Annotated in this window: 54 protein-coding genes, 1 other RNA gene and 1 riboswitch (2 of these 56 cut by a window edge); of the genes, 27 read left to right on the forward strand and 28 right to left on the reverse strand. The window is 64.0% G+C overall.

Annotated elements, in window-relative coordinates; all coding sequences use genetic code 11:
• On the reverse strand, positions 1–11 hold the beginning of the coding sequence (locus ACMDCR_RS30425; RefSeq protein WP_413990195.1) for an efflux RND transporter periplasmic adaptor subunit. 1,153 nt of this gene lie to the left of the window's left edge; 11 of the gene's 1,164 nt are visible here — the first part of the coding sequence; the start codon lies at positions 9–11; its stop codon lies beyond the left edge, outside the window.
• 255 nt (positions 12–266) lie between these two features.
• A complete protein-coding gene (locus ACMDCR_RS30430; protein ID WP_413990196.1) occupies positions 267–1,583 on the reverse strand; it encodes a UDP-glucose dehydrogenase family protein in 1,317 nt (438 codons plus the stop codon).
• Between the two features lie 180 nt (positions 1,584–1,763).
• On the opposite strand from ACMDCR_RS30430, the gene ACMDCR_RS30435 reads away from it, so the two are divergent.
• Positions 1,764–2,579 (forward strand): alpha/beta fold hydrolase, encoded by an 816-nt coding sequence (locus ACMDCR_RS30435; RefSeq protein WP_413990197.1) that lies wholly within the window; start codon positions 1,764–1,766, stop codon positions 2,577–2,579.
• Positions 2,580–2,661: 82 nt separating this feature from the next.
• Here the strand turns inward: ACMDCR_RS30435 and ACMDCR_RS30440 are convergent, their stop codons facing one another.
• Complete coding sequence (locus ACMDCR_RS30440) at positions 2,662–3,213, reverse strand: histidine phosphatase family protein (protein WP_413990198.1); 552 nt, start codon at positions 3,211–3,213, stop codon at positions 2,662–2,664.
• Positions 3,214–3,248: 35 nt separating this feature from the next.
• A riboswitch (cobalamin riboswitch) is annotated at positions 3,249–3,397 on the forward strand.
• Positions 3,398–3,430: 33 nt separating this feature from the next.
• Here ACMDCR_RS30440 and ACMDCR_RS30445 point away from each other — a divergent pair.
• From ACMDCR_RS30445 to ACMDCR_RS30475, 7 genes are all read left to right on the forward strand, one after another.
• Positions 3,431–3,643 (forward strand): CbtB domain-containing protein, encoded by a 213-nt coding sequence (locus ACMDCR_RS30445; protein ID WP_413993768.1) that lies wholly within the window; start codon positions 3,431–3,433, stop codon positions 3,641–3,643.
• Between the two features lie 16 nt (positions 3,644–3,659).
• Entirely contained in the window at positions 3,660–4,442 is a 783-nt protein-coding gene (locus tag ACMDCR_RS30450; protein ID WP_413990199.1) for a CbtA family protein, read from the forward strand.
• A 377-nt stretch (positions 4,443–4,819) separates the two neighbouring features.
• Positions 4,820–5,410 carry a J domain-containing protein gene (locus ACMDCR_RS30455; protein ID WP_413990200.1) on the forward strand — a complete coding sequence of 197 codons (591 nt, stop codon included), beginning with the start codon at positions 4,820–4,822 and terminating at the stop codon, positions 5,408–5,410.
• A gap of 79 nt (positions 5,411–5,489) precedes the next feature.
• Positions 5,490–6,476 (forward strand): cobaltochelatase subunit CobS, encoded by a 987-nt coding sequence (gene cobS / locus ACMDCR_RS30460; RefSeq protein ID WP_284310508.1) that lies wholly within the window; start codon positions 5,490–5,492, stop codon positions 6,474–6,476.
• Between the two features lie 122 nt (positions 6,477–6,598).
• Complete coding sequence (locus tag ACMDCR_RS30465) at positions 6,599–6,973, forward strand: DUF4112 domain-containing protein (protein WP_413990201.1); 375 nt, start codon at positions 6,599–6,601, stop codon at positions 6,971–6,973.
• 106 nt (positions 6,974–7,079) lie between these two features.
• Positions 7,080–8,969 (forward strand): cobaltochelatase subunit CobT, encoded by a 1,890-nt coding sequence (gene cobT, locus ACMDCR_RS30470; protein ID WP_413993769.1) that lies wholly within the window; start codon positions 7,080–7,082, stop codon positions 8,967–8,969.
• Positions 8,966–10,177: a rhomboid family intramembrane serine protease gene (locus ACMDCR_RS30475; protein ID WP_413990202.1), complete on the forward strand. Its 1,212-nt coding sequence runs from the start codon at positions 8,966–8,968 to the stop codon at positions 10,175–10,177. Before cobT ends, ACMDCR_RS30475 begins: the two co-directional genes overlap by 4 nt.
• Before the next feature lie 182 nt (positions 10,178–10,359).
• Here ACMDCR_RS30475 and ACMDCR_RS30480 read toward each other — a convergent pair whose 3' ends face one another.
• Positions 10,360–11,109 (reverse strand): SDR family NAD(P)-dependent oxidoreductase, encoded by a 750-nt coding sequence (locus ACMDCR_RS30480; protein WP_413990203.1) that lies wholly within the window; start codon positions 11,107–11,109, stop codon positions 10,360–10,362.
• 94 nt (positions 11,110–11,203) lie between these two features.
• Positions 11,204–11,497, reverse strand: coding sequence for an ArsR/SmtB family transcription factor (locus ACMDCR_RS30485; RefSeq protein ID WP_413990204.1), 294 nt, complete (start codon positions 11,495–11,497; stop codon positions 11,204–11,206).
• Between the two features lie 183 nt (positions 11,498–11,680).
• On the opposite strand from ACMDCR_RS30485, the gene ACMDCR_RS30490 reads away from it, so the two are divergent.
• The 4 genes from ACMDCR_RS30490 to ACMDCR_RS30505 all read left to right on the forward strand — a co-directional run bounded on the left by ACMDCR_RS30490 (position 11,681) and on the right by ACMDCR_RS30505 (position 16,542).
• Positions 11,681–12,391, forward strand: coding sequence for a glutathione S-transferase family protein (locus ACMDCR_RS30490; protein ID WP_413990205.1), 711 nt, complete (start codon positions 11,681–11,683; stop codon positions 12,389–12,391).
• Positions 12,392–12,444: 53 nt separating this feature from the next.
• On the forward strand, positions 12,445–14,982 hold the full coding sequence (locus ACMDCR_RS30495) for an ABC transporter permease (RefSeq protein WP_413990206.1): 2,538 nt from the start codon (positions 12,445–12,447) through the stop codon (positions 14,980–14,982).
• Between the two features lie 195 nt (positions 14,983–15,177).
• Positions 15,178–15,954 (forward strand): Bax inhibitor-1/YccA family protein, encoded by a 777-nt coding sequence (locus ACMDCR_RS30500; RefSeq protein ID WP_413990207.1) that lies wholly within the window; start codon positions 15,178–15,180, stop codon positions 15,952–15,954.
• A gap of 63 nt (positions 15,955–16,017) precedes the next feature.
• The gene (locus ACMDCR_RS30505; protein WP_413990208.1) at positions 16,018–16,542 is read left to right on the forward strand and encodes an N-acetyltransferase family protein; all 525 of its coding nucleotides are present in this window, start codon (positions 16,018–16,020) and stop codon (positions 16,540–16,542) included.
• Positions 16,543–16,708: 166 nt separating this feature from the next.
• Here ACMDCR_RS30505 and ACMDCR_RS30510 read toward each other — a convergent pair whose 3' ends face one another.
• The 6 genes from ACMDCR_RS30510 to ACMDCR_RS30535 form a co-directional block, all read right to left on the reverse strand.
• The gene (locus ACMDCR_RS30510) at positions 16,709–18,328 is read right to left on the reverse strand and encodes an acyl-CoA synthetase (RefSeq protein WP_413990209.1); all 1,620 of its coding nucleotides are present in this window, start codon (positions 18,326–18,328) and stop codon (positions 16,709–16,711) included.
• Positions 18,329–18,334: 6 nt separating this feature from the next.
• Positions 18,335–18,916: a CAP domain-containing protein gene (locus ACMDCR_RS30515; RefSeq protein ID WP_413990210.1), complete on the reverse strand. Its 582-nt coding sequence runs from the start codon at positions 18,914–18,916 to the stop codon at positions 18,335–18,337.
• A 12-nt stretch (positions 18,917–18,928) separates the two neighbouring features.
• Complete coding sequence (locus ACMDCR_RS30520; protein ID WP_413990211.1) at positions 18,929–22,180, reverse strand: DUF3772 domain-containing protein; 3,252 nt, start codon at positions 22,178–22,180, stop codon at positions 18,929–18,931.
• Positions 22,181–22,274: 94 nt separating this feature from the next.
• Positions 22,275–22,742 (reverse strand): N-acetyltransferase family protein, encoded by a 468-nt coding sequence (locus ACMDCR_RS30525; protein ID WP_413990212.1) that lies wholly within the window; start codon positions 22,740–22,742, stop codon positions 22,275–22,277.
• Position 22,743: 1 nt separating this feature from the next.
• The gene (locus ACMDCR_RS30530) at positions 22,744–23,598 is read right to left on the reverse strand and encodes a 3-keto-5-aminohexanoate cleavage protein (RefSeq protein ID WP_413993770.1); all 855 of its coding nucleotides are present in this window, start codon (positions 23,596–23,598) and stop codon (positions 22,744–22,746) included.
• Between the two features lie 59 nt (positions 23,599–23,657).
• Positions 23,658–24,998 carry an aspartate aminotransferase family protein gene (locus ACMDCR_RS30535; RefSeq protein ID WP_413990213.1) on the reverse strand — a complete coding sequence of 447 codons (1,341 nt, stop codon included), beginning with the start codon at positions 24,996–24,998 and terminating at the stop codon, positions 23,658–23,660.
• 268 nt (positions 24,999–25,266) lie between these two features.
• Here ACMDCR_RS30535 and ACMDCR_RS30540 point away from each other — a divergent pair, with 268 nt between their 5' ends.
• The gene (locus ACMDCR_RS30540; RefSeq protein ID WP_413990214.1) at positions 25,267–26,175 is read left to right on the forward strand and encodes a heparin lyase I family protein; all 909 of its coding nucleotides are present in this window, start codon (positions 25,267–25,269) and stop codon (positions 26,173–26,175) included.
• A 212-nt stretch (positions 26,176–26,387) separates the two neighbouring features.
• On the forward strand, positions 26,388–27,689 hold the full coding sequence (locus ACMDCR_RS30545) for a nicotinate phosphoribosyltransferase (protein ID WP_413990215.1): 1,302 nt from the start codon (positions 26,388–26,390) through the stop codon (positions 27,687–27,689).
• Positions 27,690–27,910: 221 nt separating this feature from the next.
• Here ACMDCR_RS30545 and ACMDCR_RS30550 read toward each other — a convergent pair whose 3' ends face one another.
• On the reverse strand, positions 27,911–28,252 hold the full coding sequence (locus tag ACMDCR_RS30550) for a hypothetical protein (protein ID WP_413990216.1): 342 nt from the start codon (positions 28,250–28,252) through the stop codon (positions 27,911–27,913).
• 615 nt (positions 28,253–28,867) lie between these two features.
• On the opposite strand from ACMDCR_RS30550, the gene ACMDCR_RS30555 reads away from it, so the two are divergent.
• The 3 genes from ACMDCR_RS30555 (at position 28,868) to ACMDCR_RS30565 (ending at position 30,967) form a co-directional block, all read left to right on the forward strand.
• Positions 28,868–29,914, forward strand: coding sequence for an aldo/keto reductase (locus tag ACMDCR_RS30555; RefSeq protein ID WP_413990217.1), 1,047 nt, complete (start codon positions 28,868–28,870; stop codon positions 29,912–29,914).
• Between the two features lie 180 nt (positions 29,915–30,094).
• Complete coding sequence (gene thpR / locus ACMDCR_RS30560; protein WP_413990218.1) at positions 30,095–30,652, forward strand: RNA 2',3'-cyclic phosphodiesterase; 558 nt, start codon at positions 30,095–30,097, stop codon at positions 30,650–30,652.
• A 9-nt stretch (positions 30,653–30,661) separates the two neighbouring features.
• On the forward strand, positions 30,662–30,967 hold the full coding sequence (locus ACMDCR_RS30565; RefSeq protein WP_413990219.1) for a 4a-hydroxytetrahydrobiopterin dehydratase: 306 nt from the start codon (positions 30,662–30,664) through the stop codon (positions 30,965–30,967).
• A gap of 114 nt (positions 30,968–31,081) precedes the next feature.
• On the opposite strand, the gene ACMDCR_RS30570 is transcribed toward ACMDCR_RS30565, so the two are convergent.
• From ACMDCR_RS30570 to ACMDCR_RS30595, 6 genes are all read right to left on the reverse strand, one after another.
• Positions 31,082–31,897 carry an ABC transporter permease gene (locus tag ACMDCR_RS30570; protein WP_413990220.1) on the reverse strand — a complete coding sequence of 272 codons (816 nt, stop codon included), beginning with the start codon at positions 31,895–31,897 and terminating at the stop codon, positions 31,082–31,084.
• Complete coding sequence (locus ACMDCR_RS30575; RefSeq protein WP_413990221.1) at positions 31,894–32,760, reverse strand: ABC transporter permease; 867 nt, start codon at positions 32,758–32,760, stop codon at positions 31,894–31,896. The genes ACMDCR_RS30570 and ACMDCR_RS30575 overlap by 4 nt, the downstream gene beginning before the upstream one ends.
• Entirely contained in the window at positions 32,760–33,884 is a 1,125-nt protein-coding gene (locus ACMDCR_RS30580) for an ABC transporter ATP-binding protein (protein WP_413990222.1), read from the reverse strand. Before ACMDCR_RS30580 ends, ACMDCR_RS30575 begins: the two co-directional genes overlap by 1 nt.
• Positions 33,885–33,977: 93 nt before the next feature.
• Positions 33,978–35,105, reverse strand: coding sequence for an extracellular solute-binding protein (locus ACMDCR_RS30585; RefSeq protein WP_413990223.1), 1,128 nt, complete (start codon positions 35,103–35,105; stop codon positions 33,978–33,980).
• A gap of 60 nt (positions 35,106–35,165) precedes the next feature.
• Complete coding sequence (locus ACMDCR_RS30590) at positions 35,166–35,837, reverse strand: alpha/beta hydrolase (protein WP_413990224.1); 672 nt, start codon at positions 35,835–35,837, stop codon at positions 35,166–35,168.
• A gap of 54 nt (positions 35,838–35,891) precedes the next feature.
• Positions 35,892–36,545, reverse strand: coding sequence for a DNA-3-methyladenine glycosylase family protein (locus ACMDCR_RS30595; protein WP_413990225.1), 654 nt, complete (start codon positions 36,543–36,545; stop codon positions 35,892–35,894).
• Here ACMDCR_RS30595 and gluQRS point away from each other — a divergent pair.
• On the forward strand, positions 36,544–37,428 hold the full coding sequence (gluQRS, locus tag ACMDCR_RS30600; RefSeq protein ID WP_413990226.1) for a tRNA glutamyl-Q(34) synthetase GluQRS: 885 nt from the start codon (positions 36,544–36,546) through the stop codon (positions 37,426–37,428). The two genes, ACMDCR_RS30595 and gluQRS, sit on opposite strands and share 2 nt — an antisense overlap.
• A 220-nt stretch (positions 37,429–37,648) precedes the next feature.
• On the opposite strand, the gene ACMDCR_RS30605 is transcribed toward gluQRS, so the two are convergent.
• Positions 37,649–38,086 (reverse strand): NfeD family protein, encoded by a 438-nt coding sequence (locus ACMDCR_RS30605; RefSeq protein ID WP_413990227.1) that lies wholly within the window; start codon positions 38,084–38,086, stop codon positions 37,649–37,651.
• 98 nt (positions 38,087–38,184) lie between these two features.
• Positions 38,185–39,165 (reverse strand): SPFH domain-containing protein, encoded by a 981-nt coding sequence (locus ACMDCR_RS30610; RefSeq protein WP_413990228.1) that lies wholly within the window; start codon positions 39,163–39,165, stop codon positions 38,185–38,187.
• A 318-nt stretch (positions 39,166–39,483) separates the two neighbouring features.
• Here ACMDCR_RS30610 and metX point away from each other — a divergent pair, with 318 nt between their 5' ends.
• Together metX and metW are read left to right on the forward strand one after the other, a co-directional pair.
• Positions 39,484–40,671 carry a homoserine O-acetyltransferase MetX gene (gene metX / locus ACMDCR_RS30615; protein ID WP_413990229.1) on the forward strand — a complete coding sequence of 396 codons (1,188 nt, stop codon included), beginning with the start codon at positions 39,484–39,486 and terminating at the stop codon, positions 40,669–40,671.
• Between the two features lie 29 nt (positions 40,672–40,700).
• Positions 40,701–41,366 (forward strand): methionine biosynthesis protein MetW, encoded by a 666-nt coding sequence (gene metW / locus ACMDCR_RS30620; protein WP_413993771.1) that lies wholly within the window; start codon positions 40,701–40,703, stop codon positions 41,364–41,366.
• Here metW and ACMDCR_RS30625 read toward each other — a convergent pair.
• Positions 41,359–42,123: a methyltransferase domain-containing protein gene (locus ACMDCR_RS30625; RefSeq protein WP_413990230.1), complete on the reverse strand. Its 765-nt coding sequence runs from the start codon at positions 42,121–42,123 to the stop codon at positions 41,359–41,361. The two genes, metW and ACMDCR_RS30625, sit on opposite strands and share 8 nt — an antisense overlap.
• 85 nt (positions 42,124–42,208) lie before the next feature.
• Entirely contained in the window at positions 42,209–43,780 is a 1,572-nt protein-coding gene (locus ACMDCR_RS30630; RefSeq protein ID WP_413990231.1) for a L,D-transpeptidase family protein, read from the reverse strand.
• A gap of 547 nt (positions 43,781–44,327) precedes the next feature.
• Here ACMDCR_RS30630 and ACMDCR_RS30635 point away from each other — a divergent pair.
• The 4 genes from ACMDCR_RS30635 (at position 44,328) to ACMDCR_RS30650 (ending at position 48,632) form a co-directional block, all read left to right on the forward strand.
• The gene (locus tag ACMDCR_RS30635; RefSeq protein ID WP_413990232.1) at positions 44,328–46,100 is read left to right on the forward strand and encodes an alkaline phosphatase; all 1,773 of its coding nucleotides are present in this window, start codon (positions 44,328–44,330) and stop codon (positions 46,098–46,100) included.
• A gap of 156 nt (positions 46,101–46,256) precedes the next feature.
• Positions 46,257–46,715 carry a hypothetical protein gene (locus ACMDCR_RS30640; protein ID WP_413990233.1) on the forward strand — a complete coding sequence of 153 codons (459 nt, stop codon included), beginning with the start codon at positions 46,257–46,259 and terminating at the stop codon, positions 46,713–46,715.
• A gap of 4 nt (positions 46,716–46,719) precedes the next feature.
• Positions 46,720–47,409: an ABC transporter ATP-binding protein gene (locus tag ACMDCR_RS30645; RefSeq protein WP_413990234.1), complete on the forward strand. Its 690-nt coding sequence runs from the start codon at positions 46,720–46,722 to the stop codon at positions 47,407–47,409.
• Positions 47,406–48,632 (forward strand): ABC transporter permease, encoded by a 1,227-nt coding sequence (locus tag ACMDCR_RS30650; RefSeq protein WP_413990235.1) that lies wholly within the window; start codon positions 47,406–47,408, stop codon positions 48,630–48,632. Before ACMDCR_RS30645 ends, ACMDCR_RS30650 begins: the two co-directional genes overlap by 4 nt.
• A gap of 55 nt (positions 48,633–48,687) precedes the next feature.
• Here the strand turns inward: ACMDCR_RS30650 and ACMDCR_RS30655 are convergent, their stop codons facing one another.
• From ACMDCR_RS30655 to ACMDCR_RS30670, 4 genes are all read right to left on the reverse strand, one after another.
• The gene (locus ACMDCR_RS30655) at positions 48,688–49,641 is read right to left on the reverse strand and encodes an acetyl-CoA carboxylase carboxyltransferase subunit alpha (protein WP_413990236.1); all 954 of its coding nucleotides are present in this window, start codon (positions 49,639–49,641) and stop codon (positions 48,688–48,690) included.
• Positions 49,642–49,756: 115 nt separating this feature from the next.
• Positions 49,757–50,545: an SDR family NAD(P)-dependent oxidoreductase gene (locus tag ACMDCR_RS30660; RefSeq protein ID WP_413990237.1), complete on the reverse strand. Its 789-nt coding sequence runs from the start codon at positions 50,543–50,545 to the stop codon at positions 49,757–49,759.
• The gene (locus ACMDCR_RS30665; protein ID WP_413990238.1) at positions 50,542–51,030 is read right to left on the reverse strand and encodes a TerB family tellurite resistance protein; all 489 of its coding nucleotides are present in this window, start codon (positions 51,028–51,030) and stop codon (positions 50,542–50,544) included. Before ACMDCR_RS30665 ends, ACMDCR_RS30660 begins: the two co-directional genes overlap by 4 nt.
• Before the next feature lie 207 nt (positions 51,031–51,237).
• Positions 51,238–52,368, reverse strand: a complete 1,131-nt coding sequence (locus tag ACMDCR_RS30670; protein WP_413990239.1) for a DUF4167 domain-containing protein — start codon at positions 52,366–52,368, stop codon at positions 51,238–51,240.
• Between the two features lie 449 nt (positions 52,369–52,817).
• Between ACMDCR_RS30670 and ffs the strand changes: the two genes are divergently transcribed.
• From ffs to ACMDCR_RS30685, 3 genes are all read left to right on the forward strand, one after another.
• An RNA gene (gene ffs, locus ACMDCR_RS30675) (signal recognition particle sRNA small type) lies at positions 52,818–52,915 on the forward strand.
• A 45-nt stretch (positions 52,916–52,960) separates the two neighbouring features.
• Entirely contained in the window at positions 52,961–54,751 is a 1,791-nt protein-coding gene (locus tag ACMDCR_RS30680) for a DNA polymerase III subunit gamma/tau (RefSeq protein ID WP_413990240.1), read from the forward strand.
• 35 nt (positions 54,752–54,786) lie between these two features.
• Positions 54,787–55,110, forward strand: a complete 324-nt coding sequence (locus ACMDCR_RS30685; protein WP_284310466.1) for a YbaB/EbfC family nucleoid-associated protein — start codon at positions 54,787–54,789, stop codon at positions 55,108–55,110.
• Between the two features lie 19 nt (positions 55,111–55,129).
• Here ACMDCR_RS30685 and ACMDCR_RS30690 read toward each other — a convergent pair whose 3' ends face one another.
• Both ACMDCR_RS30690 and ACMDCR_RS30695 read right to left on the reverse strand, forming a co-directional pair.
• On the reverse strand, positions 55,130–55,486 hold the full coding sequence (locus ACMDCR_RS30690) for a type II toxin-antitoxin system PemK/MazF family toxin (protein WP_413990241.1): 357 nt from the start codon (positions 55,484–55,486) through the stop codon (positions 55,130–55,132).
• Positions 55,486–55,728, reverse strand: partial view of a PbsX family transcriptional regulator gene (locus tag ACMDCR_RS30695; protein ID WP_413990242.1) — the 3' portion only. Its footprint extends 33 nt past the window's final position; 243 of the gene's 276 nt are visible here — the last part of the coding sequence; the start codon falls outside the window, past its right edge; its stop codon occupies positions 55,486–55,488. The genes ACMDCR_RS30690 and ACMDCR_RS30695 overlap by 1 nt, the downstream gene beginning before the upstream one ends.

A 55,728-nucleotide genomic window follows, 5' to 3' on the forward strand; every position in this document is an offset into this window, starting at 1 on the left:
AAAACCGACATGAACGCTCCCGAAAGCAACGAACACCCGCCTCCCAGTCGAGCAGCGAAACCGGAATCAGCGGCAGGGCCGCACTATGACCATTTTTGGGGTCGCGACCTAGCAAGATCGAAAAACCGCAACCTTGCCGCGCAGGCATGATGCAATTCGGCAACAATTTTCGATGGCGGAAGGCAACCTGGAGGCAGATTTTCTCCTCTACGTCGAGCTTTGCTTCGCCTGTCAGCAAGGTTTGGTGCGAAAAGAGCCGGAAAACTTCAGGGTACCGTGCCCTCGCGCCCGATACTTTCGTAGCGGAAGCCGTGGCGCGCCATGTCGTCGAGCCTGTAGATGTTGCGCAGGTCGACGATCACAGGCTGCTTGAGCAGGCCCTTCACACGTTCGAGGTCGAGGGCGCGGAACTCGTCCCATTCGGTGATGATGACGGCGACATCGGCTCCGTCCAGGCAGTCATAGGCGCTGTCATGGTAGTCGACATCGGCCAGCACCTTGCGCGCCTCCTCCATGCCCTGCGGGTCGTACGCACGCACGCGCGCCCCCTTGTCCTGCAGCGCGTAGACGATCGGGATCGAGGGGCTCTCGCGCATGTCGTCGGTGTTGGGCTTGAAGGTGAGGCCGAGGAGAGCCACCGTCTTGCCCGCGATGTTGCCGTCGAGCGCCCCGATGATCTTGCGGGCCATCGAGGATTTGCGCGCGTCGTTGACCCCCACCACCGCCTCGACGATGCGCAGCGGCGCGCCATATTCCTGGCCTGTGCGCAACAGCGCCAGCGTGTCCTTCGGAAAGCAGGAGCCGCCATAGCCCGGGCCGGCATGCAGGAATTTCGCGCCGATGCGGTTGTCGAGGCCGATGCCGCGCGCCACCTCTTGCACATTGGCGCCGGCCTTCTCGCACAGATCCGCGATCTCGTTGATGAAGGTGATCTTGGTCGCCAGGAAGGCGTTGGCTGCATATTTGATCATCTCGGAGGTACGCCGTTCCGTGAACAGCAGCGGCCCCTGGTTGAGATGGAGCGGGCGATAGACTTCCGCCATCACGATGCGGGCGCGCTCGTCCTCGACGCCGACGACAATGCGGTCGGGGCGCTTGAAATCCTCGATCGCCGCGCCTTCGCGCAGGAATTCGGGGTTGGAGACCACGGCAATGTCGGCATCCGGCCTGACCTCGCGGATGAGGCGTTCGACCTCGTCGCCCGTGCCGACGGGCACCGTCGACTTGGTCACCACCACGGTGAAGCCTTCCGCTGCCGCGGCGATCTCGCGCACGGCGCCATAGACATAGGAGAGGTCGGCATGGCCGTCGCCGCGGCGCGAGGGCGTGCCGACGGCAAGGAACACCACGGCCGCTTCCTTCACCGCGGGCGCAAGCTCGGTGGTGAAGAATAGGCGCTTTTCCCTGACGTTTCGCGCCACGAGCTGCTCAAGGCCGGGCTCGTAGATCGGCATGCGACCGGCGAGCAGGCCTTCGATCTTGGCCGGATCCTTGTCGACGCAAACAACGACATGGCCGAAGTCGGCGAGGCACGCCCCCGTCACCAGCCCGACATAGCCTGTCCCGATCATTGCCACGCGCATGCAATCATTCCTCGTTGGGCGCCCTGTCTACAAAAGGCCCGACGACAAGCCAATGACGAATCCTGGGAGCGCGGACATCCGACACTCTCTTGAGTGTCTTAGAGATGTCCGCGCTCCCAGCGCTTGCCCGCGCCTTCGACCAGGCGCAGATTTCCTCGAAGCCCGCCATCAGAGGCCGCCATGGACTGGAATCTCCGCCGGATCTTCACATTCGAGGGCCAGAGCGTCGCCTATGACCGCTTCGGCGCCGGCCCGCCTTTGGTGCTGGTGCATGGCACGCCGTTCTCCTCCTTCGTCTGGCGGGCGATCGCCCGTGAGCTCGCGCGCCATTTCGAGATCTACCTCTACGACCTCATCGGCTATGGCCAGTCGGAGAAGCGGGAGGGCCAGGATGTATCGCTGGGCATGCAGAACCGGCTGCTGGCGGCGCTGTTGCAGTTCTGGTCGCTGGAGCAGCCCGACGTGATCGCCCATGATTTCGGCGGCGCCACGGTGCTGCGCGCCCATCTCCTCGACGGCTGCGAATATAAGCGCCTCCTCCTCATCGATCCCGTGGCCGTGCGTCCCTGGGGCTCGCCTTTCGTGCGCCATGTCCGGCAGTACGAGGAGGCCTTCGCCGGCATACCCGATTATATCCAGGAAGCCATCCTCACCGCCTATCTGCAGGGTGCCGCCTTCAGGCCCTTGTCCGCCGCCGCACGCCAGGCTTATGCCGCGCCCTGGACAGGCCCGGTCGGCAAGCCCGCCTTCTATCGCCAGATCGCCCAGATGGATCAGCGCTATACGGACGAGATCCAGGATCATTATCCTAATCTGCGCTGCCCATCGCGCCTGCTCTGGGGCGTGGAGGATGGCTGGATCCCGGTAGAGAGGGGGCGCGAGCTGGCCGCTCTGCTCCCCGGCTGCCGGCTGACGGAGATCCCGGATTGCGGCCATCTCATGCAGGAGGACGCGCCGGAGGCGATCGTCGCGGCGGCGCTGGGGTTCTTTGGGTAGGAGTGGCGGTCTCCGACCGCCATGCTTGGAACCGGTACGTTCTTTGAACAGGAAAATGGCGGTCGGAGACCGCCACTCCCAGCTATCCCAATCTCAACGTCCAACCCCTTGGCGAAGGCCTGAGATCCGCGACCGACAGCGGCCCCGCCTCGATGCGCCAGAAGGCCTGCCCCGGGGCGCCGAGCGCGTGCACCGCGGCGGCCCGCACGACGGAGGCGTGCGTGACGGCCAGCACATGCCCCTCGAAGCGCTCGCCGTCGAGCCAGGCGCCGACACGGCGGATGAGGTTGGTCACAGATTCCCCGCCGTGCGGACGGGCATCGGGATCGCTGGCCCAGGCGGCCACCCCCTCCGGCTCGGCGATGGCGACCGCCTCGAAGCCGAGCCCCGCCCAGCGTCCATAGTCGCATTCGCGCAGGGCTTCGCATGTCTCGCCCTCGAGCTCCATCGCCTGCGCCGTCTGGCGTGCCCGCAAGGCGGGACTGAGGAGAATGCGGCCGACCTTCTCGAATCGCCCCGCAAGCGCCCTGGCCGCCGACAGGCCCCTGTCATCGAGCGCTTCGTCGAGGGGAAAACTCGCCGTGCGCAGGGCGGGCGTCGCCGCATGGCAGATAAGGGTCAGGCGCGGGGTCATGCGATGGTCTCTACAAGCACAAAAATGACGGCACAATATTGACATGCGGCGACAGATGCGCTGCTTATGCCATTTGCACGCCAAGGTTGAGAAGCCGGTGAAAGTCCGGCACGGTCGCGCCACTGTGATCGACGGCATCCGCTGCCGCTTCGACAGTCAGACCTCTTCCAAGGCACGCACGCCTCAAACGGGACGCGTAATCCCAAGGAGCTTTATGATGACGACCGCCGTTCTCGCGCCTTCCTCACCGCAATCCATCACCATTCCGCTGCGCGAAATCGTGCCGTGGGCCATCCTGACGCTGCTGCTGGCTCTCCTGGCGATCTACTTCGTCGGCGCCGAAGAGGGTGCGACGTCCATTTTCCAGGGCATGTACATCCACGAATGGGTGCATGACGGCCGCCATCTGCTCGGCTTCCCCTGCCACTAGGGGCAACGGACACATCATGGTCAGGTCCCTTTTGATCCGGGGGATGCTTGTTGGCATCCTCGCGGGCTTGCTCGCCTTTGGCTTTGCCAGGGTCTTCGGTGAACCGCAGGTGGATGCGGCCATCGCCTTCGAGGAGAGCCGTTCGGCGCAGCAGGAGGCCAAACCTGCTCCCGCCATGAACATGAACATGTCGACGGCCCCCGCCGCCGGCCAGGATCATGGCAACGAGGAGGAACTCGTCAGCCGGCCGATGCAGGCGAGCTTCGGCCTGCTCACCGGCGTGCTGGTCTACGGCGCGGCGGTCGGTGGCATCTTCGCCCTCGTCTTCGCCTTCGCGCAGGGACGGCTCGGCTCGCTGAGCCCGAGGGCCACTGCGGCCGTCGTCGCAGCCATCGGCCTTGCGACAATTGTGATCGTTCCGCAACTCAAATATCCGGCCAACCCGCCGGCTGTCGGCAATCCCGACACGATCGGCTTGAGGACCGCCCTCTATTTCAGCATCGTCGCACTTTCGGTGCTGGTGGCGATCGCTGCGCTCAACACGGCCAATCGCCTGGCCGCGAGTCTCGGCCGGTGGAACGCCAACCTGATCGCGGCGGCTGCCTATGTCGTGGTGATGGCCATCGCCATGCTGGTGCTGCCGGGCGTGCATGAAGTGCCGGCCGACTTCTCGGCCGATGTGCTATGGAACTTCCGGGTCGCCTCGCTCGGCATCCATGTCGTCCTGTGGACCACGCTGGGCCTGGTCTTTGGCATTCTCGCGCAGAAATTGATGCAGCCCGAAGGCCGGCGGGCGTAAGGGAAGGTACAGGCCATTGGCCTGACGGTCAGGCCAATGGCTTGCGAGCCAAGCGTCGCCTTTATGTCACACCGGCGGGAATTCTTGCTTTCTTGCACCGAATTCATCTGTTTCGCACTTGCGAAATGACGAGAGCAGTCGCACTCTAAGCTGTGTAGTGGATGCCGTTCCGCACCTCTACAGCCCTCCTTGGGCGTTTCCTCCCTAAGACTTGGGCCGCCATCCGGGCGGCCTCTTTCTTTTTTAGGGCGCGGCTCCATATAATGACTTGCCGCTTCGCGGCATTCCGCCTCAATTAACCCCTTGTCCTTAAGCTCGCGCTTGCCCAATTGGTCTGGCGCTCGCATAGTGATGTCATCATGGATTTGGACTCGCCCTTGTTTGATCGCATCCGGGTGCGCCCGAGGGCCGAGGAGGTCCATCAGGCGTCCGTGAGACTGTGCGAACACGTCAATTGCCGCAATCACGGTGAATTTCGGGCGCCGAAGGGGCGCAATCGCGAGGGCCAGTTCTGGCATTTCTGCCTCGAACATGTCCGCGACTACAACAAGAACTACAATTATTTCGCCGGCCTGCCCGACGATTCCGTGAGCGCCTATCAGCGCGATGCCGCTTTCGGACATCGGCCGACCTGGACAATGGGCGTCAATCCCTGGGCCAAGAAGCGGGGCGCCCAGGCAGGCCCTGACGTCCAGGACGACTTTGGTTTCTTCGACGACGCCCATGGCTTCCGCCGGCAGACCACGGCGCCCCAACCGGAGCGTCGCCGGCTCAAGATTCTCGAGCGCAAGGCGCTTGAAGCACTGGATCTGCCGGAAACGGCCAACGGCCCGGAGATCAAGGCGCGCTACAAGACTCTCGTCAAACGGCTTCACCCCGATGCCAATGGCGGCGACCGATCCAGCGAAGATCAATTGCGCGGGATCATTCAGGCCTATAATACGCTCCGAAGCGCCGGGCTTTGCTAGGCTTGCCCTCTGAGGGCTTTCAGGCCCGCTCGTACTGATTGTCGGCTTCGCCGTCCTGGCGACAGCCAAGGAAGGCATTATGACTAACGAAACGACACCGGCCAACCTGCCGGATATCATGGTCTCGGCCAAGAAGCTGTTTGGTTTCGACACGGATCTTCAGGTCCCGGCCTATTCCAAGCCCGACGACCACGTCCCGGACCTCGACCCCGACTATCTTTTCGACAAGCCGACCACCCTGGCGATCCTCGCGGGCTTTGCCCATAATCGCCGTGTGATGGTCACCGGCTATCACGGCACCGGCAAGTCGACCCATATCGAGCAGGTCGCCGCGCGCCTCAATTGGCCCTGCGTGCGCATCAATCTCGACAGCCATGTCTCGCGTATCGATCTCGTCGGCAAGGACGCCATCGTCCTCAAAGACGGCCAGCAGATCACCGAGTTCCGGGACGGCATGCTGCCCTGGGCCTTGCAGAACAACATCGCCCTCGTCTTCGACGAATATGACGCCGGCCGCCCCGACGTGATGTTCGTGATCCAGCGCGTGCTTGAGGTATCCGGCCGCCTGACCCTGCTCGACCAGCGGCGCGTGATCCGCCCGCACCCCGCCTTCCGCCTGTTCGCCACCACCAACACGGTGGGCCTGGGCGACACCTCCGGCCTCTATCACGGCACGCAGCAGATCAACCAGGGCCAGATGGATCGCTGGTCGATCGTCACCACGCTGAACTATCTGCAGCACGACAAGGAAGTCGACATCGTCCTGTCGAAGGCCAAGCATTACCAGCGCAGCCCCAACGGTCGCGACATCGTCAACAAGATGGTGCGCGTGGCCGACCTGACCCGCAATGCCTTCATGAACGGTGACCTCTCCACCGTGATGTCGCCGCGCACGGTGCTGACCTGGGCCGAGAATGCCGACATCTTCCACGACATCGGCTTCGCCTTCCGGGTGACCTTCCTGAACAAATGCGACGAGCTGGAACGCAGCCTCGTGGCGGAGTTCTATCAGCGGGCGTTCGGCGCGGAGCTGGCGGAGAGCTCGGTGAACGTGGCGCTGACGTAGGGATTGGCTCCAGGGATGGTGGTAAGGGTACGCAACCTTGGTTATTTGAGGTAATTGTCCCCTTTCCCCTTGCAGCCGCCCCCCTTCCCTCCCATTTGCTGCGCCGTGGAGGGCGAGTATCCATGGCTTTTGCAGCAACTGGCAGTGTGAATGACCTGCGAGCTCGCGTCGAGCGGCTCGACAGGCTGTCCCGTCTTCTCGATATCGCCTTCTCCATTCCCTTCACGAAGATCCGCTTCGGCGTCGATGCGATCATCGGCCTGATACCGGGCTTCGGCGACTGGGCGGGCGTGCTCCTGTCGAGCATCATCGTCATCGAGGCCGTGCGCATCGGTGTGCCACGCGTCCTGCTCGCCCGCATGATCGTCAACGTCGCCATCGAAGGCGCCCTCGGCACTGTGCCGGTTGCCGGCGACGTCATCGACATCTTCTGGCGCGCCAATCGGCAGAACATGACGCTTTTGCGCGATCACCTGATTGCCGAGGGCCGGATATAGAACCTGGGACCGCAGGCACACCCTCCGCGTCCCGCCGCCGCAGGCGCCAATAGGCTTGCCGGACCAGTTCCCGGTTGAGGAATGGCGTGGCATTGGATATCTCAGAATCATGACCACCAATCGCAAGCCCGGCGACAAGGCCAAAGACGTCCCCAACGATGCGTTCAAGCGTTCGGTGGCCGGCACCTTGCGCGCCATCGCCCGCAAGCCGGACCTGGAAGTGACCTTCGCCTCCGAGAAGCCGGCCCTGATGTCCGACAAGGCGCGGCTGTCCGAACCGCCGCGCAAGCTCGACACCCATGTCGCGGCGATCGTGCGCGGCCAGGCCGATGCCATGGCGCTGCGCCTCGCCTGCCACGATGTCGGCATCCACCGCCGCCTGGCGCCACAGAACGATCAAGCCCGCACGGTGTTCGATGCGGTGGAGCAGGCGCGCTGCGAGGCCATCGGCTCGCGCCGCATGACGGGTGTGGCCAACAACCTCTCCGCCATGCTGGAGGACCGCTATTTCCGTGGCGGCAAATATGAAGACATCCGTGTCCGCGAGGAGGCGCCGATCGAGGATGCGCTCGCGCTGCTGGTGCGGGAGAAGCTCACCGGCCTGCCCCCGCCGGAACCCGCCCGCAAGCTGGTCGACCTCTGGCGCCCCTTCATCGACGAGAAAGCCGGCAAGGATTTGGCGCGCCTCGACAGCGTGATCGAGAACCAGCGCGCCTTCGCCCGCACCATGAACGATGTGCTCACGCACATGGGCTTGTCGGACGAGGCGCAGGCCGACGCGGACGATTCCGATGACCGCGACAACGACGCCGACTCCGAGCAGGAAGGCGAAAACCAGGAGAACCAGGGCGAGACCCAGGACGAATCCGACGCCATGAAGATGGAGGAGAAGGAGACGGATGACGAGGATTCGCAGGAGGGCGAAACACAAGACGCCGAATCTCCCTCCTCTGACATGCCCGACGAGACGGAGACGGGCGATGCCGAGGAGGCGGCCCAGCCTTGGCGCCCGCCCGAGCACCGCGACAATGAAAGGCGCGGCCCCGACTATCGGGCCTTCACCACGCGGTTCGACGAGATCGTGGATGCCGCGGACCTCTGCGACCCCGAGGAACTCGACCGTCTGCGTGCTTATCTCGACAAGCAGCTCTCCAGCTTGTCCGGCGTGGTGGCGCGCCTGGCCAACCGGCTGCAGCGTCGCCTGATGGCCCAGCAGAACCGCTCCTGGGACTTCGACCTCGAGGAGGGCACGCTCGATCCCGCGCGCCTGTCGCGCGTGATCATCGACCCGACGTCGGCGCTTTCCTTCATGCGCGAGCGCGACACCGATTTCCGCGATACGGTGGTGACGCTGCTGATCGACAATTCCGGCTCGATGCGCGGGCGCCCGATCACCGTGGCGGCATCCTGCGCCGACATCCTCGCCCGTACGCTGGAGCGCTGTGGGGTGCGAGTCGAGATTCTCGGCTTCACCACAAGGGCGTGGAAGGGCGGACAGTCGCGCGAGGCTTGGCTGCAGGCGGGCAAGCCTGCCTCGCCCGGGCGCCTCAACGATCTCCGGCACATCATCTACAAATCGGCTGATGCCCCGTGGCGCCGGGCACGCAAGAATCTTGGCCTGATGATGCGGGAAGGCCTCCTCAAGGAGAACATCGACGGCGAGGCGCTGAACTGGGCGCATCAGCGACTGATCGGTCGCACCGAGAGCCGGCGCATCCTGATGGTGATCTCCGACGGCGCACCGGTCGACGATTCCACCCTTTCGGTGAACACCGGCAATTATCTCGAACGCCATCTGCGCTGGATGATCGAGGATATCGAGACCCGTTCGCCCGTCGAGCTGATCGCCATCGGCATCGGCCACGACGTCACGCGCTATTACAAGCGCGCCGTAACAATCGTGGACGCGGAAGAGCTAGGCGGCGCGATGACGGACAAGCTTGCCGAACTCTTCGACGAGACCGGCTCAGCAGGCCCGCGCCGAGCAGCCGCGTGATCCAGAGGGCCGAAACGCTCTGGCGCGAGGCCCTGCTCGGCCCGATGCCGCTCGCCTTTCCGTTGATCGCGGTCTGCTTGCTCTGCTTCGCACTGAGCGCGGCGCTCAGCCTCATCCTGATCGCGCTGGTGGGTGACGGCTCGGCGTCCGGCCTGTTCGGCGCGCTGTGGACGCCCTTGCCCACCGTGCTGATCCAGATGGGCGCCGGCGGCTTCCTTGCCATCGCCAACTGGCAGCCATGGTATCTCTTCACCGCGATCTTCCTGCACGCCAGCCTCCCCCATCTCATCGTCGACATGATCTGCCTGATGATGATCATGCCGGCGATCGAAAAGGTGTTCGGGCGCCTGCGCGCCTTCATCATCTTCATGCTGGCGGGCCTGGCCGGGTCGCTCGCCTCGGCCTTCTATGGCGAGCTCTACACGCTCGGCACCTCCAGCGCGACCTTCGGTCTTTTTGGCGCGGCGCTGGTCTTCGGCTCCCTGCGCGGAAACGAGGAGGGCCGGAGATTGATGTTCGGCACGGCGAAATGGGCCGCGCTCAACTTCGTGTTCGGCCTGTTCTCACTGGTCTCGCTGGCGCCGAGTGTCTCCTTCGCCGGCCTCTTCGGAGGGTTCATCGCCGGGGTGATGACCGCGCTTGCCATGATCTACCGCATCGGCCCCTCCTGGCTGCCGGGCCTGCGCCGAACCGGCCTTGGTCTCGCGAGCATCGCGCTCCTCAGCCTGGCGCTGGGCGTCGGCACTGCGGTTTCCTCCGCCTGGCAGGCCTGGAGCGCGCCCGACGCCTACGCCAAGGACGCCAATGACGACCAGATCGCCCGCCTCGGCGCCGTAATCGCGCTGGACGACGGCAACGCCGCGGCCCACGCCCTGCGGGGTGCCGCCTACGCGCTGAAAGACGACTATGCGAGCGCCATTCCGGACCTCGACGCCGCCCTCGCGGGGGGCGTCGACTCGCCGCAGCTGCGCAATCTCCGGGCCTGGTCTCTCTACAAGGTCGGCCGCGCCGCCGATGGCCTTCCGGATGCCAACGCGGCCCTCGCGGTGACGCCTGACGATGCCGCAACGCTCGATACCCGCGCCCACATCTACGAGGATCTCGGCCGACGGGACGAAGCCATCGCCGACTACCGCGCCGCCCTCGTCCAGAACCCCGACATTGCCGAGAGCAAGGCTGGCCTGCAAAGGCTGACGGGCGGGCAGTAGGGGCCTGTTATCTCCGGCACGCCCTTCCTTTATCGGTGAGAATATGGGTTTGCCAGCAGCGTGATTTTCAGGACCGCAGCAAAATCGGAGGCCGGATCGATCCATCCGGCCTCCGAAGCAATGAATTGGAATAAGGTGTTGAAGAAAAATCGCGATTTGAAGAAATCGCGACTTGCTCTGGCCTACCTTACGCCGCCCGAGGCCACCAGCACTTCGCCCGTGAGCCAGCCGGAGTCGGCGGAGGCGAGGAACACGGCCACCGGCGTGATATCGCCGGGCTGGCCGATGCGGCCGAGCGGAGTCTGGGTCACGATCTGGCTTTCGAGTTCACCTCCGGCAAAGCCGCCCGCATGCACACCCTCGGTCTCGACCATGCCGGGATTGATCGAGTTCACCCGGATCTTCTTTGGCCCGAGTTCTTTCGACAGCACTTGGGTGATCGAGGTCACTGCACCCTTGGTGGCCGTATAGAGAGCGGTTTGCGGAAAGTTGAGATCGGTCGCGGCCGAACCGATGTTGATCACGCTGCCGCCCTCCGGTCCGAAATGCTTCTCGGCTTCCTGGGTCGCCAGGATGAGGCCAAGCACATTGATGTTGAACTGGCGGTGGAATTCGTCCTCCGTGATCGCCTCAAGTGGTGCGAAGGCATAGACGCCGGCATTATTCACCAGCACATCGAGCTTGCCATAGGCCTTTGCGGTCTCGGCGAACACGCGCTTGACGTCTCCTGTCTTGGAAACGTCGCCCTGTACCGCGATCGCGTTTCCGCCCTTGGCGGTGATCTCGGCGACGACCTTGTCGGCGCCCTCGCGGCTGGAAGCATAATTCACCACGACCGATGCGCCCTCGGCGGCGAGGCCCTTGGCTATACCCGCGCCAATGCCCTTTGAGGCGCCGGTGACCACGGCGACTTTGCCTGTCAGTTTGCTCATTCTCGTTCTCATTGTTCGGTGACGATGATTCGATAGTTAGATAATCATCTAAATGAAACAAGAGGTGCGGCCGCAGATTTTTTCAGCGCGTCATTCAGATCCTGGCAAGCTGGTCGAGATAGGCCGACAATACCTCGCGCTGCAGCACGAGCGTGGCATATTTGCCCTCGCGCAGGATCTCGATGAGACCCGCGTTCTCCAGTTCCTTCATGTGGTGGGACAGCGTTGCCGGGCTGATGGCATGGCATTGCTGCACGCCGGAGCAGGCGATCGTGCCCCCTGCGGCCGAGATCTCCTTGAGCATCTGGTAGCGGCGCGGCTCGGCGAGCGCGCGGGCGATCAGGGTGATCTGGCGGTCTGAGAGCTGCGTAACAGTGGCTATGGACATGATGCACCCTATATCGGTTTCACTGCCACCTTTGGCAAGGGAGCAACTTTTCCACACCGTTTCACCTTTCTTGACGCACTGCAGTGTCCAAGCGTCATTGTCAAAGCGCTTGGCTTCAGGAAAGACGCATCCAGGCTTCAGACAGGATCCTGGCCCACATCGCCGCAACACAGGAACCACGCGATGATCACGCTCTTCGCTTTCGGTCCGGTTTTCGGCTTGCCGGATATGAGCCCCTTCGTGACCAAGGCCCATCTTCTGCTCAAGCTTGCAGGCCTGCCCTATCAGGTCGACCGCAAGGGCTTTACCAGGGCGCCCAAGGGCAAGCTGCCCTATATCAATGACGCAGGGGAGATCGTCGCCGATTCCACCTTCATCCGCCTGCATATCGAACGCAAATACCGCGTCGATTTCAACCGCAACCTCGCACCCGAGCGCAGTGCGGCGATCTGGGCGCTGGAGAAGATGTGCGAGAATCATCTCTACTGGGCTGCCGTTCGCGAGCGCTGGATGAGGGAGGAGAATTTCGAGAAGATCGCCGCCCTCGTCTTCAGGCGAGTGCCGCCGCTGGTGCGTCCGGTTGTCAAGACGCTGGTGCGCCGCAAGATCCGAAAGGACCTGTACAGTCAGGGCCTCGGACGCCATTCCGAGCAGGAACTGGCCGAACTGGTCAAGCGTGACGTGGTCGCCATTGCGGCCCTTCTCGGCGATGCTCCCTGGCTCGGCGGCGGCCAGCCCTGCGGCGGCGATGCCACGCTCGGCGCCTTCGTGATCACCTGCCATACGCCGGAATTCACGACGGATGTAGGGCGCCTGATCGGCGAGCACGCCAATCTCTTGGCCTATAGGGAGCGCGTGCTCGCGGCTTATTTCGCGGATCTTACCGCGAATTAGGTGCTGGGAGCGCCCGCCATCATTCGGCCTTCTCCGTCCCCTCATTGTGCGCCATGACTTCCTTCGCTGTCCCTCTCCCCTTGCGCTACGCCCTTCGTGAACTCCGGGTCGGCATACGCGGCTTTGGCATCTTCCTCGCCTGCCTGGCGCTAGGTGTGATGGCGATCGCCGGCGTCAACGCCATTTCCACCGCCCTCACCGATGGCCTGAGAACGCAGGGGCGGGTGATCAATGGGGGCGACATCGAGTTCTCGCTGATCGGGCGCGAGGCCGACCCGCAGGAACTTGCCTTCTTCCGCAGCCAGGGCCGGCTTTCGGTGATCGCCGGCACACGCGCGATGGCCCGAACGGCCGATGGCCAGACCGCTCTGGTCGAGATCAAGGCCGTGGACGGCCTCTATCCCCTCCTCGGCACCGCCGGGCTTGCCGGCCGCAAGCCGCTCGACGAGACCATCGGCGGTGAGGGCACGCAGGTCCGTGCCGTGGCTGACCCGACCCTCTTCGCCCGCCTCAACCTGCAGCCCGGCGCCACCGTCAGCCTCGGCGCCCTCACGGTGACGCTGGCCGACCGGCTCACCAGCGAGCCCGACAAGCTCGCCGGCGGCATCGGCTTCGGCCCGCGCCTGATGATGACGCTCGACGCTTTCCGCACGAGCGGGCTGATCCAGCCAGGCTCCCTGATCCGCTGGCGCTATCGCCTGGAACTGCCGCCGGACGTTACGCCGGCGATGGCGAGCGACAGGGCACTGGCCGCCTTTCCCCAGGCCGGCTGGGAGATCCGCACGCGCGACGACGCCTCGCCGGACCTGCGTCGCGGCATCGACCGCTTCACCATGTTCATCGCCCTGGTCGGGCTCACCGCGCTGCTGGTGGGCGGGGTTGGCGTCGCCAACGCCGTGCGTGCCTTCGTCGAGCGCCAGCGCAACAGCATCGCCACCTTGAAGACACTGGGCGCCGGCTCGAACCTGGTCACATCGATCTATCTCACCCAGACCATGCTGCTGGCAGTCTTCGGCATTCTCATCGGCCTGGCGCTCGGCGCGGCGCTCCCCTTCATCATCGCCTATGGCTTCGCTGATTACCTGCCGCTGCCGATCACCCCGGTGATCAATCCGGCGGGCCTGGCGCTGGCCGCCGCCTATGGTGTGCTGACCGCCCTCGCCTTCTCGCTGCTGCCGCTCGGCCGTGCCCGCGAGATCGGTGTCTCCGCCCTTTTCCGCGACGCCATCGCGCCCAGCCGCCGCTGGCCCGAGCCGATGTTCCTGGTGCTGGCGGCGCTGCCGGTCGTGGCGCTCGTCGCCCTTGCCGTGGTTTTCGCCACCGACAGAAAGGTCGCGCTGGTCTATGTCGGCGCGGCACTCGGCGCCTTCATCCTGCTTCGCGCTGTCGCAAGCCTGCTGATGGCGCTTGCCCGCCGCCTGCCAAGGGCTCACAACACGCCGCTGCGCCTTGCCGTCACCAATATCCACCGCCCGGGCGCGGCGACGCCCTCCGTGGTGCTCTCGCTCGGCCTCGGCCTCTGCCTGCTGGTGACGCTCACGTTGATCGACGGCAATATCCGGCACCAGCTGTCCGCCGCCATACCGGACAAAGCGCCGAGCTTCTTCTTCGTCGATATCCGCCGCACCGATGCTCCGCGCTTCGAGGCCTTCCTCAAGAAGGCGGCGCCCGAGGCCAGCATCGAACGCGTGCCGATGCTGCGCGGGCGCATCGTGAGCGTCAATGGCACGCCGGTGGAGCAGGTCAAGCCGCCGCCGGATGTCGCCTGGGTGCTGAGCGGGGATCGTGGCGTCACCTTCGCCGACAAGATACCGGAAGGCTCCCGGGTGATTGACGGTCGGTGGTGGGATCCCGACTATGCCGGCCCGCCCCTGGTCTCGCTCGAGCAGGACATCGCCCGCGGCCTTGGCCTCAAGGTCGGCGATCCCATCGTGGTAAATGTGCTCGGCCGCAATGTCACGGCCACGGTGGGGGCGCTGCGCAAGCTGGAATGGCAGAGCTTCGGCATCAATTTCGTGCTGGTCTATTCGCCCAACACCTTCAAGGGCGCGCCGGTCACCGACATCGCCACCCTGACCTATCCCCATGGTGCCGACGATGCAGCCGAACTCGGGCTGCTCAAGCAGGTCGCCGACGCTTTCCCCATGATCACCACCGTGCGCATCAAGGATGCCCTGCAGAGCCTCGCGGAGCTTGCCGGCCAGCTTGCGGCGGCGATCCGGATCGCCGCTTCGATCGCCCTCATCGCCTCGATCCTTGTGCTGGCTGGGGCGCTCGCCGCCGGACAGAACAGCCGGCTCTACGATGCCGTGATCCTGAAGGTACTGGGTGCGACGCGCGGCAGGATCCTCCTCGCCTTCGTGCTGGAATATGGCCTGCTGGGCCTCGCCACCGCGATATTCGGCGTGATCGCCGGCACGGCCTGTGCATGGTTGATCGTGACCTACCTGATGAATTTCACCTTCACCTTCCTGCCGCTGCAAGCCCTGACGGCCGCTTTCGGGGCGCTGGTGCTGACGATCCTGTTTGGCCTGGCAGGGACATGGCGTATACTGCGACAGAAGCCGGCAGCGCATCTGAAGAGTCTTTAATCCTGGGATCGCAGGCATCCTTGCCTGCTCTTGGAAACGATGTGCGCGCAGGAGAGGAAGAAGCAGGCAGGGATGCCTGCGATCCCAGGAACGCGCCCAAAACAACATTGCGCGCAATTCACTTCACTGTTTTGGTGGGACACACTACATAAGGTTCAGCTTTCTGCGGCACATGCCGCACTTTTGGAGAGTCCGATGTCCTTCAATGATCCTCGCTACTCGGCCGGTACCGTCTCCGACGTGCGCGCCGGAGCACCGGCGATCGACCAAGGCCTGCGCGCCTTCATGCTCGCGGTCTACAACCACATGACCCTCGGCGTGGCCATCACCGGCCTCGTGGCGATCGGCGCCTATCTGGCGTCCGGCGTCGAGGTCAATGAGATGGGCAAGATCGTAGCGCTCAACTCGCTCGGCCTGCTGCTGTTCAACACGCCCCTGAAATGGGTCATCGCCATCGCGCCGCTGGCCATGGTGTTCTGGATGAATGTCGGCACCGAGGGCCGCTCGGTTCAGATGACGCGTGTCCTTTTCTACCTGTTCTCCGCGTTGATGGGCCTTTCGCTGTCGACCCTGTTCCTGGTCTACACGCACGGCTCGATCGCCCGCGTGTTCTTCGTCTCGGCGGCCAGCTTCGGTGCGCTTAGCCTCTATGGCTACACCACCAGGCGTGACCTGTCGGCGGTGGGGTCGTTCCTCGTCATGGGCCTGGTCGGCCTGCTGCTGGCCAGCGTGGTGAACCTGTTCTTCCCCTCGGGCATGCTGACCTTCCTCATTACCGTCGCCGGCGTCGGCATCTTCGCGGGCCTCACCGCCTACGACACCCAGATGCTGAAGTCGCTCTATGTCGAGAACGCCCGCAGCTTCAGCCGCGATGAGGGCGAGAAGCTCGCCGTGCATGGCGCGCTGACGCTCTATCTCGACTTCATCAACCTGTTCATCATGCTGCTGCGCCTCCTCGGCGACCGCCGCTAAAGCAAAACGCAAAAGCATTTGCGATTCTTGGCGGTCCAATCTGAGAGTAGAACGCGCTGATCGATGCAGGATCTTACGATCGCGCCGGTCGAGAGGGATGATATCCCTTCGATTGGCTGCATATACCGGGAGGCGGTGCGGCATGGCACCGCCTCTTTCGAATTGGACCCGCCCGATGACCAGGAAATGGCACGCCGCGCCGATATCCTCCTCGCCGGCGGGTTTCCTTATTTCGTGGCCCGGCGTGGCGGACGACTCCTCGGCTATGCCTATGCCGGCCCCTACCGTCCCCGCCCGGCCTATCGCTTCACCCTGGAAGATTCTGTCTATGTCGATCCGGCCGCCCACGGCCAGGGCATAGGCGGTTTGCTGCTCGCCCGCCTGATCGCGGAGAGCGAGCGGCTGGGCTTCCGCCAGATGATCGCCGTGATCGGCGACAGCGCCAATCAGGGCTCCATCGCCCTTCACCGCCGCCACGGCTTCCGCCACACGGGCGTGTTCGAGTCCGTGGGCTGGAAGCACGGCCTCTGGCTGGATTCAGTGCTGATGCAGCGGGAGTTGGGGGCGGGGGCGGCGAAGCCGGCATAAAGCTAGAGCGTTTTGCGATTTGACGGAACCGGCAAGAATCGCAAAGACGCGTCGAAACAAAGAGCTAGAGCAGAGAAGCGTTTACGCCTAAACGCGCTTTGCTCTAGGAGCGCGGACGTCCCTGCGACACTCTCTCGAATGTCGCTGGGACGTCCGTGCTTCGAAGTCAATCCCCTTCCCGCAACGCCCTGCGGATGATCTTCCCCGACGAGGTCATCGGCAAGGCATCCGCATAGGCGATCACCCGCGGATATTCGTGCGCCGAGAGGCGCTCGCGCACGAAGAGCTGCACGTCCCTGGTCAGTTCCGCCGATGGCGAAAAGTTCGGCTTCAGCACCAGGAAGGCCTTGACGATCTCGGTGCGCAGCGTGTCGGCCGCGCCGATCACCGCCGCCATGGCCACGGCCGGATGACGCATCAGGCAATCCTCGATCTCCCCCGGGCCGATGCGGTAGCCAGCCGAGGTGATGATATCGTCACTGCGGCCGATGAAGTGGAGATAGCCGTCCTCGTCTCGTCGCGCCTTGTCGCCGGTGAGGAGCCAGCCCTCCCGGAACTTGGCGGCGGTGGCCTTCTCATTGCGCCAATAATTCAGGAACATCACGGGATCGGGTGCCTTCACGACGATCTCGCCGATGTCGCCGGGCGCGCAAACCTGGCCCTCCTCGTCCTGGACCTCGACCTCATGCCCCGGCACGGACTTGCCGATGGCGCCAGGCCGGGAGATGCCGGCCTGGAAGCTCGAGCCCAGCACGAGATTGCACTCGGTCTGGCCGTAGAGTTCGTTGACGGGAAAGCCGAAGGCCTCCCGCGCCCATTCATAGGTGCCCGGTCCCAATGTCTCGCCGGCCGACATGATGCTGCGCAGATGCGTCCTGTAGACCTCGCCCGGCCGATGTGCCGCCTGCAGCATGCGCAGGGCCGTCGGCGGCAGGAAGGCGTTGCGCACCTTGAGATCCCGCAAGAGTGCCAGCACTTGGTCCACCGAGAACTTGGCGTGCAGGCCCGCGACCACGGGCACGCCCAGTGCCAGGCTCGGCAGCAGCACGTTGAGCAGACCGCCGGCCCAGGCCCAGTCCGCCGGCGTCCACATCACGTCCCCGGACTGGCCGAGGCCGGGATGGGCGAAGAGCAGGCCGGGGATATGGCCCGGTACCACGCGATGGCCATGGACGGCGCCCTTAGGTTGGCCGGTGGTGCCCGAGGTGTAGATCATCATGGCTGGATCGTCGGGCGTGGGGGCGACCGGCGTCAGTTCACCCTGTACCTTGGCGATCAAGCCCGAGAAATCGAGCGCCCCGCCTCCGGCGCCGTCGACGCTGATCAGCGTCTCGAGATCGGGCAGGTCGGATTCGATCTGACCGAGCTTGGCGAGGCCACCCTCGTCGAGCAGCACCACTTTGGCGCCGGAATCCCGCAAACGGTAGGCGAGTGCATCCGGCCCGAACAGCACGGCCAGCGGCAGCGAGATGGCGCCGAGCTTGGCCGTCGCGAGATGGGCGATCACCACGGCCGGCGACTGCGGCAGGAGGATCGCCACCCGATCGCCCTTGCCGACGCCGAGGCTTCGCAGTGCGAGAGCGAAGCGGTCGGAGGCTTCGCGCAGCGTGCCATAGCTGACACGCTCGCTGCCGCCACCCGGCAGCCGCCGCAGGATGGCCGTTCGATCAGGCTCGCGCTTCGCCCAGGCATCGCACACGTCGGCGCCGATATTGTAGCGCGCCGGCAGGCCCCAGCGGAACTCGCGGCGCAGCGTGGCGTAGTCTTTGAACAGGGGAGCAGCCATTCAGACTCAGTTCCCGAACAAGCCGCCGAGGACGCCCGTATCCGGCGGCCGGCGAACCACCCGCACCGTCGGACCCTCGCCGAAGATCGGCGTCTCATTCGCCGCCGGCGGGTCGCCCGCGACAACCATGGCCCAATAGACCGTGCCGCCCGACTGAGCAATGGCGATGCCGAAACGCGTGGCGCGCGGCAACAGCAGATTGGCATTATGGCCGGGGGAATTCTGCCACAGCCGCATCGCGTCGGGAACGTTGCGGGGGCCATAGGAGACATTTTCGCCGGCGCCATAGAGATTCGCCGTCCGGACACGATCGGAGAAGCTGCCGCCGACGGAATGGGAAAGCGCGTTATGCGCCGCCATGGCATTGGCCTGCGCCTGGGCAAAGGCGTTGAGACGTCCATCCAGAACCACGCCCGGCAGGCCCTTGCTGGAGCGATATCGCGCCAGCCAGTCGCGCGCAGCCGTGGCGCTGAAGGAGACCGGCCCGCGGGCATAGGAGCCCCTCTCCGGCGCCTGGCTCACGGTCATGCCGCAACTGCCGAGCCCCAGGCAGAGCAGCGCTGCCAATACCGCCTTGTAATATGACATGGTGATCTCCAATCAGGGCGCGCCGGGCGGCGTGGAGCCTGCCGCCGGTGCGGATGCTGGCGCCTCGGTCCTCTCCGCAAGCAACCTGGTGATCGCGGCGGACTGCAATTTCTCGTCGAAATGCACGACCACGGGGGCGGCCTCGGCCGCGCCCTGTGCCAGGAGGCGGATATTCTTGGCTCGGAAGGTCTTCAGGATACGGGTCAGCAGGTCGCTCCTCACGGCGGGCTGGGTTTCCATGCTGGCGATCATGCATTCCAGATGGAATTCGAGGCCCGAATCGATCTTGGCCAGATAGACGCGAGGCGGCGGCGTCGGCAGGATGCGCGGATCATCCTCCGCAGCACCGAGCATGGCCGCCTTGACGGCGTCGATGTCGCTCTCATAGGCGAGCGTGAGCACGAGGCGCAGGCGGCTCCAGGTATTGCCATAGACCCAGTTCTTCACCGAGCCGGTGATCAGGGTGGAATTGGGGATGATCAGCGTGGCGCGGTCAAAGGTCTCGATTTCCGTGGCGCGCACGCTGATGCGGCGCACATAGCCTTCCTCGCCAGCCGCGGCGATGATATCGCCGACCCGGATTGGACGCTCCGCCAGCAGGATCAGGCCTGACACGAAATTATTGATGATGGCCTGCAAGCCGAAACCGATGCCGACCGCAAGAGCGCTGGCGACATAGGCGACATTCTGGAGGCTGACACCCGTTTCCGCCAGCGAGAGGGAAATGGCCAGGATGACGCCGGTATAGCCGATGATGGTGGCAATGGAGTTCTGCAGGCCGGAATCGAAGGTGGTGCGCGGCAGCAGGGTGTTGCGCATCCAGCCATTGATCAGGCGTGTCAGCACCCAGATCACGCCAAACAGGATGACGCCGGCCAGGATCGAGGAGGGCGCGATCGTCATGCCGCCGACCTGGAAGCCAAAATAGGCCCGCTGCATCATCGGCCACAGATCGCCCGAATAGAAGCCGAACGGAATACCCAGTGTCAGCACGGCGGCGATCAGCATGAAGAAGCGTATGACGCCCGAAAGCAGGGTCGCGCTGAAGGCCACGTTCTTCGAGGTAATGCCAATCGCACTGGCGATGGCACGCCGTCGGTCGGCATCCGCCAGCAGGTTGTCTGTAAGGGACGAATCGACCAGCGTGGTCAACAGGTAGGTCGCGGCGATGATGCAGAGCAGCATCAGCGGCAGGCCGGCCACGGCCAGCGCCAGGATGTTGTAGCCGAGCACCAGGCAGACTGCCATGATCATCACGGCGACCCAGCTCATGGGGCGCAGGATGTCGAGCGTATTGATGTCCTCATCCGGCGGAACAGGCTGCCCGTCGACCACGGTCGGCGGCGCGCTACGCAGTCGGATCAGCAGCGAAGCCGTGATGATGATGAAGAGCATCGCCGTGATGCCGGCGCGCGCCTGGATCAGGGCCGCGTTGCCGTCCAACGACGAGCGGGGCACCATCGACTTGATGATGCCGTCGAACAGCACCGAAACGCCGAGCACCAGGGCGAGCCAGCTCATGCGCCGCCCGATGCGGCGCACCGCCCAGTCGCTGAGGGGCAGCATGCGCAACTCGGCATGCTCCTTCGCGAGGATGGCGCGCGACAGCGCCCACAGCCCGACGCCGATGAGGCTGGCGCGTATGAAATCCCAACCGACGTGTTCGATCACATCGCTCGGCAGCAGGTTGGAAAGATCGAAGGCGAGCACCCCGACAATGACAGCGCAGGGCAGGCCGAGCATGGTGTGAACGAGGGCGAGCACCGCGTCGAGCGAGGCGATATAGCGCCGCGACGTCTTCTTTTTCTTGGGCAACCGCGCCCGCCAACGCGTGATACGAAAGCGCAGGAACTGCGCCACCACGTAGCCGATCGCCACGGTCAGCAGGAAGAGCGCGATTGAGGTCGAATTGACACGGTGGGAGAAAAAGTCCATCGACCGGGTCACGGTGTCACCGGCCTTGTCGAACGTATCGGGCAGGCTGGCGATGACCGGTTTCCAGAAGGCCGCCGTGAAGATACTCTCCACGCGCCCGAAAAGCTGTCCGGTGATCAGCTCGCGCTGATGCTCGATGAGAGAGCTGGCAAGATCGTCCGCTCTGTTGCTCTGTGTCTGCGCACTGTTGACGACGTTCTGCAGCGCAGTGAGAAGCGAGCTTTCCTTGTCCCTTGTCGTCGCTGCGTCCCATCCCTCCGGGGGGTCGCCCGGCTTGAGGTCGGCGGGCATCCGCGCCTTGGACTGATCGCGCAGCGGGGTGACGGTCGACAGTACCGCAGCGAGATCGGCGCGCACCTTGTCGACCTTGCTCCGCTCGTCGATCAAGGTCTGCTGCACTTGGCCGGCAACCGTGATGCCGCTCAAGGCACCGATGCTTGCCTCTGTTTCGTCGAGGGCCCTTCGGTCGACGGCCACCGCCGCCTCGAAAGGCCGCGTCGTGATGGCGTTGATTGCGGTGTTGACCTGCCTGATCAACGCCTGCGTATCCGTCAAGAGAGTCCCCAACTGATCCAGCTGCCCCTGGGCGGCATCGCGCGCGCTGGCGACATCCTTGCTTTCGGGTGGCTCAGTCGCCTTGGGTTTCGGGCCGAGCTTGTCGAGATTGGCCCTGGCCGCCTCCCGCAACTGCGCCACGTTCGAAACCAGGCTGACGAGATCGGCCCGTGTCTTGTCGACACTCGGGCGCAGGGCCTGGACCTTCTGCTGGAGCTGCTCGTCGTCATCCTTGATCTCGGCCAGACGCGCGGCGACGTCGCCCAGTGCCTTGCGGTTCTGCGCCAGCGTCTGCTGCAGTGGCATGATGGCAAAGGAACCTGCCAGACCATCGGCCTGCGAAATCTGCTGGCGGACGCTGGTGAGAAGCTCGGCAAGTTTCTGATTGAGCGCCTGCTCCTTCTGGCGGGAATCAGCCTTGTCCTTGGCCTCCGGGGAATCGGAAGGTTTGGGCACCGGCCCGAGCTGGTCGATATTCGCCTGTGAGGCTTTCCGCGCCTGCCTGATGCCGTCTTCGAGTGCCCCTAGATCCTTGCGCGTCTTGTCGAGACTGTCCTTCAGGGTCTGCAGGGCCTCGACCGTGGTGGCATCGTCGCCCTTCAGGCCCTGCAGCGACTGGGCAATGTCATCCAGCGCCTTGTTGTCCAGCGTGAGCTCCTTCTGGAACTCAGCCACGGCGGCATCAGTCGCCTGCGCCCACGCCAAAGCCGGTAGGGCGAACAGGACGGCGAGCAAGGCCAACAGGGCAACAAGGCGAGAAACAAAACGAAGCATGGCGCGAAACTAGAGGTTGATGCGGCCAGATGGAAGAACATGCTGGCGGGAATATGGCTTCCCAGGAGCGCGGACGTCCGCTCTTGCAGGCAGGCTACCCGGCAAGCGCCCGCAGGCCGGGCTCGTCGAGCACCATGAAGCGCTCATGATCGAGCGGCCGGAAGCCGTAGCGCTCGTAGAAGCGCTTGCCTCCCTCATTGTCTTCGTTGATGTCGAGCCGCATGAAGCGGGCGCCCTTCGCCACGCCCCGGCGGGCGGCCTCCGCCATCAGCCTGATGCCGATGCCGTCATTGCGCCATTGCGGCCTGACGAAGAGATCGACCACGAAGACGCCATTGGCGCCGCGCCAGGTGGAATAAGTGTCCTGATGCACGAGATAACCGGCAAGCGCACCATCCGGCGCTTCCGCCACCAGGAGTGAGATCGTCGGCCTCGCCCCGAAGGCTTCGACACGCAGTCCTTCGGCGGTGATGCCTGCGGTGACGCCGAACAGAGCGGCAAGGTCGACCACCATGTCGGCGACCACCTCGCAGTCCTCGGGCTTGGCTGGGCGGATCCGCATCTCAGCGCGGCTTGATACCGATGATGGCGCGCGCCTCGTCCGGCGTCGCGATGGCGAGACCCAATTCCTCCAGTATGGTGCGGATCTTGGTGACCTGCTGGGCGTTCGAGGTGGCCAGTTCGCCTTTGCCGATCCACAGATTGTCTTCGAGGCCCACCCGTACGTTGCCACCCATGATGGCCGCCATGGTGCCGAGCGCCATCTGGTTGCGGCCGGCTGCCAGCATCGACCATTCGTAATCCTTGCCGAACAGCTTGTCGGCGGTGCGGCGCATATCGACCACGCTGTCGGGATTGGCGCCGATGCCGCCGAGAATGCCGAGCACGGTCTGCACGAAGAGCGGCGGCGTCACCAGCTTGCGGTCGAGGAAGTGGGCCAGCGTATAGAGGTGGCCGACATCGTAGCATTCGAACTCGAAGCGGGTTCCGAGCGGGCCCATCGTGGTGAGGATATGCTCGATATCGGCCAGCGTGTTCTTGAACATGCCGCTACGAGTGGCTTCGAGAAAGGGCACCTCCCAATCATGCTTCCATTCGCGCGGGCGGGAGAGCATCGGGTAGAGGCCGAAATTCATAGTGCCGAGATTGAGAGAGCACATCTCCGGCCGGAGCGTCGAAGGCCCCTTGAGGCGTTCCTCGATCGTCATGCGGGCCGAACCGCCGGTGGTGATGTTGACGATGGCGTTGGTGGCCTGGCGGATACGCGGCACGAACTGCTCGAATACGGCGACATCCGGCGTCGGGGCGCCCGTCTGGGGGTCGCGGGCGTGGAGATGCAGGATGGCGGCCCCCGCCTCGGCGGCGGCAAGCGCCGATTCGGCGATCTCGTCCGGCGTCACCGGCAGATAGGGCGACATCGACGGGGTATGAATGGATCCGGTGACGGCACAGGAAATAATGACTTTGTCGGCCAATGCTATGCTCCAATGTCGGTAAGGGCTCGGCGCAGGGATTTCGCCAGGCGCGTGGCAATTTCGGTCAGTTCGGCATCCGACGCATTGTAGGGTGGTGCCATGATGATCGTGTCGCCCCTGATGCCGTCCACATTCCCACCCGAGGGATAGCAGATCAGGCCATTGGCGAGGGCACGCGATCGGATCTTGAGATAGAGAGCTTTCTCGGCCGCAAACGGCTCCTTGCTGCCACGATCCTGCACGATCTCGATGCCGGTGAAAAAGCCGCGGCCGCGGATGTCTCCGATCTGGGGAATACCGCTGAGGGCGTCGGCCAGCGTCTGCTTGAACGCCTCACCCTTCACGCGCACGCGCTCGACCAGCCCCTCGCGCTCGACGATACGCTGGACGGCGACACCCGCCGCGCAAGCTGCCGTATGCCCGGTGAAGGTGTGGCCTGTCTGGGGGCCGCCATCGACGGCCTGGATCGGCCCTGCGACCCTGTCGGAGTAGATGGCGGCGCCGAGCGGCAGATACCCTCCCGCGAGACCCTTGGCCACCGTCATGATGTCGGGGAAGACGCCGTCATGTTCCAGCGCCCGCCAGGTGCCGCAGCGGCCGGCGCCGCACATCACCTCGTCGGCGATGACGAGGACGCCATGGCGGTCGCAGATTTCGCGCACGCGCTTCGCATAGCCTGGAGGTGCCGGCACCACGCCGCCGGCGGCGCCCACCACTGGCTCGAACACATAGGCGGCCACGGTCTCCGGCCCCATCTCCAGGATCTTGTCCTCGAGCTCCTGCGCGCAATGGCGCCCGACATCCTCGGGCGCGACACCGGCAGGCGGGCGGTAGGCATTGGCGGGCGACAGGCGCGGCACCTCGATCAGTGCACCCTCGAAGGACAGGCGCCGCTCGCGAAAGCCGGAAAGCGCAAGGGCGCCAAGCGTGTTGCCATGCCAGGAGCGCTCGCGCGAGATGAAGCGGCGGCGGCTCATCTCGCCCCGGCAGGCATGGTATTGCAGCGCGAGCTTGAGGGCCGATTCCACGGCCTCAGAGCCGCCACAGACGAACACCATCTGCTTCAGCGTGCCGCCGCAGAGCCGGCCGATGCGTTCGGTCAGCTCTTCCAGCGGATCGGAGGTGAAATTATAGCGATAGCCATGGGCGATGCGATCGAGCTGGTCCTTGATCGCCTGGTTGACCTCCTCATTGCCATGGCCGAGACAATAGACGGCAGGTCCGCCTGAACCATCGAGATAGCGGTTGCCATCGACATCGGTAATGACAAGACCCTTGCCCCAGGCGATCTTCGGCAAACGCGCCGCCGCGACCGAGGTCGACTCCGCCACTGCCTCACTCATTCGTTCCTCCCGCCCAGGTTTTATGGAAGGCCGGAGTGGTGAGCGTCAAGGAACATGCTCCCGGACGGCAACGCGATCACATTGTGCTCCGTGCCGGGCTGATGCATGCTGGAGCGAATCATGAAAAAGAGGCGCGTCGAAGTGCTCCATCGTCCAAAGCGTTTTGCGATCTGATGGAATCGTCAAGAATCGCAAAAACGCGCCGAAACAAAGAGTTAGAGCAAGATAGCGTTTCGGCCCAAACGTATTTTGCTCCAGGGAGCATGACGTGTTCATTCGGCAGATCGCCGTTCTGGCGATGGTGAGTTGCAGTTTTTCCGGCTTGGCGCGCGCCCAGGACGTCCAGGACGATTTTACCGGCAGCACGCTCGATCCCGCCAAATGGTTCCAATGCGATCGGCCCGAGAACCATTTCGACATCGAGACCGTGCCGGGCCAGGGCTTTCGCGCCGCGGTTGCCACGGTCGCTCCCCGCAACGATGTGGCGGCGCAGACCTTCGTCAACAGCCACCAGGCTTGCCTCAACGGCGCGCCGCCCTTCACGCCAGAGGCCGACGATGAACGGGCCGAGCTGTGGGAGGCAGACGACCTTGCCCTCAAGCTCGGCACGGACGTGCGCTACGAATTCGCCATGCTGATCGATCCCGGGATCAGCGAACGCTCGCCGCGCTTCGTCAGCGGGCAGTGGAAGCAAGGCGGCCGCTCACCCTTCCTGGCCCAGCGCTTCGACGGCCATGCCTTTACCGTCACCATCCAGCAGGACAATCGCGCCACCGACGCCGCCCTCCGACCGGAATGCCGCATCGTCGCCGCAGCGGACGGCGTCTCGCCAAAAGTACCCGGAAGCTCTTTTTCCCATAGTGACCAGCCGCATGGCAGCACGGGGACAACCTGCGATTCCGATGTGAAGGTCGCCACCTACGCCCCGCTGCCCAATCCGTTCGGCAGGTGGGTCACGATGGGCTTTCACCTCAAGGATATCGGCACGGACCACGCCGTCATCGAGATCTCGGCCGACGGCAAACCCATCGCCAAGGTCACGGGCCGGATCGGTTACGCGGATGCCAGAGGCTCTGCCATGCAATATTTCAAGTTCGGCCCCTACCGCGACCGGGAGACAGGGGTCAATTTTGCCAAGCTGGCCCGTTTTCGGCGTATGACGGAAGATCTTCAGTGATTTTGTCGGCAGCAGCGGGGGCAGCGAGCCTATTCCGGCCCCTGTGGCCCTTGATCTTGCATGTGGTTGCACGCATGTTCCCGAGCTTCGCGCTGAAGCGTATTGCGGCTTGGCGGATTTCGGCAAAAATCGCAAGGACGCATCGAGAAAAGAGCCAGAACAAAACAGCGTTTCCGTTCGAACGTGCTTTGCTCCGGGATTTGTAGGGTTCCATGAATATCGATATCGCCAAGCGGGTCTATGATCGGACCTGGAAGCTCGACCCGATCGTCCGCAGCCTCCTGGACACGGATTTCTACAAACTCCTGATGCTCCAGCCCATCCATGCCCGCCATGAGAATGTGCGCACCACCTTCACCGTGATCAACCGCACCAGGTCGATCAACCTTGCCGAGGTGATCGACGAGAGGGAGCTGCGCGACCAGCTCGACCATGCCCGCACGCTGCGCTTTGGCAAGCGCGAGCTGATCTGGCTGCGCGGCAACACCTTCTATGGCAAGCAGCAGATCTTTCGCCCCGAATTCCTCGACTGGCTGGCCGATTTCAGCCTGCCGGACTACGATCTGCGCATCGAGAATGGCGAGTATGTGCTGGAATTCGACGCGCCCTGGAGCCAGGCCACCATGTGGGAGGTGCCGGCGCTCGCCATCATCAACGAATTGAAGTCGCGTGCCGCCACCCGCTCGATGGGCCGCTTCGAGCTCGACATCCTCTATGCCCGCGCCAAGGCCAAGCTCTGGGACAAGATCGAGCGGCTCAAGAAGCTCGATAACCTGCGCATCTCCGATTTCGGCACCCGCCGCCGCCACTCCTTCCTGTGGCAGAGCTGGTGCGTGGAGGCGATGAAGGAGGGCCTCGACAAGGCCTTCGTCGGTACCTCCAACGTGCTACTCGCCATGAACAACGACCTCGAATCGATCGGCACCAACGCCCACGAGCTGCCGATGGTCTATGCGGCCCTGTGCGAGGAGGACGCGGCGTTGCGCGAATCGCCCTACAAGGTGCTGGAGATGTGGCGGGACTTCTATGACGGCAACCTCCTGATCGTGCTGCCTGACACCTTCGGCACCGCCGCCTTCCTCGACCGCGCACCCGACTGGGTGGCCGACTGGACCGGCATGCGCCCGGATTCCAAGCCGATCCAGGAAGCGGGCGAGGAGATCATCTCCTGGTACAAGGCGCGGGGGCGCAACCCCAAGGACAAGCTGATCATCTTCTCCGACGGGCTGGACATCGATTCGATCGAGACGGCCCACAAGAGCTTCAACGGCCGCATGCGCCCCTCCTATGGCTGGGGCACCAACCTCACCAACGACTTCCGCGGCTGTGGCTCGCAGCCGATCCCGCTGCTCGACCCCATCTCGCTGGTGTGCAAGATCACTGCAGTGAATGGCAAGGCGGCGGTCAAGCTCTCCGACAACCTCGCCAAGGCCACCGGCGGCAAGCCGGCGATCGAGCGCTACCTGAAGGTTTTCGGCGACGAGGGGCGCGGGGAACAGGCGGTGACGGTGTGAGCGCCGACTCTTTCCCTCTGGCGACCCGCCACTGGCTCAGAATCCAGTGACGGTTACAGCCTCGGCGAGCCTACCAAAAAAGGCCATGATGCAGGGCCTGTCCCGATCGGGACCGAATTGCTCTGCCGCCATGAAGGACCCGGCCACCGCCGAGCCCTCCTTTAGTGCCCCTTGATGTCGGGACTGTCAGATTTGGCCGGCGTGCCCTTGGCGAGGGACCGCTACTGATTGGTGCCGCTGGCCCATACAGGGTCCCTCGGCCAATAGATCACTAGATTCCCATCATTTTGCAGGATCAGATACGATCCTGGCTTGCCATTGGTGCCCGAAGCCCACGCCGGCGCGTTATTCTCGTGGTAAAGTACAAAATTGCCGTCACCCTGCATGATTGCATGGTGTGCATCTTGGCCATTGGTTCCAGTCGCCCATAAGGCGTGATGATCCTGGGTACGGTAAAGAACTAGATTGCCGTCTGTTTGAAAAACAAGGGTAAACCGCCCATCGTTGGAATTAAGGCTCTGGTTCGTGAACAAACTCTGTCCTGGATTCAGCATATTGCCCATGGCTCGCTCCAATTTGTCAACAATGTTAACTTCTTGATGCCGAGAAGCCGAGTATTTACGCCGAGAAATTAATAAGACAGACCCAATCTGGCGCTTATTAAATTATGCCCCCGCATAGAATATTTCTGCAAAACTTATCGTCAGTTACGCTTTACCGCACGCGCTTCGCAGCAGCAGATAAAATGTAGCAATCCCAACGTGACTCGGGTGTGAATAATTTAGTATACAATTATGGGAACTGTCATTTGTAGGTGCCGAAAATTTGGTCGTCATTTATCATGACTTACATTTCCAACGCTGCAAAAATGAGAACTTCTATAGATGAATTTAAAAGACAATTACAATCATGTTTTAGAATTCAACTTGGCATGACGTTGAGATGTCATCGCGCAGATTCTGTGAGTGAGATACGAGATCGTTGGCCCACAGCCGATGGAAAGCCGGTGTTGCCTCACAAGCCCGAGTCTCTCGAGCCGAAATAGCGGCCACACTTGTTACGCTCACAGGCACGGAGCTGCGGGAAGAAAGATGCCCTTCGCTCCCGGGAGAAGTTCTTGCCAGAACCCTATCGATGGGCCAAACAGATCGCCTCCTATTGTCGGATAATTCCCTTCCATGAAATTTCATAAGCTCGGCCGTACAGGCCAGGACGTCTCCGTCATTTGCCTGGGCACAATGACGTGGGGCGACCAGAATAGTGAGGCCGAGGGCTTCGAACAGATGGATTATGCCCTTGAACAGGGCATCAATTTCTTCGACACAGCCGAGATGTATTCGGTGCCGCCCAAGGCAGAGACCACGGGATCGACCGAGCGCATCATCGGCGCATGGTTCCGGTCCCGCGGCAACCGCTCGAAGGTGATCCTGGCCTCCAAGGTCGCGGGCGCCAGCACTTTTACCTGGCTGCGCGACAGCAAGGAGCCGACGCGCCTCAATCGCGCCCACATGACCGAGGCGCTCGACAAGAGCCTGAAGCGGCTCCAGACCGACTATATCGACCTCTACCAGATCCACTGGCCCGAGCGCCCGGTGAGCTGGGGCTCCAACCCCACCGCGTTCCAGGTTCATCCCCAGAGCGAGACCACGACGATCGCCGAGCAACTCGATGTGCTCGATGGTTTTGTCAAGGCAGGCAAGGTGCGCTGGCTGGGCCTGTCCAATGAGAGCCCCTGGGGCGCGATGAGCTTCCTGAAGGAGAGCGAGGTCCGCGGTCTTGCGCGGATGCAGTCGATCCAGAATGCCTATTCGCTGGTGAACCGCACCTTCGAGACCGGGCTCGGCGAGATCGCCATGCGCGAGCAACTCGGCCTGCTCGCCTATTCGCCGCTGGCGCAGGGCTATCTCACCGGCAAATACCGCCATGGCGCCCTGCCCGCCGGCTCGCGCAAGGCGCTCTACAATCGCCTGCAGCGCTATGAAAAGCCCGGCGCCGATGTCGCTTTCGAGGCCTATCTCAACCTCGCCCAGGAATATGGCCTGGATCCCGCCCATCTGGCGCTCGCCTTCGTCAACACGCGCCCCTTCCTTACCGCCAACATCATCGGTGCCTCGACGATGGCGCAGTTGAAGACGGCGATTTCCTCGATCAATGTCGCCCTGCCGAGCGACCTCGAGGCGCGCATCGATGCGATCCATCAGCTGCACATGAACCCGGCGCCCTGAGTTTTGGAGGGCGGGTCTTCAGGCCCGCCTTCTGGTTTCCGCCTCGGTTGAGGCGGCTTTGAAGAGCCGCTCCCAGCTTTTCCGCAGGTTTTTTCGCCCCCACACCGCTTTGTGCTTTCCCCAACGCAGAAAACCTCTCTAGGATCGACGTGTTGACGTTAGCCATACGGCGTTTATCCCATGCCGCGTCTCTTTACCGCCCTGGAAGTTCCCCCCATCATCGGTATGCGATTGTCCACGTTGCGCGGCGGTTTGCCGGGCGCGCGCTGGATCGATGTCGAGAATTACCACATCACCCTGTCCTTCATCGGCGACATCGATGACCGACTGGCGCGCGATGTCGCCGAGGCGCTGGACGGCGTTCGCCGGCCCGGAGTCGAGGTCCAGATCGACGGCGTCGACGCCTTTGGCGGCGCCAGGCCCAAATCGGTCTATGCCCGGGTGCTGCCTTCAACGCCACTGATGGAGTTGCAGGCATCGCAGGAGCGCCTGCTCCGGCGTTTGGGCGTGCCGATCGAAAACCGCCAATATACGCCTCATATCACCCTGGCGCGGCTGCGCAGCGAGGCTACGGCTCGCCTGACGGCCGACTGGCTCGCCCTGCGCGGCGGCGGACGATTGTCCTTCACGGCTGGACGCTTCGTGCTCTACTCCTCGCGCGATTCGGTGGGTGGCGGCCCCTATATCGTCGAGGAGGCCTATGAGCTGCAGAAGCGCGAGGCAGCTGTCTCAAGATAGGAGGCTGTATTGTCTCATCCCCGGCTTACCGAGAATGAACGCCACACTGCCCTGATCGAGCTGTCGAACTGGGCGCTGACGCCCGGACGCGAGGCGATCCGGCGCATCTTCACCTTCCGCAACTTCAACGAAGCCTTCGGCTTCATGACGCGGGCTGCGCTCGTGGCGGAGAAGATGAATCATCATCCCGAATGGTCGAATGTCTACAAGACGGTGGATGTGACGCTTGCGACGCATGATGCAGACGGACTGACGGAGCTTGACGTCAAGCTTGCCCGCAGCATGGACAAGATCGCAGCGAGCATGGGTGTGTGAGGCACGGCGCCCGGGAGCATTCCTGGGACCGCAGGCGTCTCGCCTGCTCTTGGAAACGGTTCGCCCACCGAATAGGAAGAAGCAGGCGAGACGCCTGCGGTCCCAGGAACGTTCCTACCCGCCAGCCCTTTCCTGCACCGCCCTCCTCCGCAAATACCGCCGCCTCGCCTCATATCCCATCAGCCCCACCAGCACGACGCCGATCAGGATCAACGCCAGCGCATTGATCGAGGGGTCGAGGCCGGTACGGGTGCGCGAGTAGATATAGGTGGTGAGCGTGTGCGAGCCGCCGGCCGTGAACAGCGTCACGTTGAAGTTCTCGACCGACTGGAAGAAGCCGAGCAGCGCCGAAGCGATCAGGGCCGGACGCAAATGCGGAATCAGCACGCGCCTGATCACGCGGAGGTGCGAGGCGCCGAGGTCGAGCGCCGCCTCCTGCAGGGCGGGATCGAAGCTCTGAAGCCGCGCAAGCACCAGCAGCATGGCGTAGGAGGCGATGAATGAGACCTGGCCGAGCACGGAGAGGTGCAGGCCGGCGCCGACGCCGAATTCGCTCCAGAACAGGAAGGTGGCAATGCCGATCACCACGCCCGGCATCAGGATCGGCGCGATCATCAGCCCGTAGAGCGGCGCGCGGAAGCGCGGGTGGATGCCATTGACGAGAATGGCGCCGGCCGCCCCGATCGGCACGGCGAGCGCAACGACGACAAGCGCCACCACCAGCGTGTGGAGCGCGGCGGCCCACAATTTTGTGTCGGCGAAGAGCACCTCGAACCAGTGCCCGGTGAAGCCCTTCCAGGGGATGATGGCGGGAAAGGCCGAATCGTTGAACGCGGCCCCGCCCATCACCGCCAGGGGCAGCAGGAGGAAGGCGAAGAACACCAGCGCATAGAGGCTGGCGCGGTTGCGGCCGGGATAGAGCGGTCTCATCGGCCGAAATCCGCCAGCCGCACGCGGAACAGCCTGAGCAAAGCGGCAACGAAGCCCAGGCACAGCACGAGCAGCAGGAAGGCATAGGCCGAGCCGGTATGCCAGTCCTGGCTCTCGAAGAACCATTGCTGGATCACCTGGGTGAACCAGCGCGAATTCGGCGATTCCAGGAGGTTCGGCACCAGGATGGAGCCGGCCGAGAGCATGAACACCATTACGCAACCGGCGGCGATGCCTGGCTTGGCATGGGGGATGACGATGCGCCGGTGCATCTGCCAGCGCGAGGCGCCGAGATCGCGCGCCGCCTCGATCTGGTGGGCATCGAGCGATTGGATCGAGGAATAGAGCGGCAGCAGCATGAACAGGATGTAGGTGTAGACGAGGCCGACGGCGATGCCGTTATAGCCGGACAGCCAGCGGACCTCGAGGCCGGTGAGGCTGTTCAGCACGCCCTTGTAATCGAGGATGACCTTCCAGGCGAAGGTGCGCAGCAATTCACTCACAAGCAGCGGCACCAGCGCCAGCATGAAAAGCGTGGCCGCAGCCTTGGCCGAAATGGTCTTCGCCATGAAATAGGCCACCGGATAAGAGGCTGCGAGACATACCGCCGTAACCAGGCAGGAGACCAGCACGGTGATCAGGAAGACCTTGATGTGAATCCAGCTCACAAAGAAGGTGGCATAATTGACAAGCGTGTAGCCGTCCTTCGGGCCGCCGATATCCGCCACGGGCAGGAAGGGCCGTAGCGAATAATTGACCATGATGATCTCGGGAAGCACCACCAGGATCAGCAGCCAGAACGCCGTCAGCGCCACCAGGATAGCGGTGAGGCTCTTGCCGTAGCGTTGGATCAGGCGCTGCATCAGCCCCGGGCCCCCAAGGAAGACCTTCCCAAGGAAGGCGCTGCCTTCGGGGCGTCATGCAGGACGACGGTGCGATCGGGCGGGAAATTGAAATAGAGCCGCTCGCCTGGCCGCGGCAACAGCGTGCCTGGATCATTGTGCATCTGCACCATGCCGATGCCCTGGCGCGCATCCATGGTATGCACATGGACGACGCTGCCCTCGAAGGTGACTTCCAGCACCTCCACCGGGATCGAGTTGAGCCCGGCATTGGGCGCCGCCTCCAGGCGCACATGCTCGGGCCGGACGTAGAGCCTGGCCTCGTCGTGATTGGCGACGCCGGGGCCGGGCCGGGCAATGAAGATGCCCTGCTGGGTGCGGAACTTCGCCATGCCGTTGTTGAGCCCAGTGACGACGCCGGGCAGCACGTTGTTCTCGCCCACGAAGGAGGCGACGAAGCCGTTGGCCGGGTTGTTGTAGATTTCCGCGGGCGTGCCGACCTGCTGGAGCCGGCCCTGCGACATCACGCCGATGCGGTCGGACATGGCAAGCGCCTCGCCCTGGTCATGCGTGATGTAGACGAAGGTGACGTTGGTGCGCCGCTGGATAGCGCGCAGTTGGCTGCGCAATTGCAGGCGCAGCTTGAGGTCGAGCGCCGAGAGCGGCTCGTCGAGAAGCATGACCTTGGGCTCGACCGCCAGAGCCCGGGCAATCGCCACGCGCTGGCGCTGGCCACCCGACATCTGGCTGACGCGCTTGTCGCCGGCGCCGGGCAGATCGACGAGACGCAGCAATTCCTCTGCCCGCGCCCGCCGTTCGGCCTTGGGCACGCCGCGCACCTCCAGGCCGAAGGCGATGTTCTCCCACACGGGCATCAGGGGAAACAGCGCGAGGTTCTGGAAGATCAGCGCCGTCGGCCGCAGGTTCGGCCCGATGTCGGCCATGTCCTTGCCGCCGATGCGGATGGTGCCCGAGGTCGGCTCGGTGAAGCCGGAGATCATGCGCAGGATGGTGGTCTTGCCGCAGCCCGAGGGGCCCAGAAACGAGAAAAACTCACCGGCCTTGATGGCGACATCGACATTGTCGACGGCCCGGAAGGCGCCGAAATTCATGCTGACATTGGAGAGCTGTACGTCTTCACTCATGGAGTCTTCCTGGGAGCGCGGACGTCTCGTCCGCTCTTGGAACCGGAGAGCTAGTAGGAGAGGAAGAGCGGACGAGACGTCCGCGCTCCAAGGTCACGCCGCCCGCCATTTGTCGGCATATTCGCTGCGCAGGGCCACGAACCAGGCGGGCTGCGGCGGCCACCACCAGATCTTGGACTCCGCATCCTTGGGATAGGCCTTGTGGTAGAAGTCGCGCACCTTCTGGTCAACGAGATCGATGGCGCCGCTAGCGGTCGGATTGGCCGAGAAGGCGGTGGCATAGGCGGCGGAGCCCTCCGGCGTGGCGATGAAGCGAGCCCATTCATGCGCCTGCTCGGCATTTTTCGCCGCCTTCAACAGCACATAGCCCTGCAGCCAGCCAAAGGCGCCCTCCTTCGGGGCGATGAAGCCAAAGCCGTCGGGGCCGAGGTTGAGGCCGGTCGAATCCCAGGTCAGGCCCAGCGTGCAGCCATTGGTCCGGAAGGCCGACTGCGCATCGTTCTCGCTGCTCCAGAACTGCACCACATTGGCCTTGTGCTTGATCGCCTCGACCAGCGCGAGGTCCCAGAGCTGGCGCATGCTGGCTTCGTCCTTGTAGCTGTCGAGCCAGGGCTTGGGCAGCTTGCCTTGCGCTTCCAGTACCCGGCCCATGGCGGCGAGAGCCGAATGGGCGCGTAGCGTGACCTTGCCGACATATTTCGGATCGAACAGATCAGCGAGCGATGCAGTGCCGTAAACGAGCGGCGCCTCCTTGATCGAATAGGTCAGCGCTTCCGTGCCCCAGACGATGGGCAGGAAGAAGCGGCGCCCCTTGACCATGCCGGAAGCGGTGAGGAAGGCCTTGTCGTAGGAATCGAGACTGACATTGGCATCGTTCCAGGCCTGAACGAGGTCGGCGTCGACCCAGCCCGGCAGGCGGTCGATGCTCGGCTCGGCGATGTCGGCGGCCGAGGTCTGCGCGGCAAGGCGCGCCTGCGCCAACATGGAATCCTGGTCCGGCTGGTCGATAAAATTGATCCTGATGCCAGTCTTGTCAGTGAACTGGGCAAAGAGGGCCGAAAAATCGTAGCCCGACCAGCCCATGTAATTGAGTTCGCCCGAGGAAGAGAGAGCCTGGCTCACGATGGCAGGCGAGGCGACGACGCCCAGCCCGAGGGCGGCCGAGGCACGCAGGAGAGCGCGGCGGTTGAAGCGCGGCAATGAGCTGCTTCTGCCGATCATGGACCCCTCATTTTGGCGTGACGAGAGAAGAGTATGGCCTCAATTCCGGGTGGCAGGCAATCACGCCGTGCGGGCAAAGGCCTGCGCCAGAAAATCGCCGCCGAGACGCAGGCCGGCACTGTCGATGCCATGGCCGAGGCCGGGACGCATATGGGCCTCCACGGGGACGCCGAGCGCCTTCAGCCCCTCCACCGAATAGGGCAGCGCCATGGGCGGCACGACCTGGTCCTGGTCGCCATGCACGAGCAGCACCGGCGGGCGGGCGGTGATCTCTGGCGTGAGCACGCTGAGGGGCTGGTCGTCCGGGCCGATGAGAATGCCGGAATAGCCGACGATGGCGCCCATCGACTTGCGGCGGCGCAGGCCGGTATGGAGCGCCATCATGCTGCCCTGACTGAAGCCGACCAGCGCCAGCGCATCGTCTTCGAGCCCCTCCCGCTCGAGTTCCGCATCGAGGAAGGCATCGAGCATGGGACCTGCTCGTCGCACGCCGTCCCAGCGTTCGTTGCGGACACGGAAGGTCAGTGGGAACCATTGGCGGCCATAGGGCGCGCCCGCGCAGGGTTCGGGCGCATGCGGCGAGACGAAGGCGGTATCCGGCAGAAGCTCCCGCCAGGCCTGGCCGAGATCGATCAGATCGTTGCCGTCGGCACCGTAGCCATGCAGGAACACCACCAGCTGGCGGGTCTTGCCGAATTTGGCGGGCAGGCGTGGTCCATCAAGCGGCATCATTCTCGGCTCCCGTTAAGGCTGAATTTGCGGACGAATCCAGAAATCCCGCGCCTATCAAACCCCGGCTGGTAAAGGCGCGCCCGGCCGGTTCTTGCAATAGGCGTAGTAGGCAAAGAGAAGGCGCGCGGCAACTGCTCGCCACGGCCGCCACGTCTCGGCAATAGCCGACAGCTCGGCGGTGTTCGGACGCTCCTCCAGCCCGAGCAGCAGCTTGGCCGCCTCCTGCAAGGCGAGATCGCCGGAGGCGAAGGCATCCGCGTGGCCGAGGCAGAACATCAGATAGATGTCGGCGGTCCAGGGGCCGATACCTTTAAGCTTGACGAGCTCGGCATGGGCCTTGTCGGCGTCGAGTTCGGCAAGGCCCTCGAGGTCGAAACCATCGGCGAGCGCCCGCGCCACGGTGCGCAGGGTGCGGATCTTCGGCATGGAAAGGCCGCCGGCGCGAAAATCCTCGTCCTGCGCAGCGATGAGGCGCTCGGCGGTCAAGGGAGCGAACACCGCCTTGGTCCGGGCCCAGATCGCCCGGGCACTCGCCACCGAGACCTGCTGAGAGACGATGATCCAGGCAAGCCCCTCCAGTCCGGTCGGATAGAGGCGCAAGGGTGGCTCGCCGACGAGATCGTGCATGGCGGCAAGCCGAGGATCAAGGGAACGCAAGGCCTCGACGCCGGCGTCAATTTCGGCACGCGAACGGATGATGATGGTCATGCACCTGTGTTACATCGCCTACGTGACAAATCAAACGCCCTCGCCCGTTCTGCGCTTTGCCCCGAGCCCCAACGGCTACCTCCATCTCGGCCATGCCTATTCGGCCCTGCTGAACGCGCAAGTTGCCCGCGAACTCGACGGGTGCCTGCTGCTCCGTATCGAGGATATCGACATCACCCGTTGCCGCCCCGGCTATGAGACGGCGCTGCGGGAGGACCTGGCCTGGCTCGGCCTCGAATGGGAAGAGCCGGTGCGCCGCCAGTCGGAGCATTTCGACGATTATACAAAGGCGCTCGGTCGGCTGCGCGCGCTCGACCTGCTCTACCGCTCCTATGCCTCGCGCAAGGAGATTGCCGCAGCGGTTGCGAGTCGGGATTGGCCGCGCGATCCCGACGGCGCGCCACTCTATCCGCGCGAAGCGCTAAGGGCGATCGACGATCCGGCCATTCACGCCGAGGACGAACCGTTCAGCCTGCGGCTCGACATGGGCAAGGCCCTCGCTCTCGTGCCACCGCTGAGCTGGCAGGAACTGCAACCCGACCTCACCGGCATCGAGGCCGTTCCGGCCGAGCTGGCGCGCTGGGGCGATGTCATCCTTGCCCGCAAGGAATTCCCCTCCAGCTATCATCTGGCCGTCGTTTGCGACGACGCGTTGCAGGGCGTCAGCCATGTCGTGCGCGGCCATGACATGTTCCAGGCCACGGCCGTCCATCGTCTGCTGCAACAGCTTTTCGGCCTGCCGCAGCCGGTCTATCGCCATCACGCCCTGGTCCTTGGCGAGGAGGGCGAAAAGCTTTCCAAGAGCCTGGCCTCGAAGAGCCTCCGGGCGCTGAGGGCTGAGGGGATGACGCCGGCGGATGTGAGGAAACTGGTCGGGATGTGACGCCCTGGGACCGCCGGCTTTCCAGCCGGGTTCCTTGAACCACAACATCTCGTCAACGGATGTGCAGAATTGGAGTGGCGGTCTCCGACCGCCATTCTTGCAGACGAGGCGCCTTATCCCAAAAGAAGATGGCAGTCGGAGACTGCCACTCCGCGTTCCCAGCGCATCAGCCTGTGAGATTTGAGGAAGCAGGCAAGCTGGAAAGTCGCCGCTCCCAGCGCTATTCCACCACCAGCTTACCGCCTTCGACGCGCACCACCTTGATGCGCGTACCGGCATTCGCATCCGGTCCGCGCAGATGCCAGACCGTGTCCCCGATGCGGATGCGCCCCTCCCCGTTCACGATCGGCTCGGACAAGGTGAAGCTCTGGCCTATCAGAGCGTCGGCGCGGCGGTTGAGAAAGGGCTGCTCCTTGTCGCCGGCATCGACGCGAGCGGAGATGCGGCGGCCAATCCAGGCGAAGATCACGCCGAGGATGGCAAAGAGCAGCAGGGCGAAGGGCCAGTCCATCGGCAGCAATAGGTTGACGAGGCCGGTCGCTGCCGCCGCAAGGCCCAGCCAGATCATGAAGGCGCCGGGCATCAGCATTTCCAGCCCGATGAGCATCGCAGCCAGGACGAACCAACCCCAAACCGTTATGGAAGTGATTTCGTGCATGGGAATTCTTTCCGGGTGCACGGACATCTTGTCCGTTCTTGGAAACGATGAGCTTGCGGGATAGGGAGAACGGACAAGATGTCCGTGCACCCGGAAGCTTAATCCCGCCCGACATTCGGCACGCCGGAGCCGCCACGCCGGGCCTGCGCGGCCGCATCGCCGAAGGTCGCCTTGGCGATCTCGCCGATGCCGGCGAGCGAGCCGATCAGCGCCGTCGCTTCCATCGGCAGGACCAGGACCTTCTGGTTGGGGGCACTCGCCATCGCCTGCATTGCCTTCACATATTTGTCGGCGATGAAGTAGTTGAGCGCGGCGACATTGCCCTGCGACAACGCCTCTGAAACGACCAATGTCGCGGCGGCCTCGGCCTGTGCGGAGCGCTCGCGGGCCTCGGCGTCGCGGAAGGCCGCCTCCTTGCGACCCTCGGCCTCCAGCACCTGCGCCTGCTTCTGGCCCTCGGCCTTGAGGATCTCCGACTGGCGCTGGCCCTCGGCCTCCAGGATCACCGCGCGCTTCTCGCGCTCGGCTTTCATCTGGCGGCCCATCGAGGCGATCAGATCGGCCGGCGGCACGATATCCTTGATCTCGACGCGGGTGATCTTGATGCCCCAGCTGATGGCAGCCGCATCGACCACATTAAGCAGACGATTGTTGATCTCATCGCGGTGGGACAGCAGTTGGTCGAGATCCATAGAGCCCATCACGGTGCGGATATTGGTCATCAGCAGATTCATGATCGCGCTATTGAGATTGGCAACCTCATAGGCCGCCCGCGCCGCGTCGATCACCTGGAAGAAGGCCACGCCATCGACTGCGACCGTGGCGTTGTCCTTGGTGATGATCTCCTGCGTCGGCACATCCAGCACCTGTTCCATCATGTTCATCTTCACGCCGATGCGGTGGAAGATCGGTGGCACGATGTTGAGGCCGGGCTGGATCGTATAGGCGTATCGGCGGAAGCGCTCGACGGTGAAATTGTAGCCCTGCGGCACCGTCTTCACCATCTTCATCAGGAAGAACAGCAGAACGACAGCGGCGGCAATGATGACGGTGGTGGAGGTGACTGCGAAGTCGGACATGGCGGGTTCCCTGGGACTGCGGCATTCCGCTCCTGTCTACCCCTCACCGTGGCGCATGCAAGGCCGGTGGCGAGCGATGGCGGTCTCGGCGTGTTGAAACGCACACGCTGCGAGCGTGATCCTTGGGACCGCCGGCTTTCCAGCCGGCTCCTCGTACCGGGGCGTCTGCCGGACAAGAAGAGCCGGCTGGAAAGCCAGCGGTCCCGGGAAGGCCCCGGCGGCCCCAGCCATTGCGCTTCCGCCAACCCATGTTATTAGGTTGCGTCGAACGAAATGTTCGACAAACCGAACGCTATCGGGAAGGAATGGCACAGCCCCATGTCCGAAGGAGAGCAACTGCGCGCCAGTTTTCCGGAAATGGCCCGCAAGCAGGCCGATGAGCCAGACGACAGCTTTATTGTCGATTTCGGCATGCACAAGCCGCTGCGCCTCGACAGCGGCATCGACTTCGCGCCCCTTCGTATCGCCTACACCACAGCCGGCAGGCTCAACGTCGACAAATCCAACGCCGTGATGGTCTGCCACGCCCTCACGGGCGACCAGCATGTCGCCAATGTCCACCCCGTCACCGGCCGGGCTGGCTGGTGGGAGACCATGGTCGGACCAGGCAAGCCGATCGATACAGAACGCTTCTTCGTCATATGCCCCAATGTCATCGGCAGCTGCATGGGCTCCTCGGGGCCGGCTTCGACCAATCCGGTCACCGGCCAACCCTATGGCCTCGATTTCCCCGTGGTGACTGTCGCCGACATGGTGCGGGCGCAGGCCATGCTTCTCGACCACCTGGAGATCCCGAGCCTGTTCTGCGTCCTCGGCGGCTCGATGGGCGGCATGCTGGTCCAGCAATGGGCGGCGTCCTATCCGGAACGTGTCTTCTGCGCGCTCTGCATCGCGAGCGCCCCGCGCCATTCGGCCCAGAACATCGCCTTCCACGAGGTCGGCCGCCAGGCCATCATGGCCGACCCCGACTGGCAGGGCGGGCGCTATATCGAGGCAGGCACGCGGCCCGCCAAGGGCCTGGCGGTGGCGCGCATGGCCGCGCACATCACCTATCTCTCGGAAGGCGCCCTGCAGCGCAAGTTCGGCCGCAACCTGCAGGACCGGGCGGAACGCACCTTCACCTTCGATGCCGATTTCCAGATCGAGAGCTATCTGCGCTATCAGGGCCTGAGCTTCGTCGACCGCTTCGACGCCAACTCCTACCTCTATGTCACGCGGGCAATGGATTATTTCGACCTTGCCAGCGATCATGGCGGCTCGCTCGCCGCCGCCTTCAAGGGCACGCGGACGCGATTTTGCGTCGCCTCCTTCACCTCGGACTGGCTGTTCCCCACCAGCGACTCGCGCCAGATCATGCACGCACTCAACGCGGCCGGGGCGCGCGTTTCTTTCGTGGAGATCGAGACGGACAAAGGCCACGATGCTTTCCTGCTCGACATCCCCGAGCTCTTCGGCATGGTGCGGGGCTTCGTGGGCGCCGCCGCGCGCGACAGGGGCATCGCATGACGAAGTTCCGCCAGCGCGACACCCGTACCATGACGGCCCAGCGCAGCAACGGGTCTGGCCTCGGGACGCGGCTCGACCTCCTCAGGATCCGCGACATGGTCACTCCCGGCGCACGGGTGCTCGACGTCGGCTGCGGCGACGGCGAGCTGCTGTCGCTGCTGGAAGCCACGCGCAATGTCGACGGGCGCGGCATCGAGATCAGCCAGCTCGGTGTCAATGCCGCCGTCGGGCGAGGCCTTGCCGTGATCCAGGGCGATGCCGATTCCGATCTTGGCGATTATGCCGACGACAGCTTCGACTATGTCATCCTGTCTCAGACCCTGCAGGCCACCCGCAATCCGCGCCAGGTGGTGGAGGACATGCTGCGCATAGGCCGGCGCGCCATCGTCTCCTTCCCCAATTTCGGCCATTGGCGCATCCGCAGCCAGATCCTGTTGCGCGGCCGCATGCCGGTGACCGAGAACCTGCCCTATAGCTGGTACGACACGCCCAACATCCATTTCTGCTCGATCCGCGATTTCGTCGAGATGGCCCGCAGCATCGATGTGGTGATCGAGCGGGCGGAAGCACTGACGGTCTCGGGCCAGCCCGTCCAGGTGCAGGCGCCCTGGTGGTTCTGGAACCTGTTCGGCGAGCAGGCGGTATTTTTGTTGAGGCGAGCTGGGAGCGCGGATATCCCTGCGAAACTCAAGTGAGTGTCGCAGGGACGTCCGCGCTCCCAGCGACCCTTCCCGCGCTTGGTATCAACACCGGCTGGAATTTCGGCGCCGTCGCGCGCTTGGCGCGCACGGTGATCGGGCGGAACACCTGCTTGGAGGCTTCCACGATATGCACGCCCGCAAAGGGCGAGGCCAAACGTGCGGCGAGGCGCTCATAGGTGGGGGCCGAACGCAGGGCCCAGCCATGGAAGAGCGGCGGCAGATAAAGTGCCTCCGTCCAGTTCACCGGTGAGAACAGGGCGTCGCGCAACAGCCGCGTGAGCTGCGGGCGCGAGAAGGGCCGGCCATTGCCGAAGGGCGTGGCGTCCGAACGCGCCCACACCCCGCGCCGGTTGGGCGCCACCAGCATGACCGTGCCGCCCGGCGCCAGCACGCGCCAGATCTCGCGCAGCGTGTCCAGGGCGGAGTCGGCCTCTTCCAGAAGGTGGATGGCGAGCACGCGGTCGAGCGAACCGTCGGCGAGCGGCAGTTCCGTCTCCTCAACCAGTGCTGCCGCCAAGGGGCCGGTGTCCGGCCACTCCAGCACCCCCTGGGTTGCCGGATTGAAGGAGACCACGCGTTCGGCCTCGTCGCGAAACATGGTGAGGTAGGGCGCAGCAAAGCCGATTCCAGCCACGCGCTGGCCGGTGAGATCGCCCCAGCGCGCCCGGATCTTGGTCGCGATCAGGCGCCCGGCGACGATGCCGAGATTGGAGGTGTAGAAGTCGCGGAGATCGACGACATCAAGCGACATGGCACGCAACGCTTCCGGAAACGGAGGAACCCTCTCCCGGCGGGAAAGGGTTCCAGTGTCAGTCTAGCGAAGATGGCCTGCGATCTCAATTGGCCGGCGTTGCCGCGCTGTCCCCGCCCCAATTCAGCCAGCGCTTGTAGAAGGGCTGCTCGGCGGGCGGGTTGGCAGCAGACGATGGCAGCGCCGCAACCTGATCGGCAGGTGGTGCGACGGACGCAACCACCGGCTTGCCAGGCGTCACCGTCTGGCGAACCAGCTTCTTGCCATTCTTCGACTTGGTCTCGGGCACCGTTCCCGTCTGCACCGGGTCGACCTGCGCCGTCACGGCTGGCTGAGCTGGCTTGGCCGGCTCGCTGGCAAAACCAAGCCAGCTGGCATAGAAGGGCTGGTCATCACCCGCTGGAGCCGCAGCAGCCACCTTCGGGCCAGGCGCGGCGACCTCAGCCGGGACCGGAGCCGCCGCCACGAGGGAGGGTCTGCCGGGCACATCGACGGTCGCCACCGCGGCAGGCTGGGCAGCGGGCAGTTGATCGGCCGGCAATTTGCCGCCCATCAGGCCGGCATAGACGGACTGCTGGCGGGCCGCGACGGCCTTCGGATCGGCAGGTCCCCTAAGCGGACGGCGGGCTATCGCGGCTTCGGACTGCAGCAGTTCCTCGGCCGCCGAATAGGTCACCTGCCGGGCGGCCTGGGCATCGGCGGCGGTGGCCGGCGCGCCATTGTCGTTGAGCGCCACTTCAGTCACGTCGATACTGGAATAGACGAAGGGACGGTCCTTGCCCGGCACGGCCATCTGGTCGACGGAGCGAGCCACGAAGATGGGGTTGGAGCCGCCATCCTGATAGATGTAGTTATAGGCCTTGGTGCCCGAAGAGATCAGCGAGGCGATCTTGGCCTCGTCGTTGCGCTTCTTGTCGTAGACGGCGGCGGCCACGCTCGGACTGGCGGGTGCAATGCCACAGGGCGCACCACCGTCACCGTTGAAGACATAGCGGCCTTTGCAGACATCGGTCTTCACCGACTGCTTGGTCACTTCGAAATTGTCGGAGCCTTCCTTCAGATTCTGCCAGAAGCCGAGATTCGGATTCTTGCGGTTCTTGGCCATGTTCTCGGCCGTCATGTGGAAGGGATAGGACTGCAGCTGGAACGAGCCCTGGCCAGCCTGCAGCGCTTCACGGGCCACGGCATAGATCTCGGCCATCTGCTTGTCGGTCATCGCGAAGCAGCCGCGCGAGGAGCAGGAGCCATGTACCATGATGTCGCCGCCGGCGCGGCCGAGCTGGCGGTCGAAATTGTTGGGATAGCCGACGTCGAAGGACAGGTAATATTTCGAGTTCGGATTGAGCTGGCCCATGCCGACATTATAGAAGCCCTCGGGCACCTGGCGGTCGCCTTCGACCTTCTTGGGGCCTAGCTGGCCGGACCAGCGGCAGATCGGATAGGTCTTGAGCAGGCCATATTTGCCACTCGAGGTCTGCTTCCAGATCTCGAGCTCGGATTCCTTTTTGTACACACGCACGAGGATCGGCGCAGTGCGCGCCATGTCCTTGGCCTGCATTTCGGCCAAGAGCGACGGGGGTACGGGGCTGATGGAGCGAAGGCTGGCCCCGTTCTGATTGGAACAAGCCGCGGCCAGCAACATAATCGGCACAGCCATGGCAATCTTGCGCGTCAACGTGAAGTGAGCGGACATGAACCAGCGAACCCGTGAAAAGTCAGTACTTCAGACGAGAGGACATTTACCGTCAATGGGCAGTCGCCGCAAGTCACGGGCCCATCATGGTTACGCGACATCATGAACAGTGTCTTAACACAACAATGCCTGATTCCGGCGCGCCGCGATAGAGGGGGCGGTCGCTGATATATCGCATGCCCCGTACGAGATGACCAGAAAGGATAAACCTGCCACGGCCGGGTCCTTGTCCTGGCACCATGGCCCCCACACCCCGGAAGGTAAATGGACACCGATACTGTTCTTACTGCAACTTGTGTTTGTATCGTTGACGCTATGTCAAAGAGTATACATATCGGCGATAAAGCGAGCCAAGATTGCCAGTCGAGACAAGTCTTGTCTGGAATGGTTGCAATCACATGTCGTATATCATGCGCGCCTGGCAGAAGCCGGCAGCATGTCATGGATCCGTCACTGCAGGTAGCTATTCCTTGCGAACACAACTTAAGCTTGTGTCATCGAAAGGATCACCATGCGCACGCTTCTCGCCGCCCTTGCCGCTACGACCATGCTGGCCGCGCCAGCGCAGGCCACTAGCATCTATCCGTTGGACCGCGCAACGATCCTCGTCGGCTCGCCCTTCGACTTCAAGGTCGAGTTCGAAGGAAACGTTAAGCAGGATGACGTCCGGGTCACCGTGAACGGCCAGGATTACAAGATAGTCTTCGGCAAGGATGTCGAGTTCGTCGCCTCGGAGAAGGGCAAGGAAGACAAGGACCTCGGTTCCGCCGTCCTGTTGCGTGGCCTCACCATCTCGATCCCCGGCAGCTACAAGGTGGAAGTCTCCGCCGGCAGCCAGGTGAAGAGCGTGACCTGGGACGTCTACGGCACCGCTGCCACCCCCAAGGCAAAGAACATCATCTTCCTGCTCGGCGACGGCCTGTCGGTTGCTCACCGTACAGGCGCCCGCCTGATGTCCAAGGGCATGACCGAGGGCAAGGCCAATGGCCGCCTCAATCTGGACGACCTCGACCACATGGCCTTCATCGGCACTTCGGCGACTGACGCCATCGCCACCGACAGCGCCAACACCATGTCCGCCTATATGACCGGCCATAAGACCGCGGTGAATGCGCTGGGCGTCTATGCCGACCGCACGCCGGGCAGCCTGGATGATCCGAGGGTCGAGACCATCGCCGAAGCCCTGCGCCGTGCCTCCAAGAAGTCGATCGGCGTGGTCTCCACTGCCGAGATCGAGGATGCCACGCCGGCGGCCGTCGTCTCCCATACCCGCAAGCGTGCCGACAAGGCCAACATCGTCGGCATGTTCTACGGCGTCAAACCTGATGTCATCCTGGGCGGGGGTTCCGCCTATTTCCTGCCGCAGGCCACGCCCGGTTCCAAGCGCAAGGATGACAAGGACTATATCCAGCTCTTCAAGGATGCCGGCTACGCCGTGGCTACCGACAAGGATAGCCTCGCGGCCGCCAATGGCACCAACAACAACAAGATCCTCGGCCTCTTCCACACCGGCAACATGGACGTGGCGCTCGACCGCCTGTTCCTGAAGAAGGGTACGGTCTCCAAATTCCCGAACCAGCCTGGCCTCGAAGACATGACCAAGGTCGCCCTCGAGCAGCTTTCCAAGAACCCGGATGGCTTCTTCCTGATGGTGGAAGGTGCCTCGATCGACAAGATGTCCCATCCCATGGACTGGGATCGCTCGCTCTATGAAACCATCGAGTTCGACAAGGTCGTCGGCCTCGCCCGCGAATTCGCCAAGGCCCATCCCGACACGCTCATCGTCGCCACCGGCGATCACACTCATGGCGTGTCGATCATCGGCACCATCGACGACAACAAGCCGGGCACGGAGATGCGCGAGAAGGTCGGCACCTACGCCGAAGCTGGCTTCCCCAATTATGAGGACAAGGATGGCGACGGCTATCCGGACAAGGTGGATGTCTCCAAGCGCCTTGCTGTCTTCTCCAACAACTATCCCGACTATTACGAGACCTTCCGCCCGAAGATGGACGGCCCGTTCGAGCCGGCCATCCAGAACGAGAAGAAGGAATATGTCGCCAACCCAGCCTATAAGGACGTTCCCGGCGCCGTCCTCCGCGAAGGCAACCTGCCGCGCAATGCCGACACCGCCGTCCATGCCGTCGACGACATCGTACTGCAGGCCACCGGTCCCGGCGCCGAGGGCTTCAAAGGCTATATGGAAGAGAGCGACGTTTACAAGGTGCTGGTCGACGCCTTCGCCCTCGGCAACGCCGCACCCCAGAAGGCCCAGATGCAGTAAGCAGGGTCGTGATACGCTCCTCCGGGTGGAAAACTGCCCGGAGGAGTGTGTTATTTGGGAGTTCGTTACTTGCCAAGGCAGGCGGAGGCATTGTCATTCCCGGCCGGGGCCCTCGATAACCGCTCGGGACTGAACGCCATGCGAAAGGACAGCGCCATGACCGAGACCGGCATCTTGCACCGCCGCCGCGTCCTCGGCCTCATCGGCCTTTCGCCTCTCCTCCTCGCCCATGCAGCCCTTGCTGCCTCCGCCGCGCTCACCTTCGACGAGCTCTATGGCAAGATCAGCGTGCTCGGCCTTGAATACTCCGCGAGGGTCAAGGAACTCGCCGGCCAGGAGGTCACCATGAGCGGCTTCATGGCGCCACCGCTGAAAGCCGAGGCCAATTTCTTCGTGCTCACCGAGGTCCCGATGTCGATCTGCCCCTTCTGTTCCTCGGATGCGGACTGGCCCGACAACATCGTGGTCGTCTATCTCGACGAAAAGCAGACCTTCGTGCAGCCAGGCACCCGCATCGAGGTGACCGGTCGCCTGGAGATGGGCTCCTGGACCGATCCCGAGACCGGCTTCCTCAGCCGCCTGCGCCTGCGCGGGGCGCGTTACTGGGTGGCCTGACGCCGTGCTTGCCCTGAAGCTCAACGATATCGCCATCTCCTATCCCGGCCTGCCCGCGCCGGTGCTGCAGATCGGCAGCCTTGATATCCCTGCCGGCGGCCAGGTCGCCATCACCGGCGCTTCTGGTTCCGGCAAGAGCACCTTCGTCAATGTGGTGACCGGGCTGGAACGCGTGCGCCGAGGTCGCGTGGTTTGGAGTGGTGTCGATATCGCCGCCCTGTCCGAGGGGCGGCGCGACCGCTGGCGGGGCCGCCATGTCGGACTGGTCATGCAGGATTTCCATCTGTTTCCCGGCCTCTCGGCCCTGGAGAATGTGCTGCTGCCGCTGCGCCTGTCGGGTGGCGCCGACAAGGCGGCCATCGGGCGCGCCCATGCCTTGCTCGCCCGCGTCGGCCTGAGCAGGCCCAAGCAAGCGATCGAGAGCATGTCGCGCGGCGAGATGCAGCGCGTCGCCATCGCCCGAGCCCTGCTGCGCGAACCCGCCGTTATCGTGGCGGATGAACCGACCGCCAGCCTCGATGCCGAAAGTGGTGCCCTGGTCGGGAATCTGCTGCTGACGTTGGCACGGGAGGCCGGTAGCACGCTCATCGTGGTCTCCCATGATAACCGGCTTACGGAGCGCCTTGGGCGCCGCCTGACCTTCTCCGCCGGCCGTATCGTCGCGGACGGCCACACCAGGGCCGACGCTGCATGATCCGCTTCATCCTCGCCGATCTGCGCCGGATGTGGCCTGGCGCCCTTGCGGTGGTGCTGTTGGTAGCACTCGCCACCGCGCTCGGCGTCGGCGTGGTGCTGCAGGAGCGGGCGATCCGGCTTGGCAGCGCCCGCGCGGCCGACAAGTTCGATCTCGTCATCGGCGCCCCTGGCAGCGAGACGCAACTCGTGCTCTCCGCCGTCTTCCTGCAGCCCTCGCCCTTGCCGCTGCTGCCCGGCGAAACCTTCCAGAAGCTCGCCAGCGATCCGCGCGCCGCCTTCGTGGCGCCGATCGGCTTTGGCGATTCCTATCAGGGCCGGCAGATCGTCGGCACCACGACGACGCTCGTGCGCAATCTTGGCGACGGTTTCGCCGAGGGCCGGCTCTTCGCCGCAGAAGGCGAAGCCGTAGCGGGATCCGACGCCGGGGTGCCGCTCGGCGCCCATATCAAGCCTTCACATGGCGCGCCGGAGGAAGGCGGCCACACCCACACCGCCCTCGCCTATACCGTGGTTGGCCGTCTCAAGCCGACCGGCACGGCCTGGGACAAGGCTATAATGGTGCCGATCCAGGCGGTCTGGCATATCCACGGCCTCGGCGAGGCCGATCACGACACGGCCGGCCATGCCGAGCGCGAAACGACGCTCGATCCCGCCGCCCCGCTCGACGAGCGCTTTACGGGCGCCATTCCCGGTGCTCCGGCTTTGCTGGTCAAGCCGAAGACGCTGGCGGATGCCTACAAGCTGCGCCAGGCCTATCGCGGGCAGGGTTCGCTCGCCGTCTTCCCTGCCGAGGTGCTGACGCGGCTTTACGCAACGCTCGGCGATTTCAGCACCGTGCTGGTGGCGGTGGCCGCCGGAGCGCAGTTCCTCGTCGCCGCGGCTTTGATCTTCGTAACCGTCATCCATATCGGCCAGCGCCGGCGCCAGATCGGGGCGTTGCGCGCTCTTGGCACTCCGCGCTCTACCGTGCTCGCAATCGTCTGGCTTGAACTCTTCGCCCTGCTGACGCTCGGCATCACCTGCGGTTTTGGACTGGGCTATGCCGCCGCGCTGGCGATTTCAGGCCAAGTCTCCGCCTGGAGCGGCTTTGCCCTGCCGGTGGAGTTCGCACGCGGGGATCTGGGTCTCGCCGGCCTGCTGATCGGCTTTGCGGCGGTGCTCGGGATTATTCCCGCAGTGTTGGCGTATCGGCAGTCACCGGCCGCGGCGCTGCGGGTGTAGCTGGGACCGCCGACTTTATCCTCGGGAGAGCGACAAGATATGCGCGCTCCCGGCCCTACAAACTCCGGCCGATCATCAGGAACTTGTCCTGGCGGGCGCGGATGATCACCTCGCGGGGCTGGTTCGACAGATCGCGCAGCGCGTTCTGGATGAAATCGCCCGTCGTCTCGATCGCCTTCTCCGCTCCGCGGTGGGCGCCACCGGTCGGCTCGGGGATGATCGCGTCGATCACGCCGAACTTGAGCAAATCCTGCGCGGTGATCTTCATGTTGTTGGCCGCGTCCTGCGACTTGGCGGGATCGCGCCATAGGATCGAGGCCGCGCCTTCCGGCGAGATCACCGAATAAATCGAATGCTCGAGCATCAGTACGCGATTGGTGGCGGCCACTGCAATGGCGCCGCCCGAACCACCCTCGCCGATGATGACGGCCACATTCGGCGAGCCAAGCGCCAGGCAGGCATCGGTTGACCGGGCGATCGCCTCGGCCTGGCCGCGTTCCTCGGCATCGATGCCGGGATAGGCGCCGGCCGTATCGACGAAGGACAGAACCGGCAGGTCGAAACGGTCGGCCAACTCCATCAGGCGCACGGCCTTGCGGTAGCCCTCGGGCCGCGCCATGCCGAAATTGTGGCGAATGCGGCTTTCGGTGTCCGAGCCCTTCTCATGGCCGAGCACGCAGACTGCCTCGCCCCGGAAGCGTCCGAAACCGCCGATGATGGCCTCGTCCTCGGCATATTTGCGGTCACCGGCAAGCGGCGAGAAATCCTCGATCAGGGCTTTGATATAGTCTGTGGCATGCGGACGTTCGGGATGGCGGGCGACCTGCGCCTTCTGCCAGGGCGTGAGCTGGGCATAGAGATCGCGCAGCGCCTGGTTTGCCTTGACCTCGAGACGCTGGATCTCGTCCCCGATCGCCACTGCGTCACCGGACTCTCCCATCGCCCGCAGTTCCTCGACTTTGGCCTCCAATTCGGCCACGGGTTTTTCAAAATCGAGATAGCTGCGCATGGTTGTCCGGATGACGACGAAAGGAGCCGGAAACTGGCGTCTCACGGCAGGGAAGTCAAGGAAGGCTTTTGGCAGGTGGCTGTGGCAGGCTGACGACGATACCGGCGATCTCGTCTCATCCCTTCCTGCGTTGGCGCTGGGCTCGCGCCAGCACAGGCAGGACGATGCGGACAGGCAGCACCGACAGCACAGCGACCATCAGCTTGGGAATGAGGCCGGGCACCACGATGGTGCGGCGGCCGAAATAGCCGGCAAGACCGATATGGGCGACCTCCTTTGCCGACAAAGGTCTTGTGAGGTTGGTCACGACGGAGCGGCGAAAGCCTGCCCGCGCGCCAAACTTCGTCGGCACCGGACCGGGACAGAGGGCGCAGACCCTGATGCCGCTCTCCCTCTCCTCGAAGGCCAGGGCACGAGTGAGAGAGACCACGAAGGCCTTGCTGGCATAATAGACGGCAAGGCCCGGCCCGGGCGTGAAGCCGGCAACGGAAGCCACGTTGAGCACGCCGCCGTCATTCTCGCGAATCTCAGTCAGGAAAGCGAGCGTCAGCGCCAGAAGGGCGCGGCAATTGAGGTCGACCATGCCCAACTGCCCGGCGGCAGGCATATCCGCCATGTCGCCGGCGAGGCCGAAGCCGGCATTGTTGACGAGATGGCGCACGGTGAGTTCCTGCGCCCGCAGGGCGTGCTGGACCATCTCGGCCGCATCGGCACGCTCGAGATCGAGCGGCAGGATGGCGACGAAGCGGCCGGTCGCCGCGATGATCTCGCCTTGCACACGGGCGAGTTCGCTTTCGGTGCGAGCGACCAACAGGAGATCCTCGCCCTGTTCGGCGAGGGCGCGCGCGAGTTCCTCGCCGATACCGCTGGACGCCCCGGTGACCAGCGCAACCGGACGGCTCACTCGCCGGCCTCCGGCAGGGTGACGCCATTGTGTTCGGCGACCTTGTTGCGGATGGCGTTTCGCGCCTGCGCCGGCACGCCGAGCTCCTCGGCCACCCGCCAGACGAGATTGTCCTCGAATTCGTGCAGCGCCTTGTCGGCGAACACCGTCTCCCACATCATCTCGATGATGCGCTCGCGTCCCTCGAGATTATAGGCGCGCTTCACGATGCCGGTGAAATCGTTGAAATCGAGGGCGTCGCGGTTGCGCTCGTCGGCGGCCGCGAGCAGCGCCCGCGTCTCACCGGCATCAAGCAAGAAGCGCTCCTGGATGAGGCTCTCGACGCGCTTCTTCTCGGCCGGGCTCTGCACGCCGTCGACATTCATGGCGTAGACGAGGAGGCCGGCGGCTGCCACGCGGTGGTCCGTCTCGTCGAAGACATAGCGGGGCTTGGCCGGACCGCCCGGCGTGAATCCGCGTATCAGTCTTTGCAAACGAGCCAGCATCACCACATCCCGATATCGACCCCCTGGTGCTGTCTCGCACCACCCAAGCCGTTATGGACCATGATTTGCAGCGCCTGCGCAAGTCATAAGCGGTCAAACTCGGAAAGAGCCAGCGAGTTCCAGCATATCGATACTTCCTTGCAATAAAAAACCGGCGGTCAGAGAGCGACCGCCGGGTTTGATCGTGGCATTGCGTGCTGGCTGCGATTATTCGCCGGCCGGCTCCGCGCTCGGCTCTGGCGTTTCACTTGCCTCGGCCGTACGCTTGGTAGTGCGACGGCGGCGCGTACGCAGAGGAAAGCGCGCTTCGCCCTCACCCTCTACAGGCTCGGGAGCCGCTTCTACTGCCACGGCGGGAGCGGGAGTCGCGGCCGGCGTGGGGGCCGGAGCCGGCGCCACTGCGGGCGTACCCGTGATGAAGGGCGGCAGCGTCGACAGCGAATTGTCCTCGCTCACGTCCGGTTGGGGCTGGTCGACCGGCACAACCGAAGCTGGCTGGAAGGAACGTTCCTGGTAGGAGCCGCGCTCGCCCTGCTGGCGGTCGCCGTAAGGCGCACCTTCGCCATTGCGCTCGCGGAAAGGCCGCTCGGGACGGTCGCCATACCGACGATCGCGGCGGCTGTGGCGCGGATTGAAGCCGCGCTGCTCACCGCTACCTTCGCCCTCCGGCGAGAAGCCGTTGACGGGAGCGTCAAAGCTGCGCTCGGCCCGCTCACCATAGTTGCGCTCGCGCGGCTGGCGCTCCTCGCGATAGGGCCTGTCCTCGCGCGGTTGACGGTCTTCGCGCGGGGCGCGATCGCTGCCGAAGCGATCGTTACGGTCGCGGAAGCGGGGCTCGCGCTCGCGATAGGGCTGGCCGCCCTCGGCGCGATCGCCGAAGCCGCGCTCACGGTCACGGTCGCCGAAATTGCGCTCGCGCGCCGGCTGCACCAGACGGGGCTGCTCGTCGAAGCCGGAACCGTTGCCGTTGCCGAACTGATTCGTGGGCGAACCGAAGCCCTGCGGCATCGAGGGGATCGGGCCCTCGAAATCGGCATCATCACCCTCTTCCTCATCCTCGGCGCCCTGGCTGAAGCCCTGCTCGCTGCCATACTGCGGCTGAGCGGCGGCGATGATGCGGAAATAATGCTCGGCGTGTTGCAGATAGGATTCGGCCAGAATCGGATCGCCGGAAGACTGTGCGTCACGCGCCAACTGGACATATTTCTCGGCGATATGAGCGGCGGTTCCGCGCACCTTGACGTCGGGGCCGTTGGATTCATAGCTCCGGCTGAGCGGGTTCGGACCCTTACCGCCGCGCGAACGGCCGCGCATACGCTTTTGCTGTCCCTGCCTCATGGGTTGGTCTCATTCTCCAATATAAACTTGCGCGAAGCGGCGAGGTCATGGCGGTCATCCGTCATGGCCGAAGCGTCTTTCTTGTTACCGCACGGGTTAGGAAAATCATCAATTCCGCCTGCGTCGCACGCAGCAGCACACCACCGGCAGATCGCCACCTTGGCTCTTGTAACCGGAATGAGCATTTCTATCGCTGGGGCGAACGAGCGCATCGCTCGAAGTTCGACGACAAGTGCTTCCCGCACTAGAGCCAGCTCGTACTATCGACGCCAGCCCCTAACGATTTGTGTATCCCTAGATAGTCGCTCACGAGCCAAAGTCCAAGACGTTTTTTTGCGCCGGCTGGGTTTTTTTGCTGAAAAACCGTGAAAGTCCTCCGCTTCCTGCGCCTGTGATGAATTGGGTGTTGCCGTCTTGTCATTCGCACGGCGATGCCTCATATACGCGTCGGGAGGTTGGCGGTGGACGCAACACTCGCCAACCGGGTCAGGTCCGGAAGGAAGCAGCCCCAACGAGACCGCTGCGGGTCTTCGTCCAGCCTCCTACCTTTTCTTACGGCCGCGTCGCGGAAGCCCTTTCAGAGGGATGGTTGATGGAAGACGCGAACAACAAGCTGCCCGATACCCAGCCCTATCGCGTCCTCGCCCGCAAATACCGCCCCCAGACCTTCGACGATCTGATCGGCCAGGACGCCATGGTGCGCACCCTGTCGAACGCATTCGAGACGGGGCGGATCCACCAGGCCTATATGCTCACCGGCGTGCGCGGCGTCGGCAAGACCACGACGGCGCGCATCCTCGCCCGAGGCCTGAACTACGAGCCGGAGGAGGGTGGCGGCAAGCCCACCATCCATATGCCGGTGCTCGGCCGCCACTGCCAGGCGATCATCGATTCGCGCCATATGGACGTGATGGAACTCGACGCCGCCTCGCATAACGGCATCGAGAATATCCGCGAGATCACCGACGGCGTGCGTTACGCCCCGGTTTCGGCGCGCTTCAAAGTCCTCATCATGGACGAGGTCCATATGGTGACCACCCAGGCCTTCAACGCTCTGTTGAAGACCTTGGAAGAGCCGCCGCCGCATGTAAAATTCATCTTCGCCACCACCGAAATCCGGAAGGTGCCGATCACCATCCTCTCGCGTTGCCAGCGTTTCGACCTGCGCCGCGTCGATGCCGGCCTGCTCGCCCGCCATCTCGGCTCGATCTGTGAGAAGGAGAATGTGACGATCGACGCCGGGGCATTGGCGATGATCGCCCGCGCGGCCGAAGGCTCGGTGCGCGATTCGCTGTCCCTGCTGGACCAGGCCATCGCCCATTCCGGCGGAAGCATCGACGCCGAGAGCGTGCGGAGCATGCTGGGTCTCGCCGACCGTTCGCGCGTGATCGACCTGTTCGAGGCGGTGATGCGGGGCGATGCCGCTTCGGCGCTCGACGAATTGCGCGCCCAATACGACCAGGGCGCCGACCCGGCCGTGGTACTGTCTGAACTTGCCGAATTCACCCATTTCGTCACACGCGTGAAGATCTCTGCGGCCGCGGCCAACGATCCCTCGGCTACCGAAGTCGAAAAGGTGCGCAGCACGGAACTCGCGGGCAAGCTTTCGATGAAGGTCTTGACCCGTCAGTGGCAGATGCTGCTCAAGGGCATCCCGGAGACGCAGACGGCGGCCAAGCCGCTGGCCGCCGCCGACATGGTGCTGGCGCGGCTGTGCTATGCCGCCGACCTGCCCTCGCCCGAGGAACTCATCCGCCAGTTGACGGAAAATGGCGGCAGCCTGCCGACCCGTTCGCCTGCTGCTTCGCCATCCGCTCCCGCGCCATCGGCACCGCGTGCACAGTTGATCACCAGTGTCTCCCAGCCACCGGTGCACGCACAGCCTCAGCCGATGCGCATCCCGCAGGCGGATAGCGCCGCTGCAGCCCTTCCCATCCGCGAGCTCGCAAGCTTCGCCGAGGTGGTGGCGCTCGCGCAGGAAAAGCGAGACCTGCCACTGAAGCTGTCGCTCGAGCGCTTCGTGCGCCTTGTCGCCTTCGCCGACGGACGCCTCGACATCGCCCTCGAACAGGGCTCGCCAGCGGGGCTGGTCAACGATCTCTCGCGCAAATTATCGGACTGGACAAACAAGCGCTGGCTGGTGGTGATCTCCGCCGAACGGGGTGAATCCACCCTGCGCGAGCAGGCCGAGGCCAGGCAGGCGGCCGTGCTCTCCGGCATCCGCGCCCACCCGCTGGTGCGCAATGTCATGGAACGCTTCCCGGGCGCCGAAATCGTCGACGTGCGCGACAACGGCCCTATGGCGACGCAATCGCTGCCGCCGGCGCCGGATGAAAATGACGAGCGCGACGATACCGAGTCCTACTCGGCCGACGATATCTAAGGCAAACTGAAAGCAGAACTCTCTAGGAGCACCCCATGAAAGACGTGATGGGCATGATGAAGCAGGTCCAGGCCATGCAGGCCAAGATGCAGGACCTGCAGGCCGAGCTGGAGCGCACGGAAGTGGAGGGCGTCGCAGGCGGTGGCCTCGTTAAAGTGCGCCTCACCGCCAAGGGCGAGATGAAGGGCATCAGTGTGGATGATTCGCTGCTCAAGCCGGAGGAAAAGGAGATCGTCGAGGATCTCATCCTCGCCGCCCACAACGACGCGCGCGCCAAGGGCGATCGCCTGATGCAGGAAAAGATGGGCGCCCTCACCGCCGGCCTGCCGATCCCGCCCGGCATGAAGCTGCCGTTCTGACCCGCACGGGAACGGACCATCAGGCTTCAAGAATGCTGACCACGACGCCAGCGATACCCCGTGTCGTGTCACCGTCGAGAGTTTCGACATAGCGGGCAGTGCCTATTCGAGCACGCTCGGCAAGATCAAAAGTGCGAACCTGATTGCACAGGGCAACGCCATTTGTGCGATTCCCCGTGATCGGAAATGCAATGCCCATATCCCGGGCCGCTCCACCACCTGTCGTGATCGGCACCGTCATGCAGACGCCAAGGCGATTGATGGCCTGAGGAGAGATCACCACAAAGAAATGCAGGTCACGGAGTTCGCGGCCGGCCGTCGGATTCGGATCGATGGAGTAGATATCGCCCTGTCGAGGCACGGTGGATCGAACCATCAGAGGATTTCTTGTCCGACGGGATCGCCTTCGCGCGCCCATCTGGTCTCTTCATGAACGGCTGCAGCGTGCTCCGAGCCAACCAGAAGTTCAGCAAGAGTTCGGCGTGGCAGAGAAGGCTTAACGGGCAGGGCCGGCTGAACGATCAACTTGCCGTCGACAATATCGACCTGAAGATCTGCGCCAACCTTCAGTGCCAACTCGCGCACATAATGGGCCGGCACGGTGATAATGGCCGCGCC

It is taken from the genome of Labrys okinawensis (genome assembly GCF_047345005.1).
Taxonomy (GTDB): Bacteria; Pseudomonadota; Alphaproteobacteria; order Rhizobiales; family Labraceae; genus Labrys; species Labrys okinawensis.

Bases quoted from the DNA above. Each gene is read 5' to 3' on its own strand.
- ACMDCR_RS30430 (WP_413990196.1), bottom strand. From the start codon at position 1,583: ATGCGCGTGGCAATGATCGGGACAGGCTATGTCGGGCTGGTGACGGGG.
- ACMDCR_RS30435 (WP_413990197.1), top strand. From the start codon at position 1,764: ATGGACTGGAATCTCCGCCGGATCTTCACATTCGAGGGCCAGAGCGTC.
- ACMDCR_RS30440 (WP_413990198.1), bottom strand. From the start codon at position 3,213: ATGACCCCGCGCCTGACCCTTATCTGCCATGCGGCGACGCCCGCCCTG.
- ACMDCR_RS30445 (WP_413993768.1), top strand. From the start codon at position 3,431: ATGACGACCGCCGTTCTCGCGCCTTCCTCACCGCAATCCATCACCATT.
- ACMDCR_RS30450 (WP_413990199.1), top strand. From the start codon at position 3,660: ATGGTCAGGTCCCTTTTGATCCGGGGGATGCTTGTTGGCATCCTCGCG.
- cobS (WP_284310508.1), top strand. From the start codon at position 5,490: ATGACTAACGAAACGACACCGGCCAACCTGCCGGATATCATGGTCTCG.
- ACMDCR_RS30465 (WP_413990201.1), top strand. From the start codon at position 6,599: ATGGCTTTTGCAGCAACTGGCAGTGTGAATGACCTGCGAGCTCGCGTC.
- ACMDCR_RS30480 (WP_413990203.1), bottom strand. From the start codon at position 11,109: ATGAGCAAACTGACAGGCAAAGTCGCCGTGGTCACCGGCGCCTCAAAG.
- ACMDCR_RS30485 (WP_413990204.1), bottom strand. From the start codon at position 11,497: ATGTCCATAGCCACTGTTACGCAGCTCTCAGACCGCCAGATCACCCTG.
- ACMDCR_RS30490 (WP_413990205.1), top strand. From the start codon at position 11,681: ATGATCACGCTCTTCGCTTTCGGTCCGGTTTTCGGCTTGCCGGATATG.
- ACMDCR_RS30495 (WP_413990206.1), top strand. From the start codon at position 12,445: ATGACTTCCTTCGCTGTCCCTCTCCCCTTGCGCTACGCCCTTCGTGAA.
- ACMDCR_RS30500 (WP_413990207.1), top strand. From the start codon at position 15,178: ATGTCCTTCAATGATCCTCGCTACTCGGCCGGTACCGTCTCCGACGTG.
- ACMDCR_RS30505 (WP_413990208.1), top strand. From the start codon at position 16,018: ATGCAGGATCTTACGATCGCGCCGGTCGAGAGGGATGATATCCCTTCG.
- ACMDCR_RS30510 (WP_413990209.1), bottom strand. From the start codon at position 18,328: ATGGCTGCTCCCCTGTTCAAAGACTACGCCACGCTGCGCCGCGAGTTC.
- ACMDCR_RS30515 (WP_413990210.1), bottom strand. From the start codon at position 18,916: ATGTCATATTACAAGGCGGTATTGGCAGCGCTGCTCTGCCTGGGGCTC.
- ACMDCR_RS30520 (WP_413990211.1), bottom strand. From the start codon at position 22,180: ATGCTTCGTTTTGTTTCTCGCCTTGTTGCCCTGTTGGCCTTGCTCGCC.
- ACMDCR_RS30525 (WP_413990212.1), bottom strand. From the start codon at position 22,742: ATGCGGATCCGCCCAGCCAAGCCCGAGGACTGCGAGGTGGTCGCCGAC.
- ACMDCR_RS30530 (WP_413993770.1), bottom strand. From the start codon at position 23,598: ATGTCGCCCTATCTGCCGGTGACGCCGGACGAGATCGCCGAATCGGCG.
- ACMDCR_RS30535 (WP_413990213.1), bottom strand. From the start codon at position 24,998: ATGAGTGAGGCAGTGGCGGAGTCGACCTCGGTCGCGGCGGCGCGTTTG.
- ACMDCR_RS30545 (WP_413990215.1), top strand. From the start codon at position 26,388: ATGAATATCGATATCGCCAAGCGGGTCTATGATCGGACCTGGAAGCTC.
- ACMDCR_RS30550 (WP_413990216.1), bottom strand. From the start codon at position 28,252: ATGGGCAATATGCTGAATCCAGGACAGAGTTTGTTCACGAACCAGAGC.
- ACMDCR_RS30555 (WP_413990217.1), top strand. From the start codon at position 28,868: ATGAAATTTCATAAGCTCGGCCGTACAGGCCAGGACGTCTCCGTCATT.
- thpR (WP_413990218.1), top strand. From the start codon at position 30,095: ATGCCGCGTCTCTTTACCGCCCTGGAAGTTCCCCCCATCATCGGTATG.
- ACMDCR_RS30570 (WP_413990220.1), bottom strand. From the start codon at position 31,897: ATGAGACCGCTCTATCCCGGCCGCAACCGCGCCAGCCTCTATGCGCTG.
- ACMDCR_RS30575 (WP_413990221.1), bottom strand. From the start codon at position 32,760: ATGCAGCGCCTGATCCAACGCTACGGCAAGAGCCTCACCGCTATCCTG.
- ACMDCR_RS30580 (WP_413990222.1), bottom strand. From the start codon at position 33,884: ATGAGTGAAGACGTACAGCTCTCCAATGTCAGCATGAATTTCGGCGCC.
- ACMDCR_RS30585 (WP_413990223.1), bottom strand. From the start codon at position 35,105: ATGATCGGCAGAAGCAGCTCATTGCCGCGCTTCAACCGCCGCGCTCTC.
- ACMDCR_RS30590 (WP_413990224.1), bottom strand. From the start codon at position 35,837: ATGATGCCGCTTGATGGACCACGCCTGCCCGCCAAATTCGGCAAGACC.
- gluQRS (WP_413990226.1), top strand. From the start codon at position 36,544: ATGCACCTGTGTTACATCGCCTACGTGACAAATCAAACGCCCTCGCCC.
- ACMDCR_RS30595 (WP_413990225.1), bottom strand. From the start codon at position 36,545: ATGACCATCATCATCCGTTCGCGTGCCGAAATTGACGCCGGCGTCGAG.
- ACMDCR_RS30605 (WP_413990227.1), bottom strand. From the start codon at position 38,086: ATGCACGAAATCACTTCCATAACGGTTTGGGGTTGGTTCGTCCTGGCT.
- ACMDCR_RS30610 (WP_413990228.1), bottom strand. From the start codon at position 39,165: ATGTCCGACTTCGCAGTCACCTCCACCACCGTCATCATTGCCGCCGCT.
- metX (WP_413990229.1), top strand. From the start codon at position 39,484: ATGTCCGAAGGAGAGCAACTGCGCGCCAGTTTTCCGGAAATGGCCCGC.
- metW (WP_413993771.1), top strand. From the start codon at position 40,701: ATGACGGCCCAGCGCAGCAACGGGTCTGGCCTCGGGACGCGGCTCGAC.
- ACMDCR_RS30625 (WP_413990230.1), bottom strand. From the start codon at position 42,123: ATGTCGCTTGATGTCGTCGATCTCCGCGACTTCTACACCTCCAATCTC.
- ACMDCR_RS30630 (WP_413990231.1), bottom strand. From the start codon at position 43,780: ATGGCTGTGCCGATTATGTTGCTGGCCGCGGCTTGTTCCAATCAGAAC.
- ACMDCR_RS30635 (WP_413990232.1), top strand. From the start codon at position 44,328: ATGCGCACGCTTCTCGCCGCCCTTGCCGCTACGACCATGCTGGCCGCG.
- ACMDCR_RS30640 (WP_413990233.1), top strand. From the start codon at position 46,257: ATGACCGAGACCGGCATCTTGCACCGCCGCCGCGTCCTCGGCCTCATC.
- ACMDCR_RS30650 (WP_413990235.1), top strand. From the start codon at position 47,406: ATGATCCGCTTCATCCTCGCCGATCTGCGCCGGATGTGGCCTGGCGCC.
- ACMDCR_RS30655 (WP_413990236.1), bottom strand. From the start codon at position 49,641: ATGCGCAGCTATCTCGATTTTGAAAAACCCGTGGCCGAATTGGAGGCC.
- ACMDCR_RS30665 (WP_413990238.1), bottom strand. From the start codon at position 51,030: ATGCTGGCTCGTTTGCAAAGACTGATACGCGGATTCACGCCGGGCGGT.
- ACMDCR_RS30670 (WP_413990239.1), bottom strand. From the start codon at position 52,368: ATGAGGCAGGGACAGCAAAAGCGTATGCGCGGCCGTTCGCGCGGCGGT.
- ACMDCR_RS30680 (WP_413990240.1), top strand. From the start codon at position 52,961: ATGGAAGACGCGAACAACAAGCTGCCCGATACCCAGCCCTATCGCGTC.
- ACMDCR_RS30685 (WP_284310466.1), top strand. From the start codon at position 54,787: ATGAAAGACGTGATGGGCATGATGAAGCAGGTCCAGGCCATGCAGGCC.
- ACMDCR_RS30690 (WP_413990241.1), bottom strand. From the start codon at position 55,486: ATGGTTCGATCCACCGTGCCTCGACAGGGCGATATCTACTCCATCGAT.